We start from the raw sequence: 52,735 nt of genomic DNA on the forward strand, positions 1-52,735 counted from the left end.
GAGAATTTCATAAAAATTTATGATTGCTACTATAGTGCAGAACAAGTAAAAGCAGAAGCAGAGAAAGTGGAGACAATGGGGGGCTTGTTCTGCTCTCCGGGAGGTTCCGCTGGGTCAGGAAGGCCCGATCGTGTGGACTGCCTTCCCTTTTTTCTAACGTTTTTGACCTTGTGGCCATTTGCTCTACTACTTTAAAGCAACATATAGTTTCCTATACTGTAATAAAAAACCTGGCGGACGCCAGGTTTTTTAAGTGGGGAATTATTTTATGATACCTTCCATCGGGCTGCTCGCCTGTGCATAGCGTTTTTTCGGAATGCGTCCGGCTTCATATCCCAGACGTCCGGCTTTGATTCCGAGCATCATAGCTTCCGCCATTTTTACAGGATCCTGCGCACCCGCAACGGCTGTATTAAGCAGAACACCGTCTGCGCCAAGCTCCATCGCAATGGCAACATCGGATGGGATTCCGATCCCCGCATCGACAATAATCGGTACGGTCGCTTCCTCGATGATGATGCTCAGGTTTAATGGATTTAAAATCCCCTGTCCGCTTCCGATAGGAGAGGCTCCCGGCATAACAGCATGCGCACCGGCTTCCTGCAGCTTGCGGGCCAGTACTGGGTCATCATTCGTATACGGAAGAACGATAAACCCTTCTTCAACCAGAAGCTTCGTTGCTTCAAGTGTAGCGATTGGATCGGGAAGCAAGGTTTTTGTATCAGCAATAACTTCGACTTTAATCATGTCGCACAGGCCGGATGCTTTTGCAAGGCGGGCAATGCGCACCGCTTCTTCTGCATTGCTTGCCCCCGCCGTGTTAGGCAGCAGCTTATATTTCGTTAAATCAAGCTGTTCGAGAAAATTCGGCTGTGCCGGATCATAAACATTCATGCGGCGTACCGCAAAGGTCAAAATTTCTGTTTCAGACACTTCCACGGCACGGCGCTGGATATCAAAGTCAGGAAATTTTCCTGTCCCGAGTAAAAGACGGGACGTAAATTCATATGGGCCAATTCGAAGCATAGTTTATCAACCTCCACCTACAAAGTGTACAAGCTCAATGGTATCGCCTTCACAAAGATTCATATCAAGATGCTGTTCCTTCTGCAAAATCGTGCGGTTCACTTCAACGACGACAATGCGATCCTGAAGGCGCAAATGCTCCAGTAACAACTGCACATTATGTACGGTTTCAGGAACAGTTTGCGTTTCGCCGTTAATCGTCAGGTTCATTCTTTCACCTCCTTCTATTGCGAAACCGGGATGGAATGGCGGATATCTGTAAAGGGTTCCAGCGCTTCTGCTGTTGCTTCTCCACTTAACAGTTGGGCTATTAACTGCCCTGTAATCGGGCTAAGCAAGATCCCATTCCGGAAATGTCCCGCAGCAATCGATACATTGTTATAAGCAGAAAGCCGCCCAAAGTAGGGAAGCCCGTCGGCCGTCTGGGGCCGCAGGCTGGCCCATGTTTTTTCGAGCGGGCAATCTTTTATAACAGGCAGCAAACGAACGGCCTTCGCCATTAGCTGCTGAAGCCCGTCGATAGTCAGGCGGGCATCGAATCCGCAATCTTTCACCGAGGCGCCGACAAGCAGGCGATCACCGGATTTTGGAACGATATAGCATCCGTGTGAATAAATCGTTTTTTCAATCGGATGGGGGATAGAGAGGACGGAAAAAGCTTCTCCTTTTACCGGGAAAATAGGGAGAGAGTGTCCCAGCTGTTTCATAATCTTCCCACTCCAGGCCCCGCCCGCAATAACATACTCATCCGCTTCAAGCTTTCCGGCCGTCGTTTCGATTCCCGTCATTTGTTCTCCCTGGCGGTAAAATTCGATAGCTTCACAGTTCTCGGTAATAGCTGCGCCATGTTTCGCTGCGGCTACCGCGAACGCTTTGGTTAAGTCAGGTGCAGATACCTGGGTATCCTCGGTCAGGAAGAGGGCGCCGACAATTCCATCCGTCACTGCCGGTTCCATGCGGCGAACTTCTTTTGTATCCAGCCACGTGGCCGGGAGTCCCATTGCTGTTTGCCATTCCGCCTGTTTCATAAGCGTACTTTTTTCTTCCTCGGTAAAAGCTACTCGCAGCATGCCCGGTGTTTTTAATTGAATGTCGATGCCGGAAGCGGCGTACAGTTCTTTCTGCAAATCCGGAAACATAAGGCGGCTGCGTAAAGATAAATCAAAGAGCGGCCCCGGCTCCGCAAATTCTACCTGTGCGCCCAGCATACCGCCGGCAGCGCTGGATGCGTGGGCCCCTATCGTGTCTTTTTCGACGAGTGCAACTGACTTGCCTCGCTTTGTCAGCTCGTATGCGATAGAAGTACCGATGACGCCTCCGCCGATAATAACTACATCTTTTTTCTTCATCTTTATCTCCCTCCATTTTCTTCCGTGAACCAGGGGTGAAGTGGTTTTACATAAGCCTCGTCGATGGCTGAGCGGAATTGTTTTGCCGCAAGCTCCGGGTTCCCCGCTTCCATAACGGCTGACATGAGGGCAATGCCCGCACAGCCTGTTGCCAGTGCTTCTGCTGCGTTGGCAGGCGTAATACCGCCAAGCGCGATGACGGGAATGCCCGATGCCTTGACAACGTGCCGGAGAGCGGGCAACCCCCGGGGGGGGAGTCCCGGTTTGGAGTTTGTCGGGAATACATGGCCGAAGAGAAGGTAGTCGGCTCCCCCTCTTTCCGCCTCTACCGCTTCTTCCACGTTATGAACCGAAACTCCTATTTTTTGCGTGTGCACGAGCCGTTTTGCCAGCATGGGCGGAAGGCTGTGGTAAGCCAAATGGATATAACCCGCCTGGACCGCAAGTGCAACATCCAACCGATCATTAATCGACAGCCTGGCAGGCGGCAGGCCTGACTCGTATAAGCAATAAACACTATCTGCCAGTTCGCGGGCGGTGCGTTCTTTTTCCCGCAGGTGAAATACGTCGATATAAGGGTGGATTTTCCTGACCGTACCCGCCACTTTTTCGAGTGGCTGTTTCCCATTGCTGATCACATGAATGACATGCCTGCTCACTTCTTTTCCCTTTCCTTTCTTATCAACTAAAAAAGGCCGGATCCCTTTGATATGGGACCCGGCCGGTATGTATTGGATAAACAAGCACGCCGAACTACTTTCCTACGCTGGTACGAGCCAGATCAGGTCCCAAGAGTCTCGAAACTTCATCGCGTTTCATTCTCAGCACCGGCTCATCGGGCTCCCCCAGTAGTAATCAAATATGAAGTTGTAAGTTTATTATAAGGCAGATAGAGAAAATTTTGAAGAGCGAATTTTTATAGATTGCCGGTTTCCGAGGTAAGATAAGCAGTAAAAGGTATAATTTGTACCGCCTACTTCATTATTTTACACCTGAGAACGGAGGACCGGACAATGAAAACAGAATCGGCTGAGAAAGAGAAGTTTCGCGCGACATGGCTTTATCGCCTTGAAAATAAAGGAAAGATCGTGCTTCGTCCGGCAAGGGAAGAAGACGCAGCTCGAATCACCGAGCGTTTGGCGCATGTAGTGGAAGACGGTATGTTCCTTGAGGAAGAGGAACATACGATGAATACGGCGGCAGAGGAAGTGAAGGCAATCCGCCGTATGAAGGAAGCAGGAAGCATGTACACGGTGGCTGAAGTCGGGGATAAAATCGCCGGTGTTGCCCAGTTGAAGCGGGGAACGCTGGAAATGAGCCGCCACACTGCAAATTTCCGCATCTGGATCGCCCCGAAATTTCAGGGCTACGGTATCGGAACAAAGCTCATGCAGTATACACTGCAGTGGGCCAGGCACCACGGGCTTAAAAAGGTGTGCCTGGATGTATTTGCTGACAACAAACGTGCGATTTCCATGTATAAAAAATACGGATTTGTCATCGAAGGGCACAGGAAGAAGCAGTTTGTATTGGACGGAAAGTATGTCGATGAAATTTTTATGAGCCGGTTTATGTAAAGCCAAAAGGCTTTTCCCCCTTTCCTGCTTTTGGGGAAAAGGGGGTTTTTGTGGTCGAGATGGCAAACTTCGGGTACAATAGAAAGAGTTTGCTTTTTTAGAAAGGAAGAAAAGAATGAATTCATTTAGGGGTTTTAATCTCAAACCGGAAATTCTGCAGGGAATCGCCGATCTGTATTATAAAAAACCAACACCGATTCAGGAAGAGGCCATTCCGCTTGCGCTGAACGGAAAAGATCTGATTGGACAGGCACAGACAGGAACAGGAAAAACCGCAGCCTTCGTTATTCCGATGCTGCAGATGCTGGAAGAGGATAAAAATGACGTCCAGGCTCTCGTTATGACGCCGACACGGGAACTGGCGATTCAAATTACGGATGATATCCGGGAGCTCGGAAAGCATCTGGCAGTCAATGTGCTCTCCCTTCATGGGGGACAGGATATCACACAGCAGATGACGAAGCTCAAAGGGAATGTCCAGATTGTCGTAGGAACGCCGGGCCGTATCCGGGACCACCTGCGCCGTGAAACGCTCCATTTCGGACGGGTGAAAATGCTTATCCTTGATGAAGCCGATAAAATGCTGGAAATGGGCTTTCTGGAAGAGGTAGAAGAAGTGTTTATTCAGACCGCGCAAAAAAAGCAGGTGCTGTTATTTTCCGCTACGATTCCGGATGACGTACGTAAATTGGCCCACCGCTTTATGAACCAGCCGCAAATCATCCGTATTGAGAAAAAACAAATTACGGCGGAGAACACGAAAGAATCCTATTATGTGGTTAATCAGAGCGATAAGGTAGATGTTCTGCTCCGCCTCGTCCAGGAAGCGCATCCGTACCTCGCCGTTGTGTTTGCCAATACAAAGCAGCGCGTGAATGAGCTTGTGCGCAGGCTTCAGGAGAGCGGGATCGAAGCGGAGGCACTGCATGGCGATTTAAGCCAGAAAAAGCGCGAGCAAATTATGGACCAATTCCGGGAAGCGAAGTTCCAGTATCTTGTGGCGACGGATATTGCGGCACGCGGGCTGGACGTCGAGGGCATCACCCACGTTTTTAACTATGACACGCCTTCTGACGTGGAAAGCTATATCCACCGTGTCGGAAGAACGGGGCGCGCCGGGCAGCAGGGGGAGGCGATTTCACTCATTTCCCCGCGGCAGAAAATTATGTTTAACCGCTTTTCGAAAGCGATTAGCGGCGGGGCGGAGGAGAAATTCCTCGGCGGAAGCAAACGTGCGAAGCGCGAACGAAAGCCGAAAGACAACGAGGAAAAACGCACGGCAGACAAAGCGAACGAGAAGGCAGCCGCAGGCTCGTCTGCCCCGGCTGAAGAGAAACGGGCGCCTGGCCGCGCAAAGGCGAAAACGCAACAGGTAAAACCCGGCTATAAGAAAAAAGAAATAATGGAGAAGGAAAAGCAAAAACGCAAGGAGCGCCGCAAAGCGATCGCTGAATCGTATCGCAAGCGGAAGAAATAAGAAGCAAAGCACGTATCGCCCTGAATGTAGGCGGTGCGTGCTTTTTTATTATGGCCTCAGGAGTGAACGAACTGTGCTTCTCATACTGCTCTTCAATAATTTTTAAAGTCATCATAGATTGACAGATTCGTTCATACACTGTAGGGTAAAGACAATAGAATATCTTCAAAGGGGAGTAGCTTTGAAACAGTAGAGTCGTCATTACGGGAACCCCGCAGGACCCCGGCTCTATTGGCAGCATGATAAGTGTTGTGAGCAAGACCTTTGCCAGCTTAGGCGAAGGTCTTTTTGTGTTTTCACCGAAACCCTTCGTCCTTGAGATGGTGATATATCACTATTTATAAGGAGGAGACGAGGATGGAGTTTTTTTCGGCGGAATTTTTCTCGGCACTGTTGTCCATTATTATCATTGATTTGGTACTGGCGGGGGACAATGCAATTGTTATCGGCCTCGCAGCGCGAAACCTGCCACAGGATAAGCAGAAGAGGGCCATTATCTGGGGGACGGTAGGCGCCATTGCCATCCGTGCAATTGCTACTGTATTTGTTGTATGGCTGCTCAAAATTCCAGGCTTGCTTTTTATCGGGGGCGTTGTCCTTACGTGGATCGCCTATAAGCTTCTTATCAGCGAAGAGAATGAGGGGAACATCCAAAGCAGCTCTTCCCTGATCGGAGCGATCAGAACGATTATTGTTGCGGATGTCATGATGGGGCTTGATAACGTGCTCGCTGTTGCCGGAGCTGCTGACGGGCATTTCGCTCTTGTCGTGCTGGGCCTTCTTATCAGCGTTCCGCTTGTTGTATGGGGCAGCCAGATGATTCTTAAGCTGATGGATAAATTCCCGTCGCTCATTTATATTGGCGCGGGTGTGCTGGCGCTGACAGCAGGTAAAATGCTTCTATCGGAAAAGGTGATTGCCCCGTTTTTTGAGCAGTATCCATTGCTTAAGTGGGGAGCGATCGGCATCATTGTCGCCGGTGTTCTTATTGCAGGCAGGATGAAAAAAACGAAGCGATCTACAACAGCAGCCTCTGTGTAAGCAGAGGCTGTATTTTTTATTGGGTAAGAAAGTAGATGTTACTTTATCGATTCTAGGGTAAAATCAAGGTAGCTTGCAGTCATATTATTAGATCTAGAAGGAAAGCGTGCGAACAGAAAGGAAGAGAGTGATGGGGTTGGAAACACTTTCCCGTACCGAAAAATACCGCCGGCGAAAACAGGAAGCAAAAGGAGGACGCATTGCGTTTCGCATCGCCCTGATTGTCGTTTACATACTTTTATTTTATGTTCTCGTTTATTTTGTTAATGTGCCTGTTAACTACGCGATGCGGGTTGGGCTCGAAGTAGGGCTATTGTTTATTAGTGTTATTTTACTCGATGCGTACCTTCAGGCTTTTACAACCATCTCGGCGAAGCAGGTCCAGAAAGCGGAGGGCCAGGCCATCCGGGCTAACCCTTTCATTATCAGTTTATGGGTACTGTCTTTATGCTATCATTTAAGTATTGGGCTGTTGAGTTCGATCTGGCTCCCGGATTGGGTTTACTATGGGGGCTTTCTATTTACGATAGGCCTGCTTTTTGCCACGCTTGTCCATTTTCTTGCTTATTTTGCTTACAATAAAAAGGAAAGAAAATGGCTCGAAGAAGAAATGTATGCGAGTGATCAGCGGAGAGCCTATGAGATGATTCGGGACAACCAGTCCCAGTATTACTGGATAAGGGATGTAATGGAGCGCAACGATGAAGTGCGGCAGATGATGAAGTGGAATCGGTTCGATCATAACCTGGAAGAGCATCTGTATGATTTACAGCCGTATTTTCAACGGACGATTTTTACAAATAAGGACCTGGAAAAAATCGCTGCCATTCAGGCATGGCTGGACAACATGCGCCGCATTATCGAAGAGCATCCGAATTATCAAAACGCAAAAAAACGAACAGGCGATAATTTGTCGCTACGAAGAAGGAGACGAGAAGAGTGAGAACGATTGATTTTCGGAGTGATACGCTGACCAAGCCGACAGACGAAATGCGCCGCCTGATGTATGAAGCTGAAGTCGGGGACGATGTATACGGGGAAGATCCGACTGTCCGAAGGCTTGAGGAACTGGCTGCGGAAACAGTAGGCCATGAGGCCGCTCTGTTCGTAACGAGCGGTACACAGGGAAACCAATTAGCTTTATTATCCTACTGCCGGTCCGGGGAAGAGGTCATTGTGGGAGAGGATTCTCACATTTATTTGTATGAAGGGGCGGCACCTGCTGCGCTTGGTGGGATTCAGCTTCGCCCTGTGGCAGAAACCGAAGGCTGTATGGACCTGGCCGCTGCAGTGAGAGCTATCCGTGACGAAACTGACATTCATCAGCCGCGGACGAGGGTGCTTTGCGTCGAAAACACGCACAACAAGGCGGGTGGCCGGGTGATTCCGGTAGAAAAGATGGAACAATTATACATGCTGGCAAAAAAGCGGGGGCTGTCTGTCCATATGGATGGGGCCCGCCTGTTTAATGCGGTTGTTGCGTCCGGAGCTTCGGCCAAACAGTACGGGCAGTACGTAGATTCTGTTCAATTCTGCCTTTCCAAAGGGCTAAGCGCACCTGTCGGTTCGGTGCTGACAGGAACGAAAGAATTTATCGCCGAAGCACGGCGCTGGCGCAAACGGTTAGGCGGCGGGATGCGCCAGGCCGGAGTCATTGCAGCACCGGGAATTTATGCCCTTGAGAATATGGTGGAGCGCCTGGAAGAGGATCACGCCAATGCCAGAGAATTGGCTGTTCGCTTAAATGAGCTGCCGGGTTTAAAGGTGCAAGCTGAATCAGTGGAGACGAATATTGTAATGTGTGAGATTATAGAAGGCGGGCATTCGGCTGAATCGTTCCGGGACCTGCTATTGGAGAACGGCATTAAAGCGTCTCCGTTTGGTGAAGGGGTTGTCCGTTTCGTAACGAACCGCCATGTTGCGGCAGAAGACATTGAGGAAACGGTCCAGCGTATAAAAAAAGCCCTGCATCGTGCTGTGTTAAGATAATGATTTCTCCTTAAGCAACAAGAATAAAAGACAAAAACCCCGAAGTCGGCTGAATTTGCCCGAATGCGGGGTTTTTGTCTTTTTTTGTTAATTACTTAGAAATGCAAAGCTCCTCCAACTGCATTTATAAACCCCATATCAACCGATTTTATTTTCCAGCCCTCTTCTGTTTTCACTAATTTGATTTCACTATTGTAAGTTGATTTAGGTGTACTGGGGTCTTTTATTGCTCCTTCGATAGCTTGCAGGCCTTTTTTCTCCATTTGTAAATCAGTTTTTCCGGATAAAACCCCCGATACGGCTTCTTTTACCACAGAACCAGCCATTTTTGATGTGCTGGGAACTGTTACTTTAACAGGAACGGCAGCTTTATCTCCATTAATGTCAGGAGAACCTATCTCATAATTTAAATGCTCCAGGTATAGAGTCGCTATCTTATTACCTTCTGGATTAGTCGTTAGTTCCTCTAATCCTTTTTTATCCGCTTGTTTTTGAAGCAGAGAAGAAGCTTGATTAATGTTGCCTTTTTGTAAATCATCAAAAAATGTTTTTACAACCGAATCGGGAGAGGGTCCGTCATTTGTGTCGGTGTTTGTTGTATTTGAACATCCAGCAAAAACAAGGAGTGTTCCTAATAAGGAAAGTATAAGCATCCATCGTTTCTGTACAAGCATATTTTATGGCCTCCTGAAATTTTCTATAGTCAACTTTAACATATTATTCTTACAAAAATCTTAAGTATATAATTAGTGGTCTTTACAACATAAAAAAAGGTACACCACTGTATTGTGGTATACCTTACATCCATTCAGTCATTTTCAACTTCGAAGAATTCGATTTTCCCTGCCTTGTCCGCCCTTATCGTGACAATTACAGGATAGAGCTTGTCAGGCGTTGAAGTGAAAACCTGGCCGGAAAGACGGTACATGGTTTTACCGTTATCAAGCTGGTTTTTCGATTCTAACTTTAAAGAGGAGAGGGAAGGGAGCGCATTTTTTTCCACTTTAGTATCTTTTCTTAGTATACTGGCGAGGAGCTCTTTGTTATTATCGCCGTTTTCCTTTATTAGAGAAGCAATGTTCTTTGATAAAATGTTAACCGCAAATTCAGCAACGGCTTTATCGAGGGAAGAAGCCGCTGGATTTTCGTTTACGCTTTGCCAGTAAGCAAGTGCCTTTTCTTTCTGCCCGGTTTGTTCTTTTATCCACGAGGTGGCTGCTGCTGTTCGTCCGGCAGTGGTTTGTCCGGATTCTGAAATAAGCGATGAACAGCCTGTTCCGCCAAAAATGAGGGTCGCTCCGAGAAGGATGGCTGCATATCGGTGTTTCTTCATTCCTGCATGTTCCTTTCCGTATATAAAGTTGAGGAGAATGTTCATCTCACGCACGTTCTTTATACATTTAAACGATCCATTCGTCCATTTGTTGCGCTGGGAGCAGGAAGTCATGCAGCCGGACGGGCATAAAACACCCAGAGAAAGCTGAGTGCCTGGCGGAGTTCAATCGAGAGCTGCGCTGTCATGTCGTCTGTAACCCCGCGCTTATAAACACCCTCCTGGTGGATAATACAGTACCCATTCTCTTCGAGCAGACGGCCGCATTCCCACGGCATCAGTGTATTGCACACAACCTCATCCCCGTACAAGCGCCGATAGCTGTGCTGGCGCGGCGCCGCAGTGGGGCCCAGAATACCGAGGGCAAGCATACCATCCGGCATTAAAATTCCCTTGAACTGATGCAAAATTTGCAGGGGTGACTGTACCCATTCAATTACATTGATGGCCATAATGGCCTGAAAGCTGCTTTCTTCAAAGGGGAGATTCATAAGGTCTGCTTTTGTAAATGACAAAGCTAAATCGTCCTTCATTCTTTCCTTCGCCCGTTCGACCATTTGTTCTGCAATATCCACACCGACAACTTCGTAGCCCTTCTCCGCGAGCAGCAGGCTTCCATATCCGTCCCCGCAGCCCGCATCAAGAACCGGTCCTTTTTGCGGATTAAGAAACGGGGTAAAGACGGGAAGAATCGCTTTTCTGCTTCCTGTATCCCACATTTCCTGGCTGTTGGCCTGCCAGTTATCAGATATCCTGTTCCAATGTTTTTCGCATGCTGTATGCCAGTCAAATTTCATAGGAACCCCCCAGCTTTTCTTTTTATCTTATCAGAAAAGTCTGCTGAAGGATCGGAAGGATTTTTCTGTCTTTTTCCTGGATATGATAAAAACAGTTATAGTTAAAAAAACCTTCCTAGGCATAAATAAATCGGGTAAAGTTAAACGTATAGAATAAAATAGCGTAAAAAAAGTACGAAACAATAGTGCGAGGCGAGAATATTGCAGAATACAAACAAAAAAGAATGGGGCAAGCTGGCCAGGCACTGCGCGAAGGAAGCGGGAAAGCTGATTACGCGCATGCTTGAACAACCGCTCGAGGTTATGTGCAAGACATCGGCGTCTGATCTCGTTACGTCGGTGGACAGAGCCGTTGAAAAATTAGTCATGGATACAATTCTTGAGGCGTACCCTGACCATGGAATTCTCGGAGAAGAAGGATTATTTGCGGAGGATATTTCCCGGTTTGATACCGTCTGGGTTGTCGATCCAATCGACGGCACAACAAATTTTGTTCACCAGCAGCAGAATTACTGTATATCCATTGCGGTTTGCCATCAGGGTAGGTGTGAAGCGGCTGTCGTATACGATCCGACGAGAGAGGAGCTGTTCTACGCGGAGAGAGAAGCCGGAGCTTTTCTTAATGACGTTCCCCTTGCAGCACACCGGACAATGACAATGGAGCAGGCCTTGCTTTCAAGCAGCATTTTCTGGAACAGCAGAGCGATGGAGAGCGGATTATCGGAGAAGGTCCAGCAGCTTGCGCGGGCGTCGAGAGGAATGAGAGTGTACGGGGTGGCGGCACTTGAACTCGCGTACGTGGCTGCCGGCCGGCTTGACGCCTACATCAGCATGTCATTAAATCCGTGGGATTATGCGGGCGGGAAATTGCTCATAGAAGAATCGGGGGCACGGGTTACGCGCCTGAACGGTGAGCCCATTCCGTTTGGTGAAAAAAGCAGCATTCTCGCTGCTAATCCCGCAATTTATGATTCTTTGCTTGATTTTTTGAAGCCGGATTGAGTATAATCAAAACGTTAGACGTTGTTATGTGGGAAAACCAACGTAAAAAATACCACCGGAGTATTGAACCTAGATCCCCTGGTGAAGGGGATTTTTTTATTTTCCGGAATGGTATTCACCATGCATACGACAGGAGTGAAACAATGTCCGGATTTGAAATTCCACAGAGAGTACAGCGGCTTCATGAAGACATTCAGCCGCGGGAGCTGCGCTATCATAAGCGGCGGGTTGCTGTGACAAAGGAGTTCACCTTCGACTCCGCCCACCACTTGCATCTATATGAAGGGAAGTGTAAAAGCCTGCATGGCCATACATACAGGCTTGTTGTCACCGTAAGCGGTTTTGTAAATGAAATCGGGATTTGTGTTGATTTCTCCGCCATTAAGGAGATTTATGAGGAGGCGATCAAGTCTCGTCTCGACCACAGGTATTTGAACGAAGCGCTGCCGCCGATGAATACGACCGCCGAAAATATGATCGTCTGGATATGGGAAGAATTAGATAAGAAACTTGAAGAATATAAGCTTACATCGCAAGGAGCCCGCCTGGAGGAACTTGTTCTATATGAAACACCGACGAGCTATGCTACGTTGAAGAGAGAATGGATGGAAGAGAATGATTGATACAGCAAGCTTTACGGCTGATTTGCGCCTGCCGATGGTCGAGATTTTTGAAACCGTGGAAGGCGAAGGAAAGATGGCCGGTTATCCTGCTACATTTGTCCGGGTATTTAACTGCAATCTCCGGTGTACGTGGTGTGATACGAAATACAGCTATGCACCTGAAAAGCCGGCTTTTACAGAGAGTATTTCCTGCATCCTGGATAAAGTGCAGGAATACGGCAACGGTGTCATCTGCTTAACAGGAGGGGAACCCCTCATGCACGGCGACAGGTCGCTTGCACTTGTCTACTACCTTGCACAACTCGAAAATGTGTGGGACATTCATATCGAAACGAACGGGGCTGTTGATCTGCGTCCCTTCCTTTCACTGTGCGAGCAGGATGGGCAGGTCAATCAGAAGGTTCGTTTTGTCATGGATTACAAGCTGCCAGGCAGCGGCGAAACTGACAAAATGCACCTTCCGAATCTGCAGATGCTCAGAGAGCAGGACGAGTTGAAATTCGTTGTGCGGGATACGGAAGATTTCCTGTTTGCACTCGGGACACTTGAGAAGCATCCAACAAAAGCAGCCGTATTGTTCAGCCCAGTCTGGGAAACGATGCCGCCGGCGAAGCTTGTTGCGCTTCTACTGCACCATCGCCCGCAACAGGGAAAAGCAAGGCTGAACATGCAGATTCATAAGGTCATTTGGGACCCGGAGATGCGCGGCGTATGAGGAGGCAAAGACAATGAAGAAAAAAGCAGTGGTTGTTCTTAGCGGCGGCCTGGATAGCACCACCTGTATGGGAATTGCGAAAGAGGCCGGGTATGAAGCATACCCGCTTACTTTTTATTATGGACAGCGGCACAACAAGGAAGTAGAGCAGGCAAAAAAAATTGCCGCTTATTATAAAGTTCCTGAGCACCGGATTGTTCATCTTGATTTCTTAAAGGAAATTGGCGGCAGCGCATTAACGGACGAGTCAATAGAGGTACCTGTACAGAATCACGCGGAGGGTGGGGATGAAATTCCCTCCACGTATGTACCGGCCCGCAATCTTATTTTTCTCTCACTTGCAAGCGCATATGCAGAAGTTATCGGGGCAGAAGTAATTTATATCGGGGTCAGTGCTGTGGATTACAGCGGGTATCCCGATTGCCGGCCCGCGTTCATTGAGTCAATGAGTGAGACGGTACAGCTTGCTACGAAAGCCGGTGTAAAAGGGGCAGGCCTTCGCATTGAGGCTCCGCTTCAGCACCTGTCTAAGAAAGAAACAATTGAATACGGCCTCCGGCTCGGAGTGCCCTATGAATTGAGCACATCCTGCTACCAGGGCGGGGAAGAAGCCTGTGGAGTATGCGATAGCTGCCGGTTACGCCTGAAAGGGTTTGAAGATGCCGGGGCCGTCGATCCGATTGCGTATGTAAATCAATCATAAAATCAAAGGGGAATGAAAAAAATGAGCCATGCTGAACACGATTATGAAAAATACACAAAGATTCGGTTTGATACACAGGACATGTCTGCTATTATGGAACATATTCTTGATACCATCCCATATGAATATGCCGGGAAGAAGACAGAGGTAGTAATTCCCACAACTGAATTTACATCGGTTTGTCCATGGTCCGGACTGCCTGATTTTGCCGATATCAAAATTACATTAATTCCGAATGAGAAACTAATTGAGATGAAATCGCTCAAGTTCTATCTGACTTCATACCGCAATGTCGGGATTTACCAGGAGCATGCGACAAATAAAATTCTGGAAGACCTTGTGAAAGTGGCCGATCCCTTATATATGAAGGTGGAGGCGTTGTGGAATGCACGTGGTGGACTTGGAACCGAAGTTGTTGTAGAATATCGTAAGGAAGGGTATGAAGGGTAGCTGCTGACTGATGGACGAAATCAGAACTGTTTCAGATGTGCAAGCACTGTTGCGACGCTTCGGTATTGTTATTTACATGGGAGACAGATTAAGCGACTATGAGATGTGGGAAGACGAACTGCGTGAATTGTACCAGGAGAAACTCATAGAACTGGGAGAATTCAGTGCAGCTATGAACGTATTGAAACAGGCGAGGAATGCCTACCTTGATATATGATAGACGAAGAGCCTGCAGGAAGGCTCTTTTTTCATTTTAATAAGCCATTGGAATGAATGGGTAATAATCGGGGTAGGTGTAAAGTACCTGTAACTTTTTTAATTTCGTATTAGTATTATTATTGTGTAATGATCCTTCTGCACATTTTAGGGGGTTAGACGGTAAAATGGACAACAATATGTCAAGAAAAACCGCGAATCAGAAAAAGGGGAGGCGCAAGAGAGGGCCCTGGAAGCTTATCCTTCTGCTGTCAGCTCTTTTCTTTTTGCTGACAATTGGTGGGTGTTCCGCTCTCTATATGGCGGGGAACCAGCTTATCGATGAAAATAAACTCCACGCTAAGCAGTCATCCACTGTATATGATATCAAAGGGAATGAAATTGCGAAGCTTTCCTCAGAGGATCGCCAGAACGTGACGATTGATAAAATACCGAAGCAGGTAGTTGAGGCTTTTGTCGCAACAGAGGATAATCGTTTCTACGAACACAACGGTGTCGATCCCATCTCCATCGGCCGTGCCATTGTAAAAGACATCGTTACCCGCAGCAAGGCGGAAGGCGCCAGTACAATTACCCAGCAGCTAGCCCGTAATATCTTCCTGTCGAATGACAAGACATTTATGAGAAAAACAAAAGAAGTGATGATTGCCCTCAATCTGGAACGGAAATTTTCCAAAGATCAGATTATGGAGATGTATTTAAACAACTTCTACGCAGGGCATGGGGTTTTTGGTGTTCAGGCAGCTTCCAAATACTACTTCGGCAAACCGGTCGATCAGCTTTCCCTTTCGGAAGGAGCTGTTCTTGCCGCGCTTCCGAAGGCGCCGAACACGTATTCCCCGATAAATAATCCTGATAAGTCGCTGGAAAGAAGAAACCTTGTCCTGTCTCTTATGAATAAGAACGGCTATATTTCTCAGCAACAGGTGGAACAAGCAACAAAGGATAAAATCAAACTTGCTGATCGTAGCGGTAAAGATAAGAAAAGCAACAAAGCGGCATACCAGGCTTACGTTGATTATGTTGCCCAGGAAGCGGAAAATGAACTCGGCATTAAAGGCGACGAATTATATCTTGGCGGGTATAAGATCTATACGTACCTGGATCAGGATGCCCAAAATGCAATGTTCAAAAAATACCAAAATGACGGTAATTTCCCAAAAAACGCATCCGATAACAAAAAAGTTGAGTCCGCCATGGTTATCATGGAAGCAAAAACAGGCGGGATTAGCGCCATGGTGGGCGGCAGGGACTATGTGAAAGGAAACTTGAACCTTGCCAAAGGGCGCCGCCAGCCCGGTTCAACCATTAAACCATTAGTCGATTATACACCAGCACTGGAGCAGGGCTGGACACCGGATACACCCGTAAAAGATGAAAGGACATCATACGGGAAATGGACGCCTAAAAACTTCAGCGGTGAAGGTTATTTGGGAAGCACGACGATGAGGCGTGCTCTCATCGACTCAAGAAATGCCGCCGCAGTCTGGACGCTGAACCAGGTCGGTCTTAAAACAGGCGTTAGCTATTTGCAGAAATTCGGCATCCCGTTAACCGATGCCGACCGTTCACACCTTGCGATCGCTCTGGGCGGTATGGAATATGGGGTGACACCCATTCAGATGGCGCAGGCGTATTCCTCCTTTGCCAACGAAGGACAAATGAATCAGGCACATGCGATTAAGAACATCACAACAGCAGACGGCAGCGTCGTTGTAGAAGAAAAACCAAACCCAGCCCAGGTTGTCAGCCCGCAGACAGCGTATTATATGACAGATATGCTCCAGGGTGTTGTAAGTGAAGGGACCGGGAGAGCGGCACAGTTTGGGCGTCCGGTTGCCGGGAAAACAGGGACCCACCAGTACGATCCGGTTCCAGGTTCAAACAAAGATGTGTGGTTTGTAGGCTATACACCGGACTATGTTGGAGCAGTCTGGATGGGCTTTGACAAAACAGATAAACAGCACAACATCAAGTCAACGGGGGGCGCTTACCCTGCCAGAATGTTTGCCGCTGTTATGTCTGAGGCGCTGCGAAATAAAGAAGTGAAAGACTTTAGCGTGCCACGGGGAATACAGCGGCCCCAGCCTCCCGCTGCTTCTCTTCCAGGGATAAGCGACTTATCCGCTACAGTAGACCAAAGTGGATCTAAAGTGCAGATCAACTGGTCGGGGAACGGGGATAATCGGGTGAGTTATCGATTGTATCGTTTCCTTGGCTCGCCGCAAAATAAACAGCTTATTACTGACTCAAACGCAACAAGCTTTACGGATAGCTTTGATCCGAACCAGTTGTATTCCTATGTGGTTGTTCCTTATAATACGGATACACAGCAAGAAGGAAGTATGTCAAACATTGCTACAACAACGGTTCCGAATGGGCAGACCCAGCAGAATCCAAACAATCCGAATCCGAATCCGAATGGACAGAATGGACAGGATCCAAACAATCCGAACCCGAATGGACAGAACGGGCAGGATCCGAACAATCCGAACCTGAATGGACAGAACGGACAGGATCCAAATAATCCGAATCCGAATGGACAGAACGGACAGGATCCAAACAATTCGAACCCAGGTAATCCGGATTCGAATAACCCGAATCCGGCGGATTCGAACGGGCAAAACCCGGCGACAGGCGGAACCGATAATACGGGCGGACAGACGAACGGCAACACAAATCGAAGAAATGGCGGGGCTGCAAATCCCGGTGCAACACAGGGAACAGGAACTACAAACGGCGGGACAACCGTTCCGTCTGGAAATGGAACTACAGTTAACCCGTAAGTTTCTCTCGCAAGTCGGCATAGATTTGTTATAATAGGTAAAAGAGGAGATAAGGAGGGTTTGAAATGACCACCAGTCGAGATATGTCCCGATTTTTTGAAGAACAAATTGTTGCTGCGAAAAACCATTTTGAGCGCACTGTCGATTGTAAGCATACCGAATTCGATGATTTGTACCCATATATGAACGAGCACCCTCAATTTTTCTGGTATAAACGTTATGTTGCCTGGCAGGAACTGCTGACGATTACCCGCCTGGCTAAAGAGCTGGAAATCGAATGGAAGCACCTGTTTACCCAGCTGCAGGCCACTTATGTAGAGTGTAAAGTTCTTGAAGCACGAGTGCTTGATAACTGGTTTGAGAACGACAAGCAGGAGCTCCAGGAGGAAGAAGTCGGCGCTGACGAATAAGTAGAGGGCGTTGAAATAATAAATCGAACTGGGGAAGAGAGCGGTTGCTCTCTTCTTTTTTTTGGTATACTTTAAAAAATAGCGCCGGATGAAAAGGAGAGAAAGATGAATTTACCGCATGCGTTTCAGCAACGAATGAAGGAGCGGCTGGGCAGTGAATACGAACTGTTTATTGCTTCATATGAAGAAGCGCGCCAGCAAGGCCTCCGGGTTAATGAACTGAAAATGGCCGCCCAGGAGTTCATGAAAAAATCACGCTGGGAATTAACACCCATCCCGTGGACGGAGAACGGTTTTTATTATGGGGAAGGATTTCGTCCTGCGAAGCATCCTTACTATCATGCGGGTCTTTATTACATACAGGAACCGAGCGCGATGTCGCCTGCCGCTGTTCTGGCTCCGCTCCCCGGAGAAAAGGTGCTCGATTTGTGTGCCGCTCCGGGCGGGAAGACGACGCAGTTTGCGTCTTTTATGAATGGGACGGGCGTTCTTGTAACGAATGACAACAATCCAAACCGGGTAAAAGCGCTCGTAAAAAATGTAGAATTATACGGACTTACAAACACAATCGTCACGAATGAAACACCTGACCGGCTGGCGGCCATATTCCCGGAATATTTTGACCGTATTCTGGTGGACGCGCCCTGTTCGGGAGAGGGGATGTTCCGCAAAGAGCCGGACATGGTGAAGGTGTGGAGCGAACAGGCAATTGAGACGTGCTGCGGAATGCAGCGCCCGATCCTGCAGGACGCTGCACGCATGCTAAGGCCCGGGGGATTCCTGCTGTATTCCACCTGCACGTTTGCTCCGGAGGAAAACGAGCAGATGATTGCCGGGTTTTTACATGCACACCCTGATTTTGAGGCGGTGCAGATTCCTCTATATGAGGGGTGGCAGCACGGGAGACCGGAGTGGACAGACGAGCCGGCGCGCAATGAAGCGGTTAGGCGTACGGTAAGGCTATGGCCTCACCGCGTAAGAGGGGAAGGGCATTATCTCGCTCTTCTGCAGAGAAAGGAGACCGGGGCACCGCAGCGGACCGGGACACTGGCTAATCGGGGAACGAGCAGCAAAGAACTGACTGATTTTTATGCCTTTGTGGATGAGGTGCTCCCCGGATGGAAAGGACTTGAGAATGCCGAAAGACAACTGACGTTCCATGATGACCGGGTTTTCCTTTCCCCCGTTCAAGTGCCTGGGCTTCATTCGCTTCGTATCACCCGTCAGGGGTGGCTGCTTGGGACGATAAAGAAAAAGCGCTTCGAGCCTTCCCAGGCTTTTGCTATGGGACTTAAAATGGAAGATGCAGCCCGGGTTGTAAACTTTGCATCTGACGAAGAGGATGTCATCCGCTACCTAAAGGGAGAGACCATTCTTCGCAAAATCGACCGCGGCTGGACTCTCGTCTGTGTAGACGGGTTTCCCATCGGATGGGCGAAAGGAACGGAAAACATGATGAAAAATGCGTATCCTGCCGGCTGGCGCTGGGTAGATGGCGCCGGCTCGTGAAGGCGGATATGATGAATGGGGTGGATAGAAGTGAGACTGGATAAATTACTTGCCAATATGGGATATGGAACGCGCAAAGAGATTAAGAAATTTTGCAAAAGCGGGGCGGTCAAGGTAGACGGAAAACCCGTGAAAGACAGCAGTATTCACGTGGACCCTGACTCGCAGGAGGTTGAAATCCATGGGGAGATTGTACAGTATAGGGAGTTTGTTTATTTGATGATGAACAAGCCGCAGGGGGTCGTTTCTGCGACGGAAGATTTAGTCGACGAAACGGTCGTTGATTTGCTCGACCCCGAGTTTTACGCATTTGAAGTGTTTCCTGTGGGGCGCCTCGATAAAGATACCGAAGGATTGCTGCTTTTAACGAATGATGGAAAGCTTGCGCACGAACTGCTTTCCCCTAAAAAGCACGTTCCAAAAAAATACTTTGCCATTGTAAATGGGCGCGTAACCGAAGAAGACGTAGAAAAATTCGGCAAGGGTGTGACACTTGACGACGGATATGAAACACTTCCGGCTCAACTGACGGTGCTCGCCCAGGGAAGTATCTCTGAAATTGAGCTCGTTATTTATGAAGGAAAGTATCACCAGGTAAAGCGGATGTTTGAGTCGGTAGGCAAAAAAGTGACGTTTTTAAAACGGTTATCGATGGGTGCACTGCAGCTCGATGAGGACCTTGAGCTAGGTGAATATCGTGAATTGACGGAGGAAGAGCTGGAATTCCTTAGAGGATAAGAAAGCATCGCGAGGCCATGCCCGCGATGTTTTTCTTATTGTTTTTTTATTCCGTAAAGCAGAATATCAACCATGCTCTTTATGTTTTCTTCTTCGTTCTGTTCATTAAACTCGTCCGGAAAGGCACGGGTGAAGAAGAGGTGGCCGAGTAAGGCAGAAAAGATGGCGCGAAGAATATGCTCGACGGGCAAATCGCGAAACTCGCCTTTCTCAATGCGTTGCCGCACGAATAAATCAGCAAGGCCTCTTGCTTTTTCGGCAACGTTTGTTAAGAGCGCGTCCATAATTTCCGGGTGAAACTGCGCTTCCTGGATAATAATTCTCATGCGCGGCCAGTTCTGCCGGACAAGCTCCAGGCGGTTCCGGTACAGGTTCTCAATAATTTTGTCCGCAGGCAAATCCGCATCCATAATCCTCTTAACATCTTTTAAAATTAAAGGGGAAGCGAACTTAATGAGCATAGGGGCAATGAGGGCGTACAATAAATCCTTCTTTGTTTTAAAATGCCGAAAAATGGTTCCTTCAGCCACCCCGGCATCTCTGGCAATTTCACTCGTCGAACTACCATGGAACCCCTTCTCCGCAAACAGTTTGATAGCTGATTCGAGGATACGGCGCTGTTTTTCCGTCATCTGGTCTTCATCCTTAAGGGAATTAAGCATTTCCCGTATCGCCTCGTCAAATATAGGCTCCTTTGAGTTCTCCATCTGTATGTCACATCCCTTAGTCGAGTTTTTTCCGAAAGCGCAGCATAGCAAGCATGCAGAATAGAATGGTGAAGCCGGTCAGTGACAGCGTTTCCTGCCATAGTTCTTTCAGTCCGCTGCCTTTAAGGAAAATTCCCCGTAGAATTTCAAGGAAATACGTAAGCGGAACAACGCCGCCAATCCATTGAAGCACAAGCGGCATCGTTTCCCGTGGAAACATAAATCCGGATAATAGAACGCTGGGTAAAATCGTTGCGAAAGCCATCTGCATGGCCTGCAGCTGTGTCCGGGCCACCGTTGAAATAAGAATGCCAATGGCAAGCGTCGTTACGAGAAAAAGAAGGCTCAGAACAATGAGTAAGCCAAAGCTGCCTTTTACCGGAACACCAAACCACAAAATCCCGGTAAGCAGAACAATCATAAAGGAAAAAATCCCAATCCCGATATAAGGAACAAGCTTCCCGACGATAAGTTCGGCAGGGCGGATGGGCGTGACGATAAGTTGCTCCATCGTTCCGCGCTCTTTCTCGCGCACAAGGGCGAAAGCGGTCAAAATAACGGTCACATTCTGCATAATAAGCCCGATCAACGCCGGAATGTTAAAAATAAGGCTTTTCATATTCGGATTGTATAGTACGCGTGTGCTTGCTTGAAGGAGAATTGGAAGCTTACTCATTCCCTGGGCGGCAAGGCTATCTCCCTGCAGTGATATCGCTTTATTCTGTGTAATTAACTGGGCGTTGGAGACAGCCGTGCGGGCGGCATTCGGATCTGAGCCGTCCACAATGACCTGAATAGACGCCTGCGTTCCCGTATCAAGCCGGTAGCTGTAATCACGGGGAATAACGATCGCTACTTTGATCGTCCCCCTATCCATTAAGGTCTGCAAAGAATTATATCCTTCTACATTATACAGGGAATCGAAGTAAAGCGTATTCGTAAACTGGGCGATGAGCTGCCGGCTCTCTTTTGTTTTGGCCTGATCCCATACACCGGTAGGAAGATGATCCACATCGGTATTTACCGCGTAGCCGAAAATGAGCAGCATCATAATCGGCATCAAGAGGGCAATCGCCATGCTGGCCCGGTCTTTTCGGATCTGGAGGGCTTCCTTTCGCACAATCGCCTTAAAGCGGGAGAAGCTGAAATGTGTAACGGAAGAGTTAGCCATGGCTCAGGTCACCTCCGCGCAGCAGGCCATTGTCCCGGGATTCCACCAGTTGAATAAACACATCATCAAGGGTTGCCGCCCCGGATTGCTCTCTTAATTCCTGCGGGCTTCCCGAGGTAAGCAGCTTTCCGAAAAAGATAAAGCTGATTTTGTCACACGTTTCCGCTTCATCCATGTAATGCGTACTGACGAGCACGGTAATTCCTTCTTTCGCCAGGCCATGGATCACTTCCCAGAAGATGCGGCGCGACACCGGATCGACACCTGCCGTCGGCTCATCAAGAATGAGGATTTCCGGTTCGTGCAGCAGAGCACAGGAGAGGGCAAGCCGCTGTTTCCATCCCCCTGAGAGCGAACCGGCGGCCTGCTTTTCCCGGCCCGCTAGCCCCGCCATGGCGATAAGTTCCTCTTTCCGCTCACGGGCTTTTTTGCCCTTTAACCCATAAATACCGGCATAAAAGTCGAGGTTTTCCTTTACTGTCAGCTCTTCATACAGGCTGAATTTTTGGGACATATAGCCGATGTGGTGCTTAATCGTTTCCGACTGTGTCAGGATATCCAACCCAAGCACCTGGCCGGAGCCGGAGGTCGGGGTAAGAATGCCGCTGAGCATCCGAATCACGGTTGATTTTCCGGAGCCGTTCGGACCCAGAAAGCCGGTAATGCTTCCCCTTGGGATGGACAGGGAAACACGATCTACGGCGAGAAGCGAACCGAACCTTTTGGTGAGGTTTTCACAGGAGATGGCCAAAGGTGCCTGGAGCATCATTTTCCACCTGCCTTTACAGGGACAAACGTAATGTCAGCCGGCATTCCAGGCTTGAGCATGCCTAGCCCATCCAGAATATTTACAGTAACGGCAAATACCATCTTTGTTCGTTCGTCGGGTGTTTGTACGTTTTTTGGCGTGAATTCCGCTTCCCTGGCAATGCGGGTAACTTTTCCTTTGAAAGCCCGATTCGGGTACGCATCAACCGTAATGGAAGCCTGCTGCCCCACGCTTACCCCGCCCAATTCGGCTTCAGGGATATACACAACAACTTCAAGGATGCCTTTCCTTAGGAGCGTGTATAAGGTCGCGCCCGGTTTGACAACTTCTCCTTTGTTCACATGCTTTCGCAGAATGACTCCCGCTTCCGGAGAGCGGACCTGTGTCCTAGTTTCCGTTATGGCTGCTTGTTTAAGCCTGCTTTCTGCCTGATCTTTCTGTCCGAGCAGATAACGTACCGTGTAATTCGTTTCCCCTTCCTTAAGCAAATCTAGGTCCGCCTGCGCAGCTTGCCTGGCGGCTATGTTGGAGGATCTCGCGGCTTCATCCGCCGCTATTTCTTCTTTTGCCTGGTTCATTTGCGCGCGAATGGAAGTAGCTTGATTTTTAAAATCATTGACAACGGTTAGGGCCTGATTCACAGCCTCCCGAACCGCATCTGCTTCGGAGGGAGACGCTGCACCCTGTTCCAGGAGGGTTTTCATTTGCTGCAGCCGTTTCTGGTGGTAAGCGAGGGTGCTCTCAGCCCCCTGGGCTCTTGCTTGTAGCTGGGAAAGGTTTGCCTCTAGCAGAGGGAGTTGGGCAGTGGCAGAACGGATTTTTGCCTCCGACTGGGCTACGGTCGCTTCCGATTGATTAACCCTGGCTTGCGCTTCCTTGATTTTCTGCGTACGAGTGCCTGCTCCGGCCTCTTCCAGCTTTGCCTGTGCGCTTTCCACAGCCGCCTTCGCTTCGTTTATTTTTGCTATGTACTCACGGTTGTTAAGCTGCGCAACGGTTTCGTTCGCCTTAACTTCGTGCCCTTCTTCAGCAGCAGCGGTTTTCAACGCCCCGCCAAGCTCGCTTTGAATTAGCATTTCCTTGCCTTCAATCGTACCGGAGTACACAGGTACAGTGCTTTTACCCTGACAGGCGGTAAGAAGTATGGATACGAACAATAACAATACCGATGCTTTTTTCCTCATCGTCATTTCATCCCCTTTATGTAAGTGAGTAATCACTCATTATTAATTTACTTCCTACAGCCCGGGTTGTAAATAGAAAATTTGCAGAATGCACATAATGAAAAAAAGAAGATAAGCCGGATCGTCGATTTGAAAAATTATATACTCGGACAGGTCTTATAATAATCGGAACAAGTGCGCTATACTTATAAGTGCTTACGAAACGATATACAGGATGAGGAGTGTAGCACAAATGAGTAAAAAAATTGCATTCATAGGCATGGGAAACATGGGAGCGCCCATGGCGCTTAATCTTCACAAAGCGGGGTTTGAAGTGACTGTATATAACCGTTCCGCGGAAAAGGTCCTTCCGCTGAAGGAACAGGGATTACATACGGTAGGGTCGCTGCAGGATGCGGTCATGCATAAAGATGTCGTGATTACGATGCTTTCTAACGATGCAGCGGTCAAAGAAGTCATTACAGGTGACGAAGGAATCCTCGATTATATCGAAGCGCCAACCGTGCTCGTCGACATGAGTACGGTTTCTCCCGATACATCAGGGGAACTGGCGGAAACAGCGGCCCAGATGGGAATTACGATGATGGATGCCCCGGTTTCCGGCAGTGTAAACGCAGCCGAAAGTGGAAACCTCGTGATTCTGGCCGGTGGCAAAAAAGAAGTTTTTGAATCTCTCCAGGATATTTTTGAAGTCGTCGGGAAGGCCAGCTATTACTTTGGAAATAATGGAAGCGGCTCGAAAGCGAAGCTCGTCATTAACCTACTGCTGGGAACTACGATGCAAGGAATTTCAGAATCGCTTGTCCTCGCAGAGAAATTCGGCCTCGAGCGGACGACCGTTCTCGATATGATGCAGCAAGCGGCGGTAGCTTCTCCTTTCCTTGGCTTCAAGAGAAATCTCCTGCTTGAGGAACAGTATCCGGCCGCATTCTCCTTAAAGCATATGCACAAAGATTTAGGGCTTATTCTTGGACAGGCAAGAGAAATCGGAAGTGTCCTGCCCGCCACCTCTGCGGCGTACCAGAGCTATTCTGCGGCCATGAACCACAATATGGCGGATATGGATATGGCAGCCGTTTTTGCCGAATTGCTAAGTCAATCCGGGGCAAAAAACTAACAAAAATCATCCTTTGAAAAGGAAGCGCGTATGATGCCGCTTCCTTTTTTCTCGCTTCTGACACATTTTTTTTAAATTATCTATTTACGTATGATAATCAATCTCATATAATTAAGATAACGAATGATAATCACTCTCATGATATATAGACCAAAATACATTAAAGGACAGGGGCGGGGACAATGTTCTTAACAGATATAAAACCGGGGAGCAGGGCAAAAATTACAGATACAACACATGTGACTGAGATGGTGCGCCGCCGTCTGCTTGATTTAGGGATTATGGAGGGCACGGTTATTAGCATTAAACGAATTCTTCCCTTTGGCGGTCCGTTTACATTAGAAGCAAGCGGGCAGTGGATTGGAATCCGCCGTAATGAAGCGAGAATGATTCAGGTGGAATCAGCATGATTAGTGTAGCCCTGGCCGGTAATCCGAACACCGGTAAGACATCTTTGTTTAACATTCTCACAGGTTCTTACGAATATGTAGGAAACTGGACCGGCGTAACCGTCGAGAAGAAAGTTGGGGTTTTGAAAAGCAAGCGAGGGCACTTAATCGATTTGCCTGGTATTTATTCTCTCAATCCGTTGTCCCGTGATGAAGGGGTTGCCACGCAATTCCTTCTGTCAGAGGATTTTTCGGCCATCCTTAATATTGTGGATGCTTCTCAACTGGAGAGAAACTTATACTTAACCGTACAGCTGCTCGAATATGGAAAACCGGTTGTTATCGGGCTTAACATGATGGACGTGGCAGAAAAAAGAGGATACAAAGTAGATGAGGTGAAGCTGACATCGCTGCTTAACGTTCCGATTCTGCCCATCGTTGCCCGCACCGGCACGGGGTGCGACAGGCTGGAAAAAATGCTCGGCTATAGTGGCGAAGACGGAAGGAAAGCAGAGCCGCTTATGATTAACTATGGCTCAGTCCTGGAAGGCGCAGTAAAAACACTGGCCGCTAAAATCCCGGGCACCATCCAGCTGCCAAAACGCTGGCTGGCCCTGCAGTTCTTCGAGGGCAACGCCCTCGTAAAAGAACTCCTTTATTCTCAGATGGACACCGGCTGGCTGGAGCGCCTTCACACTGAAACGGAAGAGAGAATCCGATTCGAAACAAAAATGAAGTCGCTGCATCAGCATATCCGCCAGGTTCGCAGCGGCTTTATTTCAAGTATTGTGAGCGAGGCTTTAATCCGAACGAAAAACATTGAGCATACATTTACAGAACGGGTGGACCAGATTGTCACAAATAAATTTCTTGGCATGCCTGTCTTCCTCTTGTTTATGTATGTAACGTTTAAGCTTACGTTCGACTGGCTCGGTACACCGCTATCCGATATGATTGATGCGTTTTTGACCGGACCGGTGACTGATACGCTGCAAAGTTTGCTCGTAGCATCGGCGCCTCGGCATTTATTAAAGCCGTTGTGCTTGAGGGAATCGTAGCGGGCGTCGGCGGGGTACTCGTTTTCGTTCCCCAAATTTTTATTTTGTTTTTCCTTATTTCCTTTATCGAAGACTCCGGATATATGGCAAGGGTAGCGATGGTCATGGACCGGTTAATGCAGGCGATCGGACTCAACGGAAAAGCGTTTATTCCGATGATTATCGGGTTCGGCTGCAATGTGCCGGGTGTTATGGCGGCCCGGACGGTTGAACAGCCGAAGGAACGGTTGCTCACGATTTTACTTACACCGCTCATGTCATGTTCGGCAAGGCTTCCGGTATACAGCTTATTTGTGGGAGCCTTCTTCGTACATAATGAAGCGCTTATTGTCCTTTCGATGTATGTGCTCGGTATTGCGGTGGCGCTCATTCTCGCTAAAGTTTTTTCCAGCACCATTTTGAAGCAATCGGGCTCCATGTTTTTAATTGAACTTCCTCCTTACCGTTTTCCGCAGGGACGTACGCTTCTAAGAAGCACCTGGGAGAAAGGAAAAGGATTCGTAAGAAAAGCGGGAACCCTCATTTTTGGAGGTTCGGTTGTTATCTGGTTTCTCAGTTATGCGGGGCCAGGCGGGCTTGCTGTGGAAATGAACCAGAGCTTCCTTGCGATAATTGGCGGCGCGCTTGCACCGATTCTTGCACCGATTGGCTTTGGCACATGGCAGGCGGGCGCTGCCCTCCTTACCGGGTTTCTCGCCAAGGAAGTCGTTGTTGCTACGATGAACATCATTTATGCGGTTCCTGACACGGCGTCCTTGCAGGGGCTTCTGTCGCATCACTATACGGCTTTGCAGGCATACAGCTTTATGGCCTTTATCCTGCTGTACGTTCCATGCCTGGCTACGGTAGGGGTAATAAAGAAAGAAACAGGTTCGGCAAAGTGGACGTGGTTCTCCATCGGCTATGCGCTTGTTATTGCCTACTTGATTTCTTTTGTGATTTATCAGGGAGGAAAGCTGCTTGGTCTCGGATAAACCGGATAGAGAGAAGGGGAAAATATGATAGCTAATTTAGCAATCGGCGCGCTTATTTTCGGCTACGCCGGATGGGCACTGTTTCGTTTTGTAAAAAAGAGCAAGCAGGGAAAGTGTGCCAGCTGCTCGATGAACAAGAGCTGCCAGGCCGCCTGCGATCCGATAGAAAACAGTATGACAGTACTGGGAAAATAATAAAAAGTAGTTTTGGATAGAAAATTGAATAGAGTAAGAGTGAGAGGATAAATAGCTTAATATAAAACTATTTATCCTTTTTTTATTTATCATTCTTGTTATGGGACTTACTTATGCGGTTTTAACTATCCTTTGGTTCAATTGAAACTACATTTGGATAGAAAAACTCATTAAGAAATAGGCACCAGAAAAAATTTTAATCATATATAGGTGATATCCGTTCGAATTTGTTGAGGAGGATATCATGAAATCCATGTTACCTAGTGAAAGATATTTCGGCAAGTTAGAACTAGTTTATTCATTTTATGGGACTATGCCTACAGGTGTTAGTGTTTCAGAAACCGGGCGTATTTTCATTTGCTTTCCGAAATGGGGAGACGACGTTAAATTTACGGTGGCGGAAATTGTTGGGGGTCAATTACAACCTTATCCTAGTATAGAAACCAATTTGGTAAACCCATGGAATATCACAATGTCTTTCATCAGTGTCCAAAGTGTAGTTGCTGATGGAAGGGGAACACTTTGGGTATTAGATACTGCGGCACCTAATTTTTCTGAACCTATTAAAGGGGGGGCAAAATTAGTCGCTGTTCATTTAAAAACAAATACAATAAGAAAGGTATATACCTTTACAGAAGATGTTGTCCTGCCAACAACTTATCTGAATGATGTCCGATTTGATTTTCGTGTTGGCAAAGCAGGTTATGCATATATAACGGATTCTTCTCTCAAAGGACCAGGAGCTATTATTGTCGTTGATTTAGAAAATGGAAATGCGTTTAGACGGTTAAATGGAGCAAATTCAACTTCACCCGATCCCTATATGTTACCAAAAGTAGAAGGTAAAATTTTGATGAATCGAAACAAAGATGGCTCCACTTCTCCCTTTAGATTGGCCTCTGATGGTATAGCGATTTCTCCTGATGGGAAAATTTTATTTTTTTGTCCACTAACCAGTCGTCATCTGTACTCGATCTCAACAGAAGCCCTAAGAGACAGAACGATACCAGATATGGATTTACGTTATCATGTGAAGTACTGGGGAGAAAAAGGTGCGTCTGATGGAATGTTCACCGATGCAAAAGGAACGGTTTATGCTGGAGACTATGAAAACAACAGTATTCGAAAGATATTGCCGAATGGCACAATGGAAACCATCGCACATGATCCGAGAATTTTATGGCCGGATACTTTTTCAATTGGTCCGGATCAATACTTATATGTCATTGTGAACCAATTACATCGGCAGGCAAGATTTCATTATGGAAAAGACCTACGACAAAAACCTTATAGTTTACTTCGTATGAAAATTGATGAATTACCTGCTCCTACCTTTTCATAATAAAATATAGTTGATAAATTTTTTTATTAATTCTCCGCCTTAAGGCGGAGCAAAAACCAATCCCGGGTCAGTTTTGCATGCACTGCTTCCAGGCTAAAATAGGGGCAAGACATAAGCAATTGAGCCGCTGATTATCTTTATGGTATAGTTTATCTACCATAGCTTGGCGTGTCCCGGCTATGGCTTGTTTTTTTCTGTATTTGAGGAGGTGGGGAACAGTGAGAGGATCGCGTGTTTTTTCTTGTTTTTTTGGCCTTGTTATTATATTTGCCGGCATCGGTATTTTATTTGATATGTTAGGAATTAAAGATTTCAATCCTGCAGGCCTTTTTTCCGTTTTTATTTATGTATATTGGCTTGAAGCTTTTAAAGAAGGGAAGGCGAATTGGGGGGAGCATTCTTCTTTTTATCGGGGTGTGCGGGTTTTTAGGCTACTGGTTTAACATCGATACGGGGAAAGTCGTAGGTTTTACACTCTCAGCCGCCTTTATTTATATGGGCTATCGCATGATCCGTTCTAAAAACAAAGAAATAGAGGTGCCGCCTCTCCCTGCGCGGGAAGAAGAGCCTGTCTTTCATTCACCGGAGACGGCATTCCACACGTACTCCATGGGCTCGCCGCAAAACAAGCATTCGCTTATCGGCAACCTTTTTCTCACGGGCGGCCGCTGGGATTTGCACGATATGAATATCTGGCATGGTATTGGCGATGTGAAAATTGATCTCTCCCGCGCCCATATTAATGAGGGAGAAACGATCATCATTATTAATGGATGGATCGGTGATATTGATATTTACGTTCCGTACGATTTAGATATATCGCTCACCGCCAGCGTGAATTTTGGTGATATTGATGTTTTCGGAAACAAACAGGGCGGGATTAACCGCAGCATGACATTATCTACCTCCGGATATCGCGAATCCGGCAAGCGCGTCCGTATTGTGGTGAGCCTGCTTATTGGCGATATCGATGTAATTTATCTGTAGAAGGGGGCAGAAGAATGTCAGAATGGAAGCTTGCCAATATTCAATGGCAATTCATGCGGCAGTCTCTCTGGGCCAGTGTTGGCGCAGTGACAGCAGGAGGATTTGTTTTCTTCCTTCTCTGGTACATGACGGCAGATATGGCTTCCCTTCAGGGGTGGCTGCTTCAGCACTGGGGATGGAAAGTCCCGGCGTTTCCCGGCGTCATTTTTGCCGGGATGATGCTGCTCTTTTTCTGGATGGCAGCGCTTATTATAGGGACCACTATCGGATATATTTATGGAAACTTAATGAAAAAACGGATTGAGATTTTGCTGCAATCTGCTATGATGCTCGAACGGGGCAATCTATCTACGCGTGTCCCCTACCTTGGGGAAGATGAAATCGGCCAGCTGGGCAGCCAGCTGAACGAGATGGCAATCCGGTTTCAGCAGCAGGTAGCGTCTTTGCAAAGGCTGTCTGCTCACAATGCGGAATTAACGGAGCAGGTGAAGTACGCGGCCGTTACAGAAGAGCGCCAGCGTCTCGCCCGTGAGCTTCATGATGCGGTAAGCCAGCAATTGTTTGCCATTTCAATGACGATGGCGGCGTTGAAAAGGACGCTCATTCAGAACCCGGAAAAAGCGAGCAGGCAGGTTGAATTGGTGGAGGAGATGGCGGCTGCGGCACAGTCGGAGATGAGGGCGCTGCTTCTGCACCTGCGGCCGACGCACCTTGAAGGAAAAGCGCTCCATGAGGGAGTAGAGGATCTTCTTGTTGAATTGCAAACGAAGCATGCGCTGGAATTTGAATGGGCGATTGATGAAATCCCGCCGCTTCCGAAAGGAATAGAAGATCACCTCTTCCGCATTCTCCAGGAGGCGCTCTCCAATACGCTGCGCCATGCCAAAGCGACCAGGGTGGAAATCCGAATGGCGATGATTAAGAATTACTTCCGCCTTCGAATTACAGATGATGGCATCGGGTTTTCGGAAACGGAGGAGAAGAAATCTTCCTCCTACGGGATGAAGCTTATGAATGAGCGGGTGGCTGAAATTGGCGGCGTCCTTGCCATTTCTTCGGCTCCTGGTACCGGGACGATGGTTGAGGTAACGGTGCCGCTTGTGTGCTAAGTTTGTTCATGTTTGCTGAGGATTTATATAAAGCGAGGGATATTAAGATGAGCGAAACAATAAAAGTGCTGCTGATAGACGACCATGAGATGGTAAGGATGGGCCTTGTTGCTTTTCTGTCAACGGAGGATGAAATTGAAATTGTCGGTGAAGCTGGAAGCGGGGCGGAAGGGTTAAAAATCGCAGAGCAAACGAAACCGGATGTGATCCTGATGGATCTTGTGATGGAAGGGATGGACGGTATTGAGACGACCCGGCGAATGAGAATGATCCACCCGGAGGGGAAGGTCATTGTCCTGACCAGCTTTATTGATGATGAGAAGGTTTACCCCGTCATTGAGGCAGGCGCGTTTAGTTATCTTCTTAAAACAACGAGGGCGCCCGAAATTGCCCAGGCCATCCGGCAGGCGTACCGTGGCCAGCCGGTGCTTGAGGCGCAGGTGGCAGGCAAAATCATGTCCCGGTTTCGCCAGAAGAGTACGGAAACCGTACCGCATGAGCAGTGCACGAACCGGGAGCTTGAAGTTTTGCGCCTCGTGGGGGAAGGGAGATCCAACCAGGAAATTGCGGATGAGCTGTACATAGGAATTAAAACGGTAAAGACGCATGTGAGCAACATTTTGAGCAAGCTCGGAGTGGAAGATCGAACCCAGGCCGCGATTTATGCGCACCGTCATGGGATTTGTAAATAATACACCACGAGAAAGCCCCGCCGCCCTGACTGCTGGATTAATTTTTCCAGTGGTACACGCGGCCGGGGTTTTCTTCGTTCGAACGAGGTTTAATTTGGAATTCCGGAGGGGTAGGCTGAAGGAACTCTGCTGGCTGTCCGTTTAAGATGGTTACCTTTGTGCCGAGTGAGGCCATGCTGTATAGCTCCTCCATCTGGCGGTTGCGAAGCCGAATGCAGCCTTTGGATATAGCTTTACCAATGGATGTTTCATCGTTTGTCCCGTGGATTGCATAGTCTTCGTCACTCAGAACAAGCCCGCGGGTTCCATATACTTTACTCTGGGAGAGAGGGTTGCTGACCTTCAGGACAATCCGGTACGTGCCGACAGGCGTCTTGTTATCTGCACCAAGGCCAATCGGATAGGAGCGTACTGTATAAGAGCCTGATGATAAAACCATGCGAAAGGATGACTGGTAAACCGAAATTTTTAGCGGCTCCAAATCAACATTCGATTCGTCTAAGTCCGCTTTTCTTAATACAGATTTCAAACTGTCCCACGGTCTGGCCGGATTAAAGAGCGCCGGGTTGTATATAACGCCGGTATTCTCGAGCGCCGGACTGCTTCCGCTATGAACGGGCTGCTGAAAAGGGATACGGGACAGGTAATTATGCGGAAATGCTCCGAGCAAATCGGTGGCTCGTGCAGGCAGTTGTTTTTTCTCCAGGAAATAGTGGTAAAGCGCGGTACGCATTACAAGCGTTTTTTCCAGGGCAATGCGCTGCAGCCCAATTTCAAATTTTAACTTCGCTATTTCTTCGGCCGGCTCACACGGGCACTTCTCATTGAAGAAGGTAACAAATCTGCCGTTATCCCGCGCCACATAGCGCAGCATCTTCGGCTGGTAGAACGGAAGCGGAGTGTAAAGCGGCATCGAGGGCAGCTGTGGAACCCCGACAATAATAGGCGCTTTGCTGCCGGACCTTTTTTTCTTCTGGATGTATGTCGTTAATTGTTGTTTTAATTGATCATTTGTTTGGTTTTTCGGCACCGCAATCACTTCATAATAGGGCCGTTTCGCTGCCGGAGGAGCCAGGGCAGTCTGCTGCGGAAAGAATTGAAAGTAAAAAAATACAAGAAATATACTAATGATTTGGACAAAAGTTTTCATTAGCAGGGCTCCTTTTTTAATCAAAAGAAAAAGGTACACAGCTGTCTGGCAATGAATGCCAGAGCTATGTACCTTAAGTATCGGCTATAAATTAGATTTTCATAATACCGCCAGTGCTTGCAGAAGTGACTAACTTAGAATAGCGAGCCAGGTAGCCTGTTTTTACTTTTGGCTCAAAGCCAGCCCAATTTGCTTTCCGCTTCTCCCATTCTTCAGCAGGAACGTCAACGTCCATACGGCGCGCTGCGATATCGATAACAATGTGATCGCCGTCCTGAACAAAGGCAAGCGGTCCACCTTCTGCCGCTTCCGGTGACGCGTGCCCGATGGAAAGGCCGCGGGATGCGCCGGAGAAACGGCCGTCTGTAACGAGCGCTACTTTCGTGCCTAATCCCATACCAACGATTTGTGAAGTAGGTGCCAGCATTTCCGGCATGCCCGGTCCGCCCTTCGGCCCTTCATAGCGAATGACAACGACATGCCCTTCGTGTACTTTGCCGCCTGCGATGCCTTCCAGTGCTTCTTCCTGGGATTCAAATACGATGGCAGGCCCCTCGTGGCGTGTAATGCCGCCCTGGACGCCGCCAGTCTTAATGATCGCCCCTTCAGGTGCAAGGTTGCCGAACAGGACAGCCAGGCCGCCTTTTTCCGTATGCGGACGATCAATCGGAAAAATGACATTATGATCCGTTACGTCGTGCCCTGCAATGTTTTCGCCGAGCGTCTTGCCGGTTACCGTCATGACATCAAGGTGCAGAGCATCCGCTTTTTTGGACAATTCGTTCAGCGCTGCCGATACGCCGCCGGCTGTATGAAGGTCTTCAATATGCCAGTCAGAAGCAGGAGCAAGCTTGGCAAGATGCGGCACCCGCTCGGCTACTTCGTTGATTCGCTCAAGCGGATAATTTATGCCGGCTTCATTTGCAAGAGCCAGTGTATGGAGCACTGTGTTTGTAGAGCCCCCAAGCGCCATGTCAAGCGCGAATGCATTGTCGATCGCTTTCTCTGTTACAATATCCCGCGGCTTGATGTCGAGTTTAATGAGTTCCATCAATTGCGTAGCCGTTCTCTTCGCCAGTTCTTTTCTCTCCGGGTCAATTGCGAGAATCGTACCGTTACCCGGGAGGGCAAGGCCGAGCGCCTCTGCAAGACAGTTCATGGAGTTGGCTGTAAACATACCTGAACAGGAGCCGCATGTCGGGCATCCGTACTGTTCCAGTTCCTGCAGCCCTTTATCGTCGATTTTACCCGCTTGATAAGCGCCTACGCCTTCAAATACAGAAGAGAGCGAAATCTTGCGTCCGTCGCTTGTCCGTCCGGCTGCCATCGGTCCGCCGCTCACGAAGATGGTAGGGATGTTCAGACGCATTGTCGCCATCATCATACCTGGCGTAATTTTGTCACAGTTTGGAATACAAACCATTCCATCGAACCAGTGTGCAGCTACGACAGTTTCTACCGAATCTGCAATAATCTCACGGCTTGGAAGGGAATACCGCATCCCGATATGGCCCATCGCAATCCCGTCATCTACTCCGATCGTGTTAAATTCAAACGGCACGCCGCCCGCCTCACGGATCGCTTCCTTTACAACTTTACCGAATTCTTGAAGATGGACATGCCCTGGAACAATATCGATATATGAGTTACATACAGCAATAAAAGGCTTGTCAAAATCCTCTTCTTTAACCCCTGCTGCACGAAGCAAGCTGCGATGTGGTGCTCGATCAAATCCTTTTTTTATCATGTCACTGCGTAATCCAGCCAAATGAATCTCCTCCATACTTCCCTTATTTTTCAAATATTTAATTAATGATAAGGAATTTTAATTCATTGTACCACTATTTTTACTCCTTGTATATTTGTGAAAATTACTCCTCTTACGAATATAAGTTTATGTATAACATTTAATTGCGAATTCGTTTACAGTAGAAACGGGTAAATGAATAAATTGGGCGAAGGGAAGGTGAAGCTGTGGTTGCCCGGTAATAAGTGGGGAAATACTAGAAGTAGAATAACAAGATGAATAAAGGTAGGGATCGTATGTCAGATCAAAACAACTCCATGCATCGCAATAATCCTGATCAGGAATTCGTGCCGTACATTCCTGCTCATGAGCACCGCCCGGAAATGACCTGGACGGCACTCTTGCTCGGTGGAATTCTGGCTATCCTGTTTGGGGCAGCCAATGCGTATTTGGGACTCATTGTAGGGATGACGGTAAGTGCATCCATTCCCGCGGCTGTCATCTCCATGGCCATTCTTCGCGGCGTACTGAAACGGAACTCCATTCTGGAAAACAATACGGTACAGACGATTACGTCCGTGGGTGAATCGCTTGCCGCCGGCGTTATTTTTACCGTTCCGGCACTCTTTATATGGAAGCTGCATCCAAGCCTGGCGACCATCGGCGTCATCGCGCTCGCAGGCGGTATTCTGGGGATTATTATGATGATTCCGCTGCGGAAGGCGCTCATTGTTAAGGAGCACAACACACTGCCTTACCCGGAAGGAACGGCGTGTGCGGAAGTATTAATTGCAGGGGAAAAGGGCGGTGGCCTGGCCCGCCTGGTTTTCGGCGGCCTCGGCATTGGCGCGCTGTTTAAATTTATTGCCGATGGAATTAAAGCCTTTCCTTCCGAAATTGAATGGCAGATTCCAGGATTTAAGAACGCGGCTGTCGGTATGGATACACTGCCGTCATTGCTCGGGGTAGGCTTTATTATCGGGCCGCGCATTGCAGGGTATATGCTGGCAGGGGCCGTTCTCGGCTGGCTTGGTTTTATCCCGCTAATTAGCTATTTTGGTTCTTTTGCCGGCCACCCGATTTTTCCGGCGGAGGATGTGATTAGTAAGCTTGGCTTCTGGGATATCTGGAGCAATTATTTGCGCTACATTGGAGCGGGTGCTGTTGCTTTTGGAGGAATTGTCAGCCTGTTTAAAGCCATGCCGACCATGCTTTCTTCCTTCTCAATTGCGATGAAAGGTTTTACACAAAGCAGGGGCAACAACAGTAATTTGGCGCCGCTTCGCACAGAGCAGGACATGCCAATGCCGTACATTGTAGGGCTGGTTGTGCTTCTGATCGCCGTTCTTGCGTTTTTCCCGAAAATTCATATCGGCATTCCGGGCGCGCTGCTCGTGATGCTGTTCGGTTTTTTCTTTGTGACCGTTTCATCCCGCATTGTCGGGATTGTCGGCAGTTCGTCCAACCCTGTTTCAGGAATGACGATAGCGGCTCTTATTCTTATTACACTTATTTTAAAACTTATCGGATTCAGCGGCCAAACCGGTATGATTGTTGCTATCACGATCGGTGCGGTCATTTGTATCTCAGCTGCCATGGCCGGCGATACGTCTCAGGACTTGAAAACCGCCTTCCTTGTCGGCGCTACACCGAAGTATCAGCAGTTTGCTTTGATGTACGGCGTATTTATTACGAGTCTAACGATTGGGCTTGTACTGATGCTTCTTGATCAGGCATATGGCTTCGGAACGAAAAACCTGCCGGCTCCGCAGGCGACGCTGATGATGATGGTCGTGGAAGGGATCATGAACGGAAATCTTCCATGGGATCTTATCTTTATTGGTGCTGCTTCTGCTGCCGCCGTTGAATTAATGGGAATCGGATCCCTTCCTTTTGCAGTCGGCCTCTATTTGCCGATTCACCTGAGCACGCCGATTATGCTTGGCGGAATCATTCGTGGCTGGTTGGAGCGGCGTGAGAAAAATGAAGGTGTTCTCAAGCAGAAGCTGGAACGGGGAATTTTGGTTGCTTCCGGTTTTATCGCAGGGGAAGCGCTTATGGGGATTCTTATTGCTATCGCCGTTTCCATTGGGATTACGCTGCCAGAGAACCCGTTCTTCGGCCCTCTCGTATCCCTCGTTTCCTTCCTTGGTGTAGCGGGAATTTTATTCTATACCGCAAACTCAAGAGGAAAGAAAGCACTGTAAGTTTGCAAAACAAAAAGAGCCACCCGCACGGGGGGCTCTTCTTTTACTGAATAAGAAAGTATATCTTGCTTTAAAGTAGTAGAGAAAATGACCGCAAGGTCAAAAACGTTAGAAAAAAGGGAGGGCAGTCCACGCTGACCGGCCTTCCTGACCCAGCGGAACCTCCCAGAGAGCAGAAGAAGCCCGCAATTGTCTCCATCCTCGAACTACCCAGATGTTTTGCGGGATCTGCTCGCAGGGAGGTGGAGCGGACAGTTCTTCCTTCCTTGCGGAAGGGAAAGGCAAGTGGAATGAACTCCCTTTTTCCCTTTTTTATTGGACGATGGTCAAATTACAGTAGCGGGCAAAATATTTTAAGAAAAGCTGATGGAGCGGCACAATTAAATCCATTGCTTCCCTTTCGTAAGTGCCGGAGCGGTTGTATATGCGTACGCGGTCTGCTGAGATTTTGTAATAGGAAGAGGCAAAGCTTGTACTTACTTTTTCAGCCGAATTGCCGAACAGAGGAAGCATAACCGGCTTTGCCGGTACGTCATGAGGAATCATGCTTACAATATCCTCAAATAAAATCTGGTATGTGCAATGGGGGCGTTGAAATATAATTTCTTTGGTGGTCACTTTGCACCCTAAATTTCTGTTTGTATGAGAGAGCAGAAGTGTCCCTTCCGTATCTTTTAGGCGGATAAAATCCTGATTCATGGCTCACATCCTATCCCATTTGTAATAATAGTAAGTCCTATGTTAATGATAGTAATAAACCTGCATTATGTAAAGTGATTGAGTTTTTTTATGAAAAATAAATGTTTATTTTAGAATTATATTGCATTCGTTTTACAGATATGATACATTTTTATATGTCGCTGCTGAATAGTAAAGCGGTTACGGAGAGTTACCCAAGTGGCTATAAGGGGCTCCCCTGCTAAGGGAGTAGACGGGTTAAACCGTGCGAGGGTTCGAATCCCTCACTCTCCGCCATAAACATATGGCGGTGTAGCTCAGCTGGCTAGAGCGTACGGTTCATACCCGTAAGGTCGGGGGTTCGATCCCCTCCGCCGCTACCAGGTTTTTCGTTGTTTTATATGGAGGGATACCGAAGTGGTCATAACGGGGCGGTCTTGAAAACCGTTAGGGTGCAAGCCCACGCGGGTTCGAATCCTGCTCCCTCCGCCATACATACCTTACATTAAGAATAAGCTGCGCCACCGGTTTTCATGCCGGTGGCGTTTTTGTTATGAACCCCAGTTGCCGCCATAGCCGTTCATAAAAAATGGCGAATCTGCAAAACCTATACTTCGAGTCTAAATGATGGCAAGACAGTGGAAGTGGGGCATAGACATGAGGGAGTCGGATAAAAGAGGAATGTTTTGGCGATGGGGCCGCGTCATATACCGGCATCGCTGGATCGTGGTCCTGGTCTCGGTGCTGCTGTTCGCCGGTCTGGGTTTTTTTGCCGAAAAGGTGCCGGAGCTGTTAAAGGATAACGGTTTTTCGCCACGCGGCAGTGAGTCCGATATCGGCTTGACACGCCTGCAGGATCAGCTCGGCATTGCACCGTCGATGGTGAGTCTGGTATATACGAGCGGTACGCTGGATTTGATGGGCCGCAAGGAAACGCAGACCATCCTCGATTCCCTGACCAACCTCAAGAAGCTGCCATATGTCGGAGCGATTAAGGTGAACGACGCCGCACGCCTGGACAAGGGGAAGGGCATTCAATCGGTTCTTATCGAGCTTAATCTTAGCAGGACAAACGCCCTGGATAAATATCCGGAAATCCGGAGCCGGATTCATGCGCCTCAGGGGATGAAAGTGTACGTGGATGGAGGAACGGCAACCCTCTATGATATTCAGAGGGCGACTAAAAAGGACATGGCCAAGTCGGAGATGCTGGGTCTGCCGATTGCCCTTATTGTGCTGCTGCTCATTTTTGGTACGGTGTGGGCAGCCCTCCTTCCTTTGATTGTAGGCGTTATGAGCGTTACTGTAACTCTAGGAATTACTTATTTTATTGCCCGGATTTATTCATTATCGAATTTCTTGCCCAATATGGTTACGATGCTCGGGCTTGCCGTAGGATCGACTATGCTTTATTTATTGTTAGCCGTTTCCGCGAGGAGCTGAAACGGCAGCCGTCGGTGGGTGAAGCGGTGGCGATGACGTGCCAGATGGCGGGCAAGTCTATTTTTTTCTCAGGGTTCGCCGTACTGATCGGCATGCTTGGCATGCTGTTTATTAATTTGCCGGTTATGCGCGCGCTCTGCCTCGGCGGTGTGCTGGTCGTCCTAACTTCGGTAACCATATCTAACACCTTGCTGCTGGCGCTATTAGGCGTGTTCGGCCATAAGATTAACAGTTTTAAGGTATTCCCTGCGTTGCAGCACATGCGGGAAAATTCCACGCTATGGGAGCGGATCGCATCTTTCGTCATGAAACATCCAATCTTTTTTGTCCTGTTGATGAGCGGTGGTTTGATCCTGATGACGATTCCGATCGAAAGTATGAAGCTTGGCGTGCCGACTGCTGAAGTGCTGCCCCCATCTTATGAATCAAGGAAGGGCGATGATTTGCTGAAGCAAACGTACGATGTCCGGGAGGCTAATCCGATCCAAATTATTGTGGAAACGCACGGGACGGTGTGGGAGAGAGCCGCAATCCGGGATATCCAGGCTTATTCAGATAAAATCCGCCATACTTCCGGGGTAAATCAGGTTAGGAGCTTCATTACGGTTCTGGGGAACCATCCGCCAGCTCAAACCGCCGCGCTCCTCGGGCCCAATCGAATGAAACAGCGGTTTGAGGAGCAAAAGCTGGCCAAAGGCCACGCGGCACTGCTCGTTGTCGTTCCACGTTCCGATCCGGAGTCCGCTGAAACCGCCAGCCTGATCCGCCAGCTTCGCCAGATCGATTCGGGTCCGCTGCATGCTTTAGTTACCGGGAGGGCCGCTTACCGGGTCGATATGCTGGAGCGGATTAACAGGGGCTTTCCCGCCATGATCGGATTTGTCATGCTGGTGACGTATGCTGTGCTGCTTTCCGCTTTTCGCTCCGTTCTCCTGCCGATGAAGCTGTGCTGATGAATCTCCTGAGTCTGGGGGCAACCTTAGGCATCGTCGTTACCGTGTTTCAAAAAGGCTGGATGGCAAATATCCTTCATATTACTTCCACAGGGTACGTAAGCATTATCCAGCCGGTTACAATCTTCTGCGTGGTATTCGGCATTTCGATGGATTATGAGGTGTTTTTAATTTCCAGGATTATAGAGGAATATGAAAAGACGGGGGACAACGAGAGGAGTACGGCGGAAGGGCTGAAAAAAACAGGAGGCCTGATTACGAGCGCTGCTTTTATCCTGCTGGTGGTGGTCGGTTCCTTCATTTTTACGGATATTGAGATTACGAAGGCAATCGGTGTTGGTCTTTTCTGTGCTGTTTTTATTAATGCTACGTTCGTCCGTATTCTGTTCGTCCCGGCTCTGATGAAGCTGCTCGGCCGTGCGAACTGGTGGGCACCCCGGTGGCTGGGCGGCAGGTGAGTCGATATCAACCCTCTGCCCGGCGTCCCGATAACAAACAGTCGTAGCTGGGGATGAATCACTAATCATATTAAAATAGTTCTTCTAATCTAATTTGAAACCCCTTCACAACTTGGGATTTCATAACACCCTTTTCTTTCAATGCATCCATTTGCTGATATTGTCCTTCCTCGTCTAAAATATAAACTTGAACAATATTTAGCATCGGATTGATTATCCAGTATTCCTTCACACCATATTGCATATATAAGTTCAATTTAAAAACCAAATCATGCGCCTGGTTGGAAGGGCTTAGAATTTCTACAATAAGGGCAGGAACGCCAACATACTTGTTTTCCATCAATCCACTTTTATCACAAATTACCGATAGATCAGGAATGACAATTTTGTTTCCATCCAGATTTTTATGAGACAATTCTACATCAAATGGAGCATGAAACACTTCACAATCTTTTCCTTCCAAGAAGTTAAACAATTTGGCGTGTAGTCGCCCAGATATCCGTTGATGTTTCGTGGACGGCGAGGGTGACATAAACACAATTCCATCTACGTACTCCAATAAACCGTCTGTAACTTCCCTCTTTTTGTAGAATTCTTCTATGGTTATAAGGTTTTCCCGGGGTAAGTTCACAAGACCACCGTCCCTTTTTGCTTTTTGTATTTGGTAAGCAAAGCAGCATCTTTAAAGATAATTATAATACATTTTTCAATCCGTTTCCCATGTAATCAGGTGTTTTCCGTTTTCCATATGATCAAAAGTAAAGGTCAGTTCGTATTTTCCTTCCTTATCACACGTAACCGTGTACGCATCCTGGTATGTTCCAGGTTTCAATGCTTTCTCCAATACCTTTTTTCCATCAGGGTCCCTAACAGTAATCGTAAACAAGCCTTTTTTGAACTCCATCTCCTGGAGCTGGATGGCGAGAATGGTATTGGGGACGGATGGAATTTCCTTTGTGATTGTTTTGTGGTACGTTTCATAGGTTGCTTTAATCTCACTGTCTGTATTTGTTTCCACTGATTTCGTGCTGTATTCCGCGCAGCCTGAAAGGATAAATAGAAAAAGCGCAAGCAGTAAGGATAAGGTACGGGATGTTTGCATAACAGAATCCATCTCCTTTCTCTATTTGGTAATAGAAAGAACGTGCTCTAGCCATTGCTCCCACTCGTGTTTTGTATTTCCCGGAACACAATGCTTCAAGTGCTCGGGAAAACCTGGAATGTTTTTCTTCATTATACGCCCATTCATGTGACAGTGGAAAATAAATCGATTCAAACCGCTTTTTTCTTCTTTTCTATTAAAACAAACGCGTGTCGTGATAGAATAGATAAGATGAAGGGGGCAGTATGAAAAACTCCCTTTTTAAAGCAAGAGGATATACGTTGAAAGGAAGGTTGCTCTGTGAAAGAACTGATTAACCGGCTGAAACGCTGGCTGCAGGGCGAGGACGAGGAAGAAACGAAGTATGAAACAGAATCCTCACCCGTACCAGTGATGAATAGAGATTTAACGATTCGCACAGCGAACATATACCCGAAAAAAACGAATGAAAAGGAAAAACCCCAGCGCGGCACAGTTCGCCGTGTTCCACCGAGACAGCAGACGGAACGGAAGAACGCGGACCGGTTTAAGTTTCCGCTCATCCCCGATGAGCCTGCTGCAGTAACAAAACAACAAGTTTCCCAGTTGGCAGCGCCCGTGAAGAAGGTGGAAGAACCTGCTGTTCACAGGCAGGTTGTCAAAAAGGAAGGGAAACGCTCCTTTCAGCCTACGGAAGTTATTTCTCCTATTTATGGCCGCAAACGCCCGGAGACGTTGAGGAAAACAGAGAGTGAACGTATAGAAGCTTCGCAGGAGAAATTTGTCATACCGGAAGGGCCGATAATCGCCCGAGAGCAGAGAAGTGCAGAGGCAATTGCGAATCCTGTTCCCTATGAGGCTCCCAGCGGCATGGAGATTCAGAAGAGTGAGGTAGAGAAAGTTGAGATGGAGAAAAGCGAGCCGCAGCCTCCACTGTCTGACATACGAATAGAAAAGCAAGCGGAACGTGTGAATGTAAGATTCGAGGACACAAAGGAAGAGACGCTTGAGGATAATGGAGTGCAGAGCGGCAAGGAGATGGAGGAGCCTGAAGAACCGGGAGCTGCCGAGCCTGTTTCCAGTGGAAGCAGCAGCGGGTACATCCCATCCTATCTCTCCGCATTGTCCGGACAGGTGAGCGGTGAAGATGAGCGTCCAGTCCAACCGTTCTACAGACAAAGCTTTTCCTATTCGTACAATGAGAAGGCACTGCAAGAAGAAAAGCAAAGCCATCAAAAGCCGAGCGTTTCTTTGTTAAAGAACTCCCCGCCGCTGAGACAGGAGAAAACAGACAATGTGAGACGGCAGGAAGAAGTGCTCGCTACCACCCTGCAGAATTTCAATGTGAATGCCGAAGTCATCGGCGCAGTGCAAGGGCCTACGGTAACGCGCTATGAAATCCAGCCTGCCGCAGGTGTAAAGGTAAACAAAATTACGAACTTGATTGACGACATTAAGCTGAGCCTGGCTGCACGCGATATCCGAATTGAAGCACCGATCCCGGGCCGCTCTGCGGTTGGAATTGAAGTTCCGAATGAAGAAAGCATGCCCGTGTATTTGCGGAAAATTCTCGAATCCCCCGTTTTTATTTCCGACAAATCTCCGCTCGCTGTAGCGCTCGGAGTGGATATAGGGGGAGAGCCAGTCGTATCGGATTTATCTAAAATGCCCCACGGATTGATTGCCGGAGCAACCGGATCGGGGAAAAGCGTATGCATCAATTCCATCATTATCAGCTTGCTTTATAAAGCATCCCCTGAGGAAGTACGCCTTTTGCTCATCGACCCGAAAATGGTCGAGCTTGCGCCGTATAATCGTTTGCCGCATCTCATTACCCCTGTCGTTACGGACCCGAAACAGGCGACCGCTGCGCTCAAATGGGCGGTACAGGAAATGGACAGCCGCTACGAGAAGTTTGCAGAGGCAGGGGCAAGAGATATTTCACGCTACAATGAACTGATGCGGAGGAATTACCCGGATGAGAAAGAATACGTTCTCCCGAGCATTGTCATTATTATCGATGAGCTCGCCGATTTGATGATGGTTGCACCGCAGGATGTTGAGGAATCGATTTGCCGGATTGCACAGAAGGCGCGCGCCTGTGGCATTCACCTTCTCGTTGCAACACAGCGGCCTTCTGTAGACGTAATTACAGGCCTAATTAAAGCAAACATTCCAACGCGGGTGGCTTTTTCCGTTTCATCGCAAACGGATTCGCGCACCATTCTTGATATGAACGGGGCGGAAAGGCTGCTCGGGAGGGGAGACATGCTGTATTTATCGAGCGGAAGCTCTAAGCCTGTACGCCTCCAGGGACCTTACGTATCGGACGAAGAAATCGAAGCGGTCACCGAATTTGCCAGAAGCCAGGGAGAGCCAAACTACCTTTTTGAAAAAGAAGATTTGAATCAAGTCATTACGACGGAGAATTCAGACGGGCTGTTTGCTGAAGCGCTTCTTTTCTGCGTCGAGAACGGGCAGGCTTCCGCATCCTTGCTGCAGCGCCAGTTTCGGGTTGGATATAACCGGGCGGCACGCCTTATCGACATGATGGAGGAAAAAGGGTTTATTTCCGGCCATTCGGGCAGCAGTAAGCCGCGGGATGTGTTTTTGAGCCATTCAGACTATGAAAAATTGTTCCTGAGCGAATCGAAGTAAGCGAGAAATTCGACGCGTATCGCCTTATTTCATGGTATAATAGAAGGAAACTCGTAAAGTAAGGAGAGGAATTGCCTTGCAAAACGAACACGATACGTCAGTTCTTGTCGATTTCTTTGCTGAACGAGACGCGAAACAGCGCTATTTTGATGATATACATCGTCATTTAATGGAAAAGCTTCGTGAATATATGTCCCAGTCAGTCAATCTGAGGGAGAAAGTACGGGCAAAGCACTTATTCCGCAGCCATGTGGACTTGAATCCGGAGGCTTTGCTTATCCCATTCTGGGAAGCCCAGTTCGGAATCTGGCTCCTGCTTGAGTATCAGAATATTAAAGGAGAAAGAACGATTGAACGGTTTCTCCTGGAGCAGCATACTGACTTGTCGGAGGTAGAGATGCACCTTTCCGCCCACTGGATGGCTGCATATCCGTCAGTGTACCAGGTAGCGGAGGAGTCCGAAGAGGGATATCGCCTGGTCGATTTATGGAGTGAGGATACCATTGAGGTAGCTTTGCGCGAGGAGGAATATGTCCGCAGCGAATTCATCGTTGGACAGTATATTTTTGCACGCGTAGCTAAGGTCGGCTTTCTCCACCGGTTTATCGGTCCTTATGCTTTAATAAATAAGGAATGTGTCTCGCCAATCAAGGAAAACATGGAAACGAGCTTTAACAGCCGCAAGGAAGAGAACGGCCACCGTTCCTGGCGGTTGTTCATGCAGCACCATGGAATTGAAGTTTTGCGTATGCATCAGTAAAGAAAAAGCGCGCTTTCCCATACACCTGGGAAAGCGCGCTTTTTCTTTATGAACCGATATATTTTGAATACAGCGTTCTGGCAACGGTCGTATCGTCCGTTCCCTGTACGACAACCCTGCCGGTTGGGAAGATAACGAGGGTATGTTCGCCTGCCTGAAAGCGAAGCAGGAACCGGTTTCGCTCGACTTTCCCCAGAGGGCTGAAGCGGGCCTCCAACTGCTCTAAATCAAGATTGTGCTCTTTCGCGGGCGTAATTTGTACGCTGTTCCGTCCGCACATGGCTGAGACTAAGTCTTCTTCACCCGTTAACGTGAGGAAGTCAAAGTGCCCTTTGCCGCAGGCCGGGCAATCCGGGTTTTTTCCTCCTGAGATGTTCATCTGGGAGTGCAGATTTCTCCAAATCTCCATGTGCTCAAGGTTCGGATTATAATGCTTCTCATCCTGCAGAAGAAGCTTCAATCCCTCCACAGCCTGGTAAGAGGCTATGATATGGATAATGGGCCCGATAACGCCTGCTGTATCACACGTCTCTCCGCCTGCAGCTGGCGGAGCAGGAAAGAGGCAGCGCAGACACGGGGTTGCATGGGGCCGAATCGCAGCGAACATTCCTTTAGCACTGACAGCTCCGCCATACACCCATGGGATTCCATGCTTTACGGCCACATCGTTTATTAAAAATCGAATTTCGAAGTTATCGGTTCCATCCAGAATTAAATCGCAATCCTGCAGCAAAGATTCCGCATTAGCCGGTGTAATATCGGCGATTACCGGCTCAATTACAATGCTGCTATTAATTGCTTTTAACTTTTCGTAAGCGGCTATCGCTTTTGGCGTGTGGTTTGCCGCATCATTTTCATCATACAGCATTTGCCGCTGCAAATTGCTCGGTTCAACGAAGTCCCGGTCGATAATACGGACGTGGCCAATCCCGGCCCGTACCATATGGTTAGCAAGCACGGTCCCGAGTGCTCCTGCTCCCACAACAGCGACCTTGCTTTCCGCGAGGCGCTCCTGTCCGTGTTTTCCAATCGGAGTGAATAAAATTTGTCTTGAGTAGCGGGTATCCATAATAACATTTCACCTATTTCTTCTTTGATTATCCAGTCTTGTTTATGATAAGTTTATCGTAGGTTAGGAGAATTGGACAAGTGCCGGAACACTTTCCTTCTTCATTTTCCCGGAGACCGGGCTTGTTGTGATATACTATGGAAAAATTGCCAAAAACGTAAATAGGGGACAAAGAGAATATGGATGAAGAATTAACCCATTTTAATAATCAACAGCGGGCAAAAATGGTCGATATTACGGAAAAACAGCCGACGGCCCGTGAGGCTGTCGTGCGCAGTCAGGTCATAATGAAGCCGGAAACACTGGTCCGGATTAAAGAAGGAAAAGTCAGCAAAGGGGACGTCCTGGCTGTTGCCCAGGTGGCCGGGATTATGGCGGCTAAAAAAACAGCGGATTTAATTCCAATGTGCCACCCGTTGCCTCTCACGGGCGTTGACATACAGTTTCATGACAATGGCCATGATACGCTCTATATCGAAGCCGTTGCCAGGACGAAGGGAATGACGGGAGTAGAGATGGAAGCACTGACGGCCGCTTCCGTTACGGCCCTCACTGTGTATGACATGTGCAAAGCGATGGATAAGGGAATGGTTGTAGGACCCGCTTATCTTGCCTCGAAAAAAGGCGGCAAGAGCGGTGATTTTATAAATGAGATAGAGATTCAGGTTCATAAAAACAACTAAATCTTATAAAGGAGTGTCACAGTATGGCAAAAAGCAGTGAAGTACCTACATCCCTCACGAAAGAGCAGATGGAACTCTTTAATGGGGAAACACTCGTATTATTGAGCACGGTAGACGCCGATTCGAACACGCCCGGTATCCTGGCAATCTCCTGGGTAAAAGCGTATTCGGAAAACAAAATTCGCTTTTCAGTAACGAATACTTCCCGTACGGTGGCTAACATTAAAGCCAATCCGAGAGTCACCCTGTCAGTTATCGGTTTAGAGACGGTTTACTCCATTGTTGGAACGTGCACGATCCTTGAAGAGAAAATGGAAGGTGTAGCGATGCCGCTCGTCAAAGTAGAAGTAGACGTTACAGCCGTTTTCGAGAGCATGTTTTGGGGAGCGAAAATTGTTCAAGAGCCCAGGTTTGAAAAAACGTATGACCTGGAGAAAGCGAAAGCACTGGATAACCAAGTATACGAAGCCATGCTTAAATAACGATAAACTGGATTTATAAGTGGGATACAGTGCGAAGGGAAAGCCCTCGCACTGTATTTTTTTGCCGGATAAGAAAGCATATATCGCTTTAAAGTAATAGAGAAAAAGACCGTAAGGTCAACAGTGTTAGAAAAAATGGAGAGCAGAAGAAGCCCGCAATTGTCTCCATCCTCGAACGACCCAGATGTTTTGCGGGCTCTGCTCGCAGGGAGGTGGAGCGGACAGTCCCCCCTTCCTCGCGGAAGGGAAAGGCAAGTAGACTGAACTCCCTTTTTTCTTGATTCATAAAGAAGGAGAGGTGGAACAAAATATAGTGTGAGTAAATTGACCATTGAAAGGAGAAGATTACGTTGCCTGAGAACAACCAGGAAAAAAATGTAACTGCAACGCAGGAACCGCAGCACGGCTATCTTCAACCCGATCTTGAATCCCAGATGACTCCGCACCCAAGAGATGAGGACGCTCAGTACAAGGGGAGCGGGAAGCTGCAGAATAAAGTTGCCCTTATTACCGGGGGGGATAGCGGAATTGGACGGGCGGTAGCTATCAATTACGCCAAAGAAGGGGCGGACGTCTGTATTTTATACCTGGATGGCCACAGTGATGCTGAAGAAACAAAGCGCCAGGTAGAGCAGGAAGGACGCCGCTGCCTTACGATTGCAGGGGATGTGGGAGACGAGAGGGTATGCCAGGATGCCGTGCAGCAAGCGGTGAGTGAACTGGGCCGGCTCGATATTCTGGTGAACAATGCAGGCGAGCAGCATGAACAGCAGAGTATCGAAGATATTACCGCAGAGCAGCTGCAGCGCACGTTCCAGACAAACATCTTCTCCATGTTTTATTTGACGAAAGCAGCGCTTCCACATTTAAAGGCGGGAAGTGCGATCATTAATACGGCTTCCATCACCGCCTACAAGGGCCACCCGACGCTTATCGATTACTCTTCCACCAAAGGAGCAATTGTTTCGTTTACCCGTTCCCTTTCACAATCGCTTGTAAGCAAAGGAATTCGGGTAAACGCGGTAGCCCCAGGCCCCATCTGGACTCCGCTTATCCCGGCAACATTTACAGAGGATAAGGTCAAGAAGTTCGGCCAAGATGTGCCGATGAAACGCCCGGGACAGCCGGAAGAGCTGGCGCCTGGTTATGTATACCTCGCATCGGATGATTCTTCCTATGTAACCGGACAAACGCTTCATATAAATGGCGGCGTTGTGCTCAACGGATAAAATAATAAATGAGAAAAACATCGCGGGCATGCCGCTCGTCCTTTCCTCTCCTGGAAGCGGGACGGCCGCTTAGTCTCACGCCGGGCGGACCGGCAAAACATCTGGGTATCTTAGGTGTTGGAGACAATTGCCGGTCTTTTTCGCCCTATGTTCGGCACGCTCCACAGGGGGAAAGAAAAGAGACGTCATCGCCCGCGATGTTTTTCTTGGACTTTGGGACCTTACGGTCCCACTTTATGACTTTAAAGCAACATATAGTTTCTTATACGATAAAAAAAGAGATGGCTCACGGTTCATGAGCCATCTCTTTTACTAACGCAAAGTAGTGTAATACTAACAGTGTGTTAGTCTTAATCGTTGTTGTTGTTACGGGCTTCCCCGCCCTTACGGCCAATTTCTTCGTAAAAGTCTTTGTCGTGGGACTCAGCGGTCGCTTCTCCACCTTTGCGTCCGATCTCCTGATAGAATTCCTTGCCGTGGGACTTTGCCGTCGCTTCTCCGCCTTTACGGCCGCGCTCTTCCATACTCATGTTGCCATTATCATTGTTGTTATTGTTACGTGCCATTTAAACATCTCTCCTTTATTAGTTGATTTGTTGAGCACACTTTTTTATTTCCACTCCCTTACATAAGCAAAACAAAATCCTGGGTTTTGATTATAAAGGCCTATTTACTAATTTCCTTTACAACATGTTCTTCTCTCTATATACTTGCTATAGATTCAGTAACGCATAGAAAAGGTGAGATTTAACTTGTGAAATGGATACTGCTTCTTCTAATATTTCTTGAACTATTTCGTCCGGTATATGCCTATGCATCCCCTTCTTTCCTTGAGCAGCAGAGCAATGCAGAAAAGCCGGCCATCCAAAGTGAGGCCGCTGTTTTAATCGATTCGCGTTCAGGGGATGTATTATATGAGAAAAATAGCAATGAAGTACTTGCCCCGGCAAGCATAACAAAAATTGTAACAGGTATTATTGCGCTCGAGCACTCAAATCCTGACGAGGATGTCATTGTCTCGCATAATGCGCGTTATGTCGATGGAACACGTGTTTTTCTTGCCGAAGGCGAGCATAAAAAGCTCGGGGAGCTTCTATATGGTTTGTTAATGAATTCAGGAAATGATGCGGCTGTTGCGATCGCTGAGCATATCGATGGCAGCACGGAGGCGTTTTGTAAAAGGATGAATGCTTTTGTTGCTTCCATTGGAGCCGTGCACACCCATTTTGTAAATCCAAACGGATTATACGACAAAGAACATGTAACGACGGCTTCAGATATGGCAAAGATTGCAGCCTATGCTATGAAAAACAATACGTTTCGCACGATTGTTTCCACCCAGGTGAAACCATGGAGTGGCCAGGAGTGGAAGAGCAGCCTGGTTAATCACAATAAAATGCTTTCTTTCTACAAAGGGGCAAACGGGGTAAAGAATGGATACACCCGGCAGTCAGGGTTTACGCTGGTGACATCCGCCGAACGAAACGGGACAGAACTGCTTGCTGTCATTATGAAAGCGGACACGGACAGGCAAATATACAAAGAGACCGCACAACTGCTGGATTATGGGTTTGCGCATTATGCGACGGTACGAGCCCTTAACACCGGTGAAAATATTGTACAGGGGAAAGAGTCGTATTATAGTAACACAGCCGTATATGCTTCAATCCCAAAAGGGGATTCGTTTCACGTTCGCATTGATAAGGACAAACGGCTTGTTGTAGAAACAAAATCGGGACATATTCAACGGTACGCTTCTCTCCTTAAGAAAACAACGAACGACACAGCGGCAGCGAATGGTTTAACGAACGGAAAGAACGATGAAGAACCGCAGTTAGTTAGGGAAGGGGAAATTGCGCTTGGGTTCGGCGCCATCCTTTATACAGCCTGGAAAGCGAATACGATTTTTCGAAGAAGGCGTATATAGGTAAGCTTCCTTGCGCTTAAAGTTGCGGACGTGAAGAAATCCGGCGGTTAGTGGAAACCCGCCGGATTTTTATGTTTCCGTATAGGAACTATATGTTGCTTTAAAGGAGTAGAGAAAAAGACCGTAAGGTCAAAAACGTTAGAAAAAAGAGTAAATTTGAACATCACTTACCTTAACGGATTTACCTGTTTCTTTTAGAATGACCCGGCTTCCTTTGTTGTGTACCCCTTTAGCGGTATACTTTTCCCCTTGATAAACCAGTACATCATTCGGTTGAATTGGATATCGATTTTCTCGAATGGCTCGCTTTCCCTTCGAGAGTTTTTCCCCTCTGTACTTGCGGAGATTTTCTCGATTTAGATTCCTATTTCTTTTCCTTCTCCCACTGGATAAGCTCTGCCCGCTTGCTTTTTCTCCACTGCGGATGTCGATAAATTTAGCATCGTAGAATTTTTCTAAGCTTCGATTGTTCCTCCGTACCTGTTCTATAGTCAAAGGAAGGATCCTTTTTTGTGTAGAACCACCAGCGATGCAGAAGGCATCATTCCAATGAGACTTTTCCGAACCAAGTGCAATCCGCTTGCTTTTGGTTTCAAATCCATAGGTGTGCAAGCATCCTAAGTGATTCACCAGCTTCCAGCGGACAATGGACATAAAGGTTTCCGGGCGAAAACTTTTGAGCGCTGGTTCCCATCCCCAGAGGAATTTTCCCTTCTTATGGTTGGCTGGTATATGACATTTGCTGCAGAGTGTAATCAGATTTGAAGGTCTGTCGCTTCGATCTTACTTCCAGTAGCTAATATGAAATCTGGGTTTGCGATACCGAAGGCGACTTCTCTTTTGCCGGCGGTACATTTGTCTTTCCTTGTTTCGTTCCACCATCCCTTTTAAAAGATGGACTTCACCTCCGATGAGTTCTTCTTTTTCGGAGAGGGCTGAAAAGCCAATATGCTCATAGCCGGAATCAATCCCAAGGGTAATGGGTTGTGTATAGATAGGACTTGCATAAGTCAGTTGAATGGTAAATGGCTTTCGTTTGACCACCTTAGCTAGACCCTCTTTCAGCATACGCCTCACTTTTCCAAAGCGTTGGGTAGGCATGAGAGGGTTTCCTTCTTGACTGAGGACATACACCATTTTAAATCTCCTTTCGGAAATAAGTCAGGCTTAAAGCCTGTAGGTCTACTTCGCCCTTGTTTGCCCAGGTTTTTACTGCCCACACTTCTCCTTCCCATTAGAGATGTTTAATGAACAGCCGTAGTGTCCGGAGCGAGTGGAGTACCCCGGAGTACCTATGTATTCTAAACAAACGGCTCCTGTTTAGGAAAGCAGGGGGCTAATCAACCGGGCCTGTAAAAGAGTTCCTTTACAAGCCCCCATTTCAAGAACCGCTAGGTTCTAGGTGGTGGGTTGTTGACTATTAGCTGGTTGTAGAGGGTAAGAACATTTTGGCCATATCCCTGTCCTGGAATCGCCCAGCGTCCATTGAGGCTTGTCCAAAAAGGAGCGGTACCTCTTGGAACATAGCTGAAACGAGGATCGAGTATCCTTTCCCCCCGGGGGATAGCGGACTTCGTCGCATACGCATACAGGTGCTGAATATGGGCCTGTACTCCTTCACGGCTCGATTTAAACGTACTTCCCCGCGCACTTCGGCCGACCGCGCCGATGCCCGCGTAGTTGTACTGACCGGCCCTTACATCGCCACCAAAACGGTGATATCCCGTTTCTTTTATCATCTGGCAAAAAGCAACATCACCGCGTATCCCGTATTTTTTCCCAACTTCCAGATACAGTTTTGGAAGCTCAGCAGGGAATTTAGGGTTAACCGTCCGGGCAAAGCTCAGCATTTGACTTTCGGTCGCATAAGAGGGGCCGACAATCGTATTTGGCTGAAAACGGAGCATTCCGTTTATGTCAATGTAATATTGAGAGCTCGCAGATGGGAGCGTTTGAGCGTGAGCAGGTGTGGAGCAACCCACCACACTATAAATAAACGCTGTGAACAGAAGCATAAAAACCTTTACAATTTGTTTTACCATTATTTTAACCCGCAGTGCCGATAAGAATATCGGGGAAAAGCCGGGAATTCTTCCCTCCTTGTTATATGAAAAAAATAGTTACACGAAGACAGACAGCAAAGAATGAGCGTAAGTGAAACAAGCGTCTCCTTCCTATTGCGTTACTATGATGGGCAACTTTTTTCGTGTTCTTAGAGGTAGTGGGAAATGGTATGTCTATGTACGGATTCGATGGAAATAATAATGAAGGAATGTTTGTTGGAGTGAATAGCAAGGAAGTATGTCTAATTAGTAATACGATAATTATGAAGAAAAATGGTAAATAATAGATAAGTCCAATACAAGTTCTTATTAAACCACATTTTTTTACAATAAGGAAGTCAAAAGTTTGCATTTTATGTTTAGAAAATGAATTTTGTGGTATAGGTCGCTACATGGTGTGCAAAGTAATTTGGAAACAAAACGCAGAAAAAGGACCTTGCAAAAAGAGCTGATTTATGATAAATTAGTTAAGTCGCTATGAAATGAGTAACTATTCCGCAGTAGCTCAGTCGGTAGAGCAATCGGCTGTTAACCGATCGGTCGCTGGTTCGAGTCCGGCCTGCGGAGCCACCTTCCTTTAAAAGGCGGGTGCACTAAAGCACTACAATCGAAAACGAGCGCAGAAGCTGATTCGACGCAGTGCGTTTTCATTAAGCGGGTGTAGTTCAATGGTAGAACATCAGCCTTCCAAGCTGAATACGTGGGTTCGATT

General features: G+C 47.8%; 52 protein-coding genes, 4 tRNA genes, 3 pseudogenes and 1 riboswitch. Of the genes and pseudogenes, 38 read left to right on the forward strand and 21 right to left on the reverse strand.

The features are described 5' to 3' along the window. Positions 1–195: hypothetical protein (locus tag MBEAL2_RS33140; RefSeq protein WP_047154415.1), on the forward strand; the 195-nt coding region annotated here is incomplete at its 5' end. Positions 196–261: 66 nt separating this feature from the next. Here the strand turns inward: MBEAL2_RS33140 and MBEAL2_RS22115 are convergent. The 4 genes from MBEAL2_RS22115 to MBEAL2_RS22130 all read right to left on the reverse strand — a co-directional run bounded on the left by MBEAL2_RS22115 (position 262) and on the right by MBEAL2_RS22130 (position 3,118). After that, complete coding sequence (locus tag MBEAL2_RS22115) at positions 262–1,026, reverse strand: thiazole synthase (RefSeq protein WP_047154416.1); 765 nt, start codon at positions 1,024–1,026, stop codon at positions 262–264. Positions 1,027–1,032: 6 nt separating this feature from the next. Then, positions 1,033–1,236, reverse strand: coding sequence for a sulfur carrier protein ThiS (gene thiS, locus MBEAL2_RS22120; RefSeq protein ID WP_047154417.1), 204 nt, complete (start codon positions 1,234–1,236; stop codon positions 1,033–1,035). A gap of 14 nt (positions 1,237–1,250) precedes the next feature. Further along, the gene (gene thiO, locus MBEAL2_RS22125; RefSeq protein WP_047154418.1) at positions 1,251–2,375 is read right to left on the reverse strand and encodes a glycine oxidase ThiO; all 1,125 of its coding nucleotides are present in this window, start codon (positions 2,373–2,375) and stop codon (positions 1,251–1,253) included. Between the two features lie 2 nt (positions 2,376–2,377). Beyond that, positions 2,378–3,118, reverse strand: coding sequence for a thiamine phosphate synthase (locus MBEAL2_RS22130; protein ID WP_052947914.1), 741 nt, complete (start codon positions 3,116–3,118; stop codon positions 2,378–2,380). Beyond that, a riboswitch (TPP riboswitch) is annotated at positions 3,117–3,232 on the reverse strand. (Overlaps the previous gene by 2 nt.) Positions 3,233–3,388: 156 nt before the next feature. On the opposite strand from MBEAL2_RS22130, the gene MBEAL2_RS22135 reads away from it, so the two are divergent. The 5 genes from MBEAL2_RS22135 to ltaE all read left to right on the forward strand — a co-directional run bounded on the left by MBEAL2_RS22135 (position 3,389) and on the right by ltaE (position 8,459). Beyond that, positions 3,389–3,952 (forward strand): GNAT family N-acetyltransferase, encoded by a 564-nt coding sequence (locus MBEAL2_RS22135; RefSeq protein WP_047154419.1) that lies wholly within the window; start codon positions 3,389–3,391, stop codon positions 3,950–3,952. 115 nt (positions 3,953–4,067) lie between these two features. After that, on the forward strand, positions 4,068–5,429 hold the full coding sequence (locus MBEAL2_RS22140; protein WP_047154420.1) for a DEAD/DEAH box helicase: 1,362 nt from the start codon (positions 4,068–4,070) through the stop codon (positions 5,427–5,429). A 357-nt stretch (positions 5,430–5,786) separates the two neighbouring features. Further along, entirely contained in the window at positions 5,787–6,470 is a 684-nt protein-coding gene (locus MBEAL2_RS22145) for a TerC family protein (RefSeq protein ID WP_047154421.1), read from the forward strand. Positions 6,471–6,600: 130 nt separating this feature from the next. Further along, the gene (locus MBEAL2_RS22150) at positions 6,601–7,413 is read left to right on the forward strand and encodes a UbiA prenyltransferase family protein (protein ID WP_047154422.1); all 813 of its coding nucleotides are present in this window, start codon (positions 6,601–6,603) and stop codon (positions 7,411–7,413) included. After that, positions 7,410–8,459, forward strand: a complete 1,050-nt coding sequence (ltaE, locus tag MBEAL2_RS22155) for a low-specificity L-threonine aldolase (RefSeq protein WP_082130096.1) — start codon at positions 7,410–7,412, stop codon at positions 8,457–8,459. The genes MBEAL2_RS22150 and ltaE overlap by 4 nt, the downstream gene beginning before the upstream one ends. A 95-nt stretch (positions 8,460–8,554) precedes the next feature. Here ltaE and MBEAL2_RS22160 read toward each other — a convergent pair whose 3' ends face one another. From MBEAL2_RS22160 to MBEAL2_RS22170, 3 genes are all read right to left on the reverse strand, one after another. Further along, a complete protein-coding gene (locus MBEAL2_RS22160; protein ID WP_047154423.1) occupies positions 8,555–9,133 on the reverse strand; it encodes a DUF4878 domain-containing protein in 579 nt (192 codons plus the stop codon). Positions 9,134–9,267: 134 nt separating this feature from the next. Further along, entirely contained in the window at positions 9,268–9,792 is a 525-nt protein-coding gene (locus MBEAL2_RS22165) for a hypothetical protein (protein WP_152667890.1), read from the reverse strand. Positions 9,793–9,902: 110 nt separating this feature from the next. Further along, on the reverse strand, positions 9,903–10,589 hold the full coding sequence (locus MBEAL2_RS22170) for a class I SAM-dependent methyltransferase (protein ID WP_047154425.1): 687 nt from the start codon (positions 10,587–10,589) through the stop codon (positions 9,903–9,905). Between the two features lie 201 nt (positions 10,590–10,790). Here MBEAL2_RS22170 and MBEAL2_RS22175 point away from each other — a divergent pair, with 201 nt between their 5' ends. The 10 genes from MBEAL2_RS22175 to MBEAL2_RS22220 all read left to right on the forward strand — a co-directional run bounded on the left by MBEAL2_RS22175 (position 10,791) and on the right by MBEAL2_RS22220 (position 19,741). Next, positions 10,791–11,591, forward strand: a complete 801-nt coding sequence (locus MBEAL2_RS22175; RefSeq protein WP_047154426.1) for an inositol monophosphatase family protein — start codon at positions 10,791–10,793, stop codon at positions 11,589–11,591. Between the two features lie 143 nt (positions 11,592–11,734). Beyond that, positions 11,735–12,214 carry a 6-carboxytetrahydropterin synthase QueD gene (gene queD / locus MBEAL2_RS22180; protein ID WP_047154427.1) on the forward strand — a complete coding sequence of 160 codons (480 nt, stop codon included), beginning with the start codon at positions 11,735–11,737 and terminating at the stop codon, positions 12,212–12,214. Then, complete coding sequence (locus tag MBEAL2_RS22185; protein ID WP_047154428.1) at positions 12,207–12,929, forward strand: 7-carboxy-7-deazaguanine synthase QueE; 723 nt, start codon at positions 12,207–12,209, stop codon at positions 12,927–12,929. The genes queD and MBEAL2_RS22185 overlap by 8 nt, the downstream gene beginning before the upstream one ends. A 13-nt stretch (positions 12,930–12,942) precedes the next feature. Further along, the gene (queC, locus tag MBEAL2_RS22190; RefSeq protein ID WP_047154429.1) at positions 12,943–13,632 is read left to right on the forward strand and encodes a 7-cyano-7-deazaguanine synthase QueC; all 690 of its coding nucleotides are present in this window, start codon (positions 12,943–12,945) and stop codon (positions 13,630–13,632) included. A gap of 21 nt (positions 13,633–13,653) precedes the next feature. After that, the gene (gene queF, locus MBEAL2_RS22195; RefSeq protein WP_047154430.1) at positions 13,654–14,082 is read left to right on the forward strand and encodes a preQ(1) synthase; all 429 of its coding nucleotides are present in this window, start codon (positions 13,654–13,656) and stop codon (positions 14,080–14,082) included. Positions 14,083–14,092: 10 nt separating this feature from the next. Beyond that, positions 14,093–14,299, forward strand: a complete 207-nt coding sequence (locus tag MBEAL2_RS22200) for a YqgQ family protein (RefSeq protein WP_439644900.1) — start codon at positions 14,093–14,095, stop codon at positions 14,297–14,299. Positions 14,300–14,465: 166 nt separating this feature from the next. Further along, on the forward strand, positions 14,466–17,084 hold the full coding sequence (locus MBEAL2_RS22205; protein WP_052947915.1) for a transglycosylase domain-containing protein: 2,619 nt from the start codon (positions 14,466–14,468) through the stop codon (positions 17,082–17,084). 65 nt (positions 17,085–17,149) lie between these two features. After that, positions 17,150–17,494: a hypothetical protein gene (locus tag MBEAL2_RS22210; protein WP_047154431.1), complete on the forward strand. Its 345-nt coding sequence runs from the start codon at positions 17,150–17,152 to the stop codon at positions 17,492–17,494. Between the two features lie 105 nt (positions 17,495–17,599). Further along, a complete protein-coding gene (locus MBEAL2_RS22215) occupies positions 17,600–19,003 on the forward strand; it encodes an RsmF rRNA methyltransferase first C-terminal domain-containing protein (RefSeq protein WP_047154432.1) in 1,404 nt (467 codons plus the stop codon). A 30-nt stretch (positions 19,004–19,033) separates the two neighbouring features. Beyond that, positions 19,034–19,741, forward strand: coding sequence for a pseudouridine synthase (locus MBEAL2_RS22220; protein WP_047154459.1), 708 nt, complete (start codon positions 19,034–19,036; stop codon positions 19,739–19,741). A gap of 35 nt (positions 19,742–19,776) precedes the next feature. On the opposite strand, the gene MBEAL2_RS22225 is transcribed toward MBEAL2_RS22220, so the two are convergent. The 4 genes from MBEAL2_RS22225 to MBEAL2_RS22240 are packed head-to-tail and all read right to left on the reverse strand — an operon-like array spanning position 19,777 to position 23,572. Next, on the reverse strand, positions 19,777–20,448 hold the full coding sequence (locus tag MBEAL2_RS22225; protein WP_047154433.1) for a TetR/AcrR family transcriptional regulator: 672 nt from the start codon (positions 20,446–20,448) through the stop codon (positions 19,777–19,779). Between the two features lie 16 nt (positions 20,449–20,464). Then, entirely contained in the window at positions 20,465–21,619 is a 1,155-nt protein-coding gene (locus MBEAL2_RS22230; RefSeq protein WP_047154434.1) for an ABC transporter permease, read from the reverse strand. Then, complete coding sequence (locus MBEAL2_RS22235; RefSeq protein WP_236692979.1) at positions 21,612–22,388, reverse strand: ABC transporter ATP-binding protein; 777 nt, start codon at positions 22,386–22,388, stop codon at positions 21,612–21,614. Before MBEAL2_RS22235 ends, MBEAL2_RS22230 begins: the two co-directional genes overlap by 8 nt. Then, on the reverse strand, positions 22,385–23,572 hold the full coding sequence (locus tag MBEAL2_RS22240; protein ID WP_052947916.1) for an HlyD family secretion protein: 1,188 nt from the start codon (positions 23,570–23,572) through the stop codon (positions 22,385–22,387). Before MBEAL2_RS22240 ends, MBEAL2_RS22235 begins: the two co-directional genes overlap by 4 nt. 232 nt (positions 23,573–23,804) lie before the next feature. Here MBEAL2_RS22240 and MBEAL2_RS22245 point away from each other — a divergent pair, with 232 nt between their 5' ends. The 8 genes and pseudogenes from MBEAL2_RS22245 to MBEAL2_RS22285 all read left to right on the forward strand — a co-directional run bounded on the left by MBEAL2_RS22245 (position 23,805) and on the right by MBEAL2_RS22285 (position 31,435). Then, entirely contained in the window at positions 23,805–24,689 is an 885-nt protein-coding gene (locus MBEAL2_RS22245) for an NAD(P)-dependent oxidoreductase (RefSeq protein ID WP_047154436.1), read from the forward strand. 182 nt (positions 24,690–24,871) lie between these two features. Then, positions 24,872–25,099 carry a FeoA family protein gene (locus MBEAL2_RS22250; RefSeq protein WP_047154437.1) on the forward strand — a complete coding sequence of 76 codons (228 nt, stop codon included), beginning with the start codon at positions 24,872–24,874 and terminating at the stop codon, positions 25,097–25,099. Continuing rightward, a pseudogene (feoB, locus tag MBEAL2_RS22255) lies at positions 25,096–27,110 on the forward strand (ferrous iron transport protein B). The gene MBEAL2_RS22250 and the pseudogene feoB overlap by 4 nt, the downstream one beginning before the upstream one ends. Positions 27,111–27,134: 24 nt before the next feature. Beyond that, positions 27,135–27,305 (forward strand): FeoB-associated Cys-rich membrane protein, encoded by a 171-nt coding sequence (locus tag MBEAL2_RS22260; RefSeq protein WP_047154438.1) that lies wholly within the window; start codon positions 27,135–27,137, stop codon positions 27,303–27,305. 244 nt (positions 27,306–27,549) lie between these two features. Further along, the gene (locus MBEAL2_RS22265) at positions 27,550–28,647 is read left to right on the forward strand and encodes an L-dopachrome tautomerase-related protein (RefSeq protein WP_047154439.1); all 1,098 of its coding nucleotides are present in this window, start codon (positions 27,550–27,552) and stop codon (positions 28,645–28,647) included. 318 nt (positions 28,648–28,965) lie between these two features. Continuing rightward, positions 28,966–29,634, forward strand: coding sequence for a cell wall-active antibiotics response protein LiaF (gene liaF / locus MBEAL2_RS22275; protein WP_439644901.1), 669 nt, complete (start codon positions 28,966–28,968; stop codon positions 29,632–29,634). 14 nt (positions 29,635–29,648) lie between these two features. Further along, positions 29,649–30,743: a HAMP domain-containing sensor histidine kinase gene (locus MBEAL2_RS22280; protein WP_047154442.1), complete on the forward strand. Its 1,095-nt coding sequence runs from the start codon at positions 29,649–29,651 to the stop codon at positions 30,741–30,743. A 47-nt stretch (positions 30,744–30,790) separates the two neighbouring features. After that, on the forward strand, positions 30,791–31,435 hold the full coding sequence (locus tag MBEAL2_RS22285) for a response regulator (protein ID WP_047154461.1): 645 nt from the start codon (positions 30,791–30,793) through the stop codon (positions 31,433–31,435). A gap of 37 nt (positions 31,436–31,472) precedes the next feature. Here the strand turns inward: MBEAL2_RS22285 and MBEAL2_RS22290 are convergent, their stop codons facing one another. Both MBEAL2_RS22290 and ilvD read right to left on the reverse strand, forming a co-directional pair. Next, positions 31,473–32,585 (reverse strand): L,D-transpeptidase, encoded by a 1,113-nt coding sequence (locus tag MBEAL2_RS22290; protein ID WP_052947917.1) that lies wholly within the window; start codon positions 32,583–32,585, stop codon positions 31,473–31,475. A gap of 91 nt (positions 32,586–32,676) precedes the next feature. After that, positions 32,677–34,353: a dihydroxy-acid dehydratase gene (gene ilvD / locus MBEAL2_RS22295; RefSeq protein ID WP_047154443.1), complete on the reverse strand. Its 1,677-nt coding sequence runs from the start codon at positions 34,351–34,353 to the stop codon at positions 32,677–32,679. A gap of 275 nt (positions 34,354–34,628) precedes the next feature. Here ilvD and MBEAL2_RS22300 point away from each other — a divergent pair, with 275 nt between their 5' ends. Further along, a complete protein-coding gene (locus MBEAL2_RS22300) occupies positions 34,629–36,539 on the forward strand; it encodes an OPT family oligopeptide transporter (RefSeq protein WP_047154444.1) in 1,911 nt (636 codons plus the stop codon). 312 nt (positions 36,540–36,851) lie between these two features. Here MBEAL2_RS22300 and MBEAL2_RS22305 read toward each other — a convergent pair whose 3' ends face one another. Beyond that, positions 36,852–37,238, reverse strand: coding sequence for a hypothetical protein (locus MBEAL2_RS22305; RefSeq protein ID WP_047154445.1), 387 nt, complete (start codon positions 37,236–37,238; stop codon positions 36,852–36,854). 184 nt (positions 37,239–37,422) lie between these two features. Here MBEAL2_RS22305 and MBEAL2_RS22310 point away from each other — a divergent pair. From MBEAL2_RS22310 to MBEAL2_RS33730, 6 genes and pseudogenes are all read left to right on the forward strand, one after another. Further along, positions 37,423–37,514: transfer RNA gene (locus MBEAL2_RS22310), tRNA-Ser, on the forward strand. Between the two features lie 9 nt (positions 37,515–37,523). Then, positions 37,524–37,600 (forward strand) — tRNA-Met (locus MBEAL2_RS22315). A 20-nt stretch (positions 37,601–37,620) separates the two neighbouring features. Further along, positions 37,621–37,709: transfer RNA gene (locus MBEAL2_RS22320), tRNA-Ser, on the forward strand. Between the two features lie 426 nt (positions 37,710–38,135). Then, positions 38,136–38,920 (forward strand): annotated as a pseudogene (locus MBEAL2_RS33720) (MMPL family transporter); the annotation flags it as partial. A 117-nt stretch (positions 38,921–39,037) separates the two neighbouring features. After that, a complete protein-coding gene (locus MBEAL2_RS33725) occupies positions 39,038–39,613 on the forward strand; it encodes an MMPL family transporter (RefSeq protein WP_269082506.1) in 576 nt (191 codons plus the stop codon). After that, on the forward strand, positions 39,613–40,071 hold the full coding sequence (locus MBEAL2_RS33730; RefSeq protein ID WP_269082505.1) for an MMPL family transporter: 459 nt from the start codon (positions 39,613–39,615) through the stop codon (positions 40,069–40,071). The genes MBEAL2_RS33725 and MBEAL2_RS33730 overlap by 1 nt, the downstream gene beginning before the upstream one ends. A 70-nt stretch (positions 40,072–40,141) precedes the next feature. On the opposite strand, the gene MBEAL2_RS22330 is transcribed toward MBEAL2_RS33730, so the two are convergent. Both MBEAL2_RS22330 and MBEAL2_RS22335 read right to left on the reverse strand, forming a co-directional pair. After that, complete coding sequence (locus tag MBEAL2_RS22330) at positions 40,142–40,702, reverse strand: Uma2 family endonuclease (protein ID WP_047154446.1); 561 nt, start codon at positions 40,700–40,702, stop codon at positions 40,142–40,144. Positions 40,703–40,777: 75 nt separating this feature from the next. Next, entirely contained in the window at positions 40,778–41,173 is a 396-nt protein-coding gene (locus MBEAL2_RS22335; protein WP_047154447.1) for a hypothetical protein, read from the reverse strand. A 300-nt stretch (positions 41,174–41,473) separates the two neighbouring features. Here MBEAL2_RS22335 and MBEAL2_RS33865 point away from each other — a divergent pair, with 300 nt between their 5' ends. After that, positions 41,474–43,810, forward strand: coding sequence for a DNA translocase FtsK (locus tag MBEAL2_RS33865; protein WP_304511126.1), 2,337 nt, complete (start codon positions 41,474–41,476; stop codon positions 43,808–43,810). Positions 43,811–43,886: 76 nt separating this feature from the next. Continuing rightward, on the forward strand, positions 43,887–44,570 hold the full coding sequence (locus tag MBEAL2_RS22345; protein WP_047154448.1) for a hypothetical protein: 684 nt from the start codon (positions 43,887–43,889) through the stop codon (positions 44,568–44,570). Positions 44,571–44,616: 46 nt separating this feature from the next. On the opposite strand, the gene MBEAL2_RS22350 is transcribed toward MBEAL2_RS22345, so the two are convergent. Further along, positions 44,617–45,639: a ThiF family adenylyltransferase gene (locus tag MBEAL2_RS22350; RefSeq protein WP_047154449.1), complete on the reverse strand. Its 1,023-nt coding sequence runs from the start codon at positions 45,637–45,639 to the stop codon at positions 44,617–44,619. A gap of 179 nt (positions 45,640–45,818) precedes the next feature. Here MBEAL2_RS22350 and moaC point away from each other — a divergent pair, with 179 nt between their 5' ends. From moaC to MBEAL2_RS22365, 3 genes are all read left to right on the forward strand, one after another. Further along, complete coding sequence (gene moaC / locus MBEAL2_RS22355; protein ID WP_047154450.1) at positions 45,819–46,322, forward strand: cyclic pyranopterin monophosphate synthase MoaC; 504 nt, start codon at positions 45,819–45,821, stop codon at positions 46,320–46,322. 23 nt (positions 46,323–46,345) lie between these two features. After that, complete coding sequence (locus tag MBEAL2_RS22360) at positions 46,346–46,804, forward strand: pyridoxamine 5'-phosphate oxidase family protein (protein WP_047154451.1); 459 nt, start codon at positions 46,346–46,348, stop codon at positions 46,802–46,804. Between the two features lie 350 nt (positions 46,805–47,154). Further along, positions 47,155–48,033, forward strand: a complete 879-nt coding sequence (locus MBEAL2_RS22365; protein ID WP_047154452.1) for an SDR family oxidoreductase — start codon at positions 47,155–47,157, stop codon at positions 48,031–48,033. 350 nt (positions 48,034–48,383) lie between these two features. Here MBEAL2_RS22365 and MBEAL2_RS22370 read toward each other — a convergent pair. Continuing rightward, a pseudogene (locus MBEAL2_RS22370) lies at positions 48,384–48,554 on the reverse strand (KGG domain-containing protein); the annotation flags it as partial. Between the two features lie 233 nt (positions 48,555–48,787). Between MBEAL2_RS22370 and MBEAL2_RS22375 the strand changes: the two are divergent. Continuing rightward, positions 48,788–49,960, forward strand: a complete 1,173-nt coding sequence (locus MBEAL2_RS22375) for a D-alanyl-D-alanine carboxypeptidase family protein (protein WP_047154454.1) — start codon at positions 48,788–48,790, stop codon at positions 49,958–49,960. A gap of 138 nt (positions 49,961–50,098) precedes the next feature. On the opposite strand, the gene MBEAL2_RS32465 is transcribed toward MBEAL2_RS22375, so the two are convergent. The 3 genes from MBEAL2_RS32465 to MBEAL2_RS22385 all read right to left on the reverse strand — a co-directional run bounded on the left by MBEAL2_RS32465 (position 50,099) and on the right by MBEAL2_RS22385 (position 52,002). Next, positions 50,099–50,614, reverse strand: a complete 516-nt coding sequence (locus MBEAL2_RS32465; protein WP_052947918.1) for a hypothetical protein — start codon at positions 50,612–50,614, stop codon at positions 50,099–50,101. Between the two features lie 129 nt (positions 50,615–50,743). Then, positions 50,744–51,097 carry an RRXRR domain-containing protein gene (locus MBEAL2_RS32470; RefSeq protein WP_052947919.1) on the reverse strand — a complete coding sequence of 118 codons (354 nt, stop codon included), beginning with the start codon at positions 51,095–51,097 and terminating at the stop codon, positions 50,744–50,746. 254 nt (positions 51,098–51,351) lie between these two features. After that, positions 51,352–52,002, reverse strand: a complete 651-nt coding sequence (locus tag MBEAL2_RS22385; protein WP_052947920.1) for a glucosaminidase domain-containing protein — start codon at positions 52,000–52,002, stop codon at positions 51,352–51,354. A 515-nt stretch (positions 52,003–52,517) separates the two neighbouring features. Here MBEAL2_RS22385 and MBEAL2_RS22390 point away from each other — a divergent pair. Continuing rightward, positions 52,518–52,593, forward strand: a tRNA-Asn gene (locus tag MBEAL2_RS22390). The last annotated feature ends 142 nt before the right edge of the window (positions 52,594–52,735 follow it).

It is taken from the genome of Aneurinibacillus tyrosinisolvens (genome assembly GCF_001015055.1).
GTDB lineage: Bacteria > Bacillota > Bacilli > Aneurinibacillales > Aneurinibacillaceae > Aneurinibacillus_A > Aneurinibacillus_A tyrosinisolvens.

Excerpts from the sequence above, each read along its gene's own strand:
- MBEAL2_RS22290 (WP_052947917.1), bottom strand. The coding sequence starts at position 32,585 with ATGAAAACTTTTGTCCAAATCATTAGTATATTTCTTGTATTTTTTTAC.
- queC (WP_047154429.1), top strand. The coding sequence starts at position 12,943 with ATGAAGAAAAAAGCAGTGGTTGTTCTTAGCGGCGGCCTGGATAGCACC.
- queF (WP_047154430.1), top strand. The coding sequence starts at position 13,654 with ATGAGCCATGCTGAACACGATTATGAAAAATACACAAAGATTCGGTTT.
- queD (WP_047154427.1), top strand. The coding sequence starts at position 11,735 with ATGTCCGGATTTGAAATTCCACAGAGAGTACAGCGGCTTCATGAAGAC.
- MBEAL2_RS22225 (WP_047154433.1), bottom strand. The coding sequence starts at position 20,448 with ATGGAGAACTCAAAGGAGCCTATATTTGACGAGGCGATACGGGAAATG.
- MBEAL2_RS22235 (WP_236692979.1), bottom strand. The coding sequence starts at position 22,388 with ATGATGCTCCAGGCACCTTTGGCCATCTCCTGTGAAAACCTCACCAAA.
- MBEAL2_RS32470 (WP_052947919.1), bottom strand. The coding sequence starts at position 51,097 with ATGGTGTATGTCCTCAGTCAAGAAGGAAACCCTCTCATGCCTACCCAA.
- MBEAL2_RS22170 (WP_047154425.1), bottom strand. The coding sequence starts at position 10,589 with ATGAAATTTGACTGGCATACAGCATGCGAAAAACATTGGAACAGGATA.
- thiO (WP_047154418.1), bottom strand. The coding sequence starts at position 2,375 with ATGAAGAAAAAAGATGTAGTTATTATCGGCGGAGGCGTCATCGGTACT.
- MBEAL2_RS22280 (WP_047154442.1), top strand. The coding sequence starts at position 29,649 with ATGTCAGAATGGAAGCTTGCCAATATTCAATGGCAATTCATGCGGCAG.
- MBEAL2_RS22300 (WP_047154444.1), top strand. The coding sequence starts at position 34,629 with ATGTCAGATCAAAACAACTCCATGCATCGCAATAATCCTGATCAGGAA.
- MBEAL2_RS22250 (WP_047154437.1), top strand. The coding sequence starts at position 24,872 with ATGTTCTTAACAGATATAAAACCGGGGAGCAGGGCAAAAATTACAGAT.
- thiS (WP_047154417.1), bottom strand. The coding sequence starts at position 1,236 with ATGAACCTGACGATTAACGGCGAAACGCAAACTGTTCCTGAAACCGTA.
- MBEAL2_RS22245 (WP_047154436.1), top strand. The coding sequence starts at position 23,805 with ATGAGTAAAAAAATTGCATTCATAGGCATGGGAAACATGGGAGCGCCC.
- MBEAL2_RS22165 (WP_152667890.1), bottom strand. The coding sequence starts at position 9,792 with ATGAAGAAACACCGATATGCAGCCATCCTTCTCGGAGCGACCCTCATT.
- MBEAL2_RS22240 (WP_052947916.1), bottom strand. The coding sequence starts at position 23,572 with ATGAGGAAAAAAGCATCGGTATTGTTATTGTTCGTATCCATACTTCTT.
- MBEAL2_RS22350 (WP_047154449.1), bottom strand. The coding sequence starts at position 45,639 with ATGGATACCCGCTACTCAAGACAAATTTTATTCACTCCGATTGGAAAA.
- MBEAL2_RS22205 (WP_052947915.1), top strand. The coding sequence starts at position 14,466 with ATGGACAACAATATGTCAAGAAAAACCGCGAATCAGAAAAAGGGGAGG.
- MBEAL2_RS22335 (WP_047154447.1), bottom strand. The coding sequence starts at position 41,173 with ATGCAAACATCCCGTACCTTATCCTTACTGCTTGCGCTTTTTCTATTT.
- MBEAL2_RS22285 (WP_047154461.1), top strand. The coding sequence starts at position 30,791 with ATGAGCGAAACAATAAAAGTGCTGCTGATAGACGACCATGAGATGGTA.
- MBEAL2_RS33725 (WP_269082506.1), top strand. The coding sequence starts at position 39,038 with ATGAAGCTTGGCGTGCCGACTGCTGAAGTGCTGCCCCCATCTTATGAA.
- MBEAL2_RS22305 (WP_047154445.1), bottom strand. The coding sequence starts at position 37,238 with ATGAATCAGGATTTTATCCGCCTAAAAGATACGGAAGGGACACTTCTG.
- MBEAL2_RS22210 (WP_047154431.1), top strand. The coding sequence starts at position 17,150 with ATGACCACCAGTCGAGATATGTCCCGATTTTTTGAAGAACAAATTGTT.
- MBEAL2_RS22360 (WP_047154451.1), top strand. The coding sequence starts at position 46,346 with ATGGCAAAAAGCAGTGAAGTACCTACATCCCTCACGAAAGAGCAGATG.
- MBEAL2_RS22265 (WP_047154439.1), top strand. The coding sequence starts at position 27,550 with ATGAAATCCATGTTACCTAGTGAAAGATATTTCGGCAAGTTAGAACTA.
- MBEAL2_RS22215 (WP_047154432.1), top strand. The coding sequence starts at position 17,600 with ATGAATTTACCGCATGCGTTTCAGCAACGAATGAAGGAGCGGCTGGGC.
- MBEAL2_RS32465 (WP_052947918.1), bottom strand. The coding sequence starts at position 50,614 with ATGTCCATTGTCCGCTGGAAGCTGGTGAATCACTTAGGATGCTTGCAC.
- MBEAL2_RS22135 (WP_047154419.1), top strand. The coding sequence starts at position 3,389 with ATGAAAACAGAATCGGCTGAGAAAGAGAAGTTTCGCGCGACATGGCTT.
- moaC (WP_047154450.1), top strand. The coding sequence starts at position 45,819 with ATGGATGAAGAATTAACCCATTTTAATAATCAACAGCGGGCAAAAATG.
- MBEAL2_RS22150 (WP_047154422.1), top strand. The coding sequence starts at position 6,601 with ATGGGGTTGGAAACACTTTCCCGTACCGAAAAATACCGCCGGCGAAAA.
- MBEAL2_RS22185 (WP_047154428.1), top strand. The coding sequence starts at position 12,207 with ATGATTGATACAGCAAGCTTTACGGCTGATTTGCGCCTGCCGATGGTC.
- MBEAL2_RS22145 (WP_047154421.1), top strand. The coding sequence starts at position 5,787 with ATGGAGTTTTTTTCGGCGGAATTTTTCTCGGCACTGTTGTCCATTATT.
- MBEAL2_RS22115 (WP_047154416.1), bottom strand. The coding sequence starts at position 1,026 with ATGCTTCGAATTGGCCCATATGAATTTACGTCCCGTCTTTTACTCGGG.
- MBEAL2_RS22385 (WP_052947920.1), bottom strand. The coding sequence starts at position 52,002 with ATGGTAAAACAAATTGTAAAGGTTTTTATGCTTCTGTTCACAGCGTTT.
- MBEAL2_RS33730 (WP_269082505.1), top strand. The coding sequence starts at position 39,613 with ATGAATCTCCTGAGTCTGGGGGCAACCTTAGGCATCGTCGTTACCGTG.
- MBEAL2_RS22140 (WP_047154420.1), top strand. The coding sequence starts at position 4,068 with ATGAATTCATTTAGGGGTTTTAATCTCAAACCGGAAATTCTGCAGGGA.
- MBEAL2_RS22260 (WP_047154438.1), top strand. The coding sequence starts at position 27,135 with ATGATAGCTAATTTAGCAATCGGCGCGCTTATTTTCGGCTACGCCGGA.
- MBEAL2_RS22160 (WP_047154423.1), bottom strand. The coding sequence starts at position 9,133 with ATGCTTGTACAGAAACGATGGATGCTTATACTTTCCTTATTAGGAACA.
- MBEAL2_RS22230 (WP_047154434.1), bottom strand. The coding sequence starts at position 21,619 with ATGGCTAACTCTTCCGTTACACATTTCAGCTTCTCCCGCTTTAAGGCG.
- MBEAL2_RS22200 (WP_439644900.1), top strand. The coding sequence starts at position 14,093 with ATGGACGAAATCAGAACTGTTTCAGATGTGCAAGCACTGTTGCGACGC.